General features: G+C 63.4%; 53 protein-coding genes and 1 pseudogene (2 of these 54 only partly in view). 22 read left to right on the top strand and 32 right to left on the bottom strand.

Annotated features, from left to right (window positions below; genetic code table 11):
* Window positions 1–338 carry the end of a tryptophan--tRNA ligase gene (trpS, locus tag HV770_RS09020; RefSeq protein WP_175159065.1) on the top strand. The gene continues 679 nt to the left of window position 1, outside the view, so the window shows 338 of its 1,017 coding nt (coding positions 680–1,017); its start codon lies off the left edge, out of view; the stop codon is at window positions 336–338.
* Between the two features lie 179 nt (window positions 339–517).
* Here trpS and HV770_RS09025 read toward each other — a convergent pair whose 3' ends face one another.
* Window positions 518–2,533, bottom strand: coding sequence for a glycoside hydrolase family 3 protein (locus HV770_RS09025; RefSeq protein ID WP_175159066.1), 2,016 nt, complete (start codon window positions 2,531–2,533; stop codon window positions 518–520).
* A gap of 220 nt (window positions 2,534–2,753) precedes the next feature.
* Here HV770_RS09025 and HV770_RS09030 point away from each other — a divergent pair, with 220 nt between their 5' ends.
* Window positions 2,754–3,848 carry an AraC family transcriptional regulator gene (locus HV770_RS09030; protein WP_175159067.1) on the top strand — a complete coding sequence of 365 codons (1,095 nt, stop codon included), beginning with the start codon at window positions 2,754–2,756 and terminating at the stop codon, window positions 3,846–3,848.
* Window positions 3,849–3,957: 109 nt separating this feature from the next.
* On the opposite strand, the gene HV770_RS09035 is transcribed toward HV770_RS09030, so the two are convergent.
* Complete coding sequence (locus HV770_RS09035) at window positions 3,958–4,653, bottom strand: hypothetical protein (protein WP_175159068.1); 696 nt, start codon at window positions 4,651–4,653, stop codon at window positions 3,958–3,960.
* A gap of 98 nt (window positions 4,654–4,751) precedes the next feature.
* Complete coding sequence (locus HV770_RS09040) at window positions 4,752–5,402, bottom strand: DsbA family oxidoreductase (protein ID WP_175159069.1); 651 nt, start codon at window positions 5,400–5,402, stop codon at window positions 4,752–4,754.
* 228 nt (window positions 5,403–5,630) lie between these two features.
* Here HV770_RS09040 and HV770_RS09045 point away from each other — a divergent pair, with 228 nt between their 5' ends.
* The 4 genes from HV770_RS09045 to HV770_RS09060 all read left to right on the top strand — a co-directional run bounded on the left by HV770_RS09045 (window position 5,631) and on the right by HV770_RS09060 (window position 11,314).
* Window positions 5,631–6,380: a 2OG-Fe(II) oxygenase gene (locus HV770_RS09045; protein WP_175159070.1), complete on the top strand. Its 750-nt coding sequence runs from the start codon at window positions 5,631–5,633 to the stop codon at window positions 6,378–6,380.
* Window positions 6,381–6,465: 85 nt separating this feature from the next.
* The gene (locus HV770_RS09050; protein WP_175159071.1) at window positions 6,466–7,368 is read left to right on the top strand and encodes a LysR family transcriptional regulator; all 903 of its coding nucleotides are present in this window, start codon (window positions 6,466–6,468) and stop codon (window positions 7,366–7,368) included.
* Window positions 7,369–7,543: 175 nt separating this feature from the next.
* Window positions 7,544–9,505, top strand: coding sequence for an aconitase family protein (locus HV770_RS09055; RefSeq protein ID WP_175159072.1), 1,962 nt, complete (start codon window positions 7,544–7,546; stop codon window positions 9,503–9,505).
* Window positions 9,506–9,844: 339 nt separating this feature from the next.
* Entirely contained in the window at window positions 9,845–11,314 is a 1,470-nt protein-coding gene (locus tag HV770_RS09060; protein WP_175159073.1) for an MFS transporter, read from the top strand.
* Window positions 11,315–11,330: 16 nt separating this feature from the next.
* On the opposite strand, the gene HV770_RS09065 is transcribed toward HV770_RS09060, so the two are convergent.
* Together HV770_RS09065 and HV770_RS09070 are read right to left on the bottom strand one after the other, a co-directional pair.
* Window positions 11,331–12,296: an LLM class oxidoreductase gene (locus tag HV770_RS09065; protein ID WP_175159074.1), complete on the bottom strand. Its 966-nt coding sequence runs from the start codon at window positions 12,294–12,296 to the stop codon at window positions 11,331–11,333.
* A 54-nt stretch (window positions 12,297–12,350) separates the two neighbouring features.
* The gene (locus tag HV770_RS09070) at window positions 12,351–14,717 is read right to left on the bottom strand and encodes a DNA polymerase II (RefSeq protein ID WP_175159075.1); all 2,367 of its coding nucleotides are present in this window, start codon (window positions 14,715–14,717) and stop codon (window positions 12,351–12,353) included.
* Between the two features lie 207 nt (window positions 14,718–14,924).
* Between HV770_RS09070 and HV770_RS09075 the strand changes: the two genes are divergently transcribed.
* Entirely contained in the window at window positions 14,925–15,350 is a 426-nt protein-coding gene (locus HV770_RS09075; protein WP_175159076.1) for a PRC-barrel domain-containing protein, read from the top strand.
* 249 nt (window positions 15,351–15,599) lie between these two features.
* On the opposite strand, the gene HV770_RS09080 is transcribed toward HV770_RS09075, so the two are convergent.
* From HV770_RS09080 to HV770_RS09115, 9 genes and pseudogenes are all read right to left on the bottom strand, one after another.
* Entirely contained in the window at window positions 15,600–16,610 is a 1,011-nt protein-coding gene (locus HV770_RS09080; RefSeq protein WP_175159077.1) for a DUF2891 domain-containing protein, read from the bottom strand.
* Window positions 16,611–16,621: 11 nt separating this feature from the next.
* Window positions 16,622–17,572, bottom strand: coding sequence for a DUF979 domain-containing protein (locus tag HV770_RS09085; protein ID WP_175159078.1), 951 nt, complete (start codon window positions 17,570–17,572; stop codon window positions 16,622–16,624).
* Window positions 17,572–18,261 carry a DUF969 domain-containing protein gene (locus HV770_RS09090; protein WP_175159079.1) on the bottom strand — a complete coding sequence of 230 codons (690 nt, stop codon included), beginning with the start codon at window positions 18,259–18,261 and terminating at the stop codon, window positions 17,572–17,574. The genes HV770_RS09085 and HV770_RS09090 overlap by 1 nt, the downstream gene beginning before the upstream one ends.
* 430 nt (window positions 18,262–18,691) lie before the next feature.
* A complete protein-coding gene (locus HV770_RS09095; protein ID WP_175159080.1) occupies window positions 18,692–20,116 on the bottom strand; it encodes an aspartate aminotransferase family protein in 1,425 nt (474 codons plus the stop codon).
* A gap of 69 nt (window positions 20,117–20,185) precedes the next feature.
* A complete protein-coding gene (locus HV770_RS09100) occupies window positions 20,186–21,520 on the bottom strand; it encodes a glutamine synthetase family protein (protein WP_175159081.1) in 1,335 nt (444 codons plus the stop codon).
* Window positions 21,521–21,551: 31 nt separating this feature from the next.
* Window positions 21,552–21,674: pseudogene (locus tag HV770_RS09105) on the bottom strand (gamma-glutamyl-gamma-aminobutyrate hydrolase family protein); the annotation flags it as partial.
* A 329-nt stretch (window positions 21,675–22,003) separates the two neighbouring features.
* Window positions 22,004–22,207, bottom strand: a complete 204-nt coding sequence (locus HV770_RS38500) for a hypothetical protein (RefSeq protein ID WP_246290767.1) — start codon at window positions 22,205–22,207, stop codon at window positions 22,004–22,006.
* Window positions 22,208–22,531: 324 nt separating this feature from the next.
* Window positions 22,532–23,560 carry a VTT domain-containing protein gene (locus HV770_RS09110; RefSeq protein WP_175159082.1) on the bottom strand — a complete coding sequence of 343 codons (1,029 nt, stop codon included), beginning with the start codon at window positions 23,558–23,560 and terminating at the stop codon, window positions 22,532–22,534.
* Window positions 23,561–23,807: 247 nt separating this feature from the next.
* Window positions 23,808–24,224 (bottom strand): cupin domain-containing protein, encoded by a 417-nt coding sequence (locus HV770_RS09115; RefSeq protein ID WP_175159083.1) that lies wholly within the window; start codon window positions 24,222–24,224, stop codon window positions 23,808–23,810.
* Window positions 24,225–24,395: 171 nt separating this feature from the next.
* Between HV770_RS09115 and HV770_RS09120 the strand changes: the two genes are divergently transcribed.
* A complete protein-coding gene (locus HV770_RS09120) occupies window positions 24,396–25,001 on the top strand; it encodes a peroxidase-related enzyme (RefSeq protein WP_175159084.1) in 606 nt (201 codons plus the stop codon).
* 54 nt (window positions 25,002–25,055) lie between these two features.
* Here HV770_RS09120 and HV770_RS09125 read toward each other — a convergent pair whose 3' ends face one another.
* The gene (locus HV770_RS09125) at window positions 25,056–26,306 is read right to left on the bottom strand and encodes an MFS transporter (protein WP_175159085.1); all 1,251 of its coding nucleotides are present in this window, start codon (window positions 26,304–26,306) and stop codon (window positions 25,056–25,058) included.
* Between the two features lie 114 nt (window positions 26,307–26,420).
* Window positions 26,421–27,359, bottom strand: coding sequence for a LysR substrate-binding domain-containing protein (locus HV770_RS09130; protein ID WP_175159086.1), 939 nt, complete (start codon window positions 27,357–27,359; stop codon window positions 26,421–26,423).
* 267 nt (window positions 27,360–27,626) lie between these two features.
* Here HV770_RS09130 and HV770_RS09135 point away from each other — a divergent pair, with 267 nt between their 5' ends.
* A complete protein-coding gene (locus tag HV770_RS09135) occupies window positions 27,627–28,355 on the top strand; it encodes a DUF899 family protein (protein WP_175159087.1) in 729 nt (242 codons plus the stop codon).
* Between the two features lie 66 nt (window positions 28,356–28,421).
* Here the strand turns inward: HV770_RS09135 and HV770_RS09140 are convergent, their stop codons facing one another.
* Together HV770_RS09140 and HV770_RS09145 are read right to left on the bottom strand one after the other, a co-directional pair.
* Window positions 28,422–30,395: a putative bifunctional diguanylate cyclase/phosphodiesterase gene (locus HV770_RS09140; RefSeq protein WP_175159088.1), complete on the bottom strand. Its 1,974-nt coding sequence runs from the start codon at window positions 30,393–30,395 to the stop codon at window positions 28,422–28,424.
* A 187-nt stretch (window positions 30,396–30,582) separates the two neighbouring features.
* On the bottom strand, window positions 30,583–30,966 hold the full coding sequence (locus HV770_RS09145) for a hypothetical protein (RefSeq protein WP_121323130.1): 384 nt from the start codon (window positions 30,964–30,966) through the stop codon (window positions 30,583–30,585).
* Window positions 30,967–31,314: 348 nt separating this feature from the next.
* On the opposite strand from HV770_RS09145, the gene HV770_RS09150 reads away from it, so the two are divergent.
* Window positions 31,315–31,593 (top strand): HU family DNA-binding protein, encoded by a 279-nt coding sequence (locus HV770_RS09150; protein WP_042324988.1) that lies wholly within the window; start codon window positions 31,315–31,317, stop codon window positions 31,591–31,593.
* 193 nt (window positions 31,594–31,786) lie between these two features.
* Here the strand turns inward: HV770_RS09150 and HV770_RS09155 are convergent, their stop codons facing one another.
* From HV770_RS09155 to HV770_RS09165, 3 genes are all read right to left on the bottom strand, one after another.
* Window positions 31,787–32,908: a 3-deoxy-7-phosphoheptulonate synthase gene (locus HV770_RS09155; RefSeq protein ID WP_281366203.1), complete on the bottom strand. Its 1,122-nt coding sequence runs from the start codon at window positions 32,906–32,908 to the stop codon at window positions 31,787–31,789.
* A 171-nt stretch (window positions 32,909–33,079) separates the two neighbouring features.
* Window positions 33,080–33,919 carry a DUF72 domain-containing protein gene (locus tag HV770_RS09160; RefSeq protein ID WP_175159089.1) on the bottom strand — a complete coding sequence of 280 codons (840 nt, stop codon included), beginning with the start codon at window positions 33,917–33,919 and terminating at the stop codon, window positions 33,080–33,082.
* Between the two features lie 111 nt (window positions 33,920–34,030).
* The gene (locus HV770_RS09165; RefSeq protein ID WP_175159090.1) at window positions 34,031–34,780 is read right to left on the bottom strand and encodes a TetR/AcrR family transcriptional regulator; all 750 of its coding nucleotides are present in this window, start codon (window positions 34,778–34,780) and stop codon (window positions 34,031–34,033) included.
* A gap of 309 nt (window positions 34,781–35,089) precedes the next feature.
* On the opposite strand from HV770_RS09165, the gene HV770_RS09170 reads away from it, so the two are divergent.
* From HV770_RS09170 to HV770_RS09185, 4 genes are all read left to right on the top strand, one after another.
* Window positions 35,090–36,271, top strand: coding sequence for an isovaleryl-CoA dehydrogenase (locus tag HV770_RS09170; RefSeq protein WP_175159091.1), 1,182 nt, complete (start codon window positions 35,090–35,092; stop codon window positions 36,269–36,271).
* Between the two features lie 128 nt (window positions 36,272–36,399).
* Window positions 36,400–38,007 (top strand): carboxyl transferase domain-containing protein, encoded by a 1,608-nt coding sequence (locus tag HV770_RS09175; RefSeq protein WP_175159092.1) that lies wholly within the window; start codon window positions 36,400–36,402, stop codon window positions 38,005–38,007.
* Between the two features lie 31 nt (window positions 38,008–38,038).
* The gene (locus HV770_RS09180; RefSeq protein WP_175159093.1) at window positions 38,039–38,824 is read left to right on the top strand and encodes an enoyl-CoA hydratase/isomerase family protein; all 786 of its coding nucleotides are present in this window, start codon (window positions 38,039–38,041) and stop codon (window positions 38,822–38,824) included.
* 90 nt (window positions 38,825–38,914) lie between these two features.
* On the top strand, window positions 38,915–40,981 hold the full coding sequence (locus tag HV770_RS09185; RefSeq protein ID WP_175159094.1) for an acetyl/propionyl/methylcrotonyl-CoA carboxylase subunit alpha: 2,067 nt from the start codon (window positions 38,915–38,917) through the stop codon (window positions 40,979–40,981).
* Window positions 40,982–40,990: 9 nt separating this feature from the next.
* On the opposite strand, the gene HV770_RS09190 is transcribed toward HV770_RS09185, so the two are convergent.
* A complete protein-coding gene (locus HV770_RS09190) occupies window positions 40,991–41,782 on the bottom strand; it encodes a phosphate/phosphite/phosphonate ABC transporter substrate-binding protein (protein WP_175159095.1) in 792 nt (263 codons plus the stop codon).
* Between the two features lie 18 nt (window positions 41,783–41,800).
* Window positions 41,801–42,079: a DUF1488 family protein gene (locus tag HV770_RS09195; RefSeq protein ID WP_121323111.1), complete on the bottom strand. Its 279-nt coding sequence runs from the start codon at window positions 42,077–42,079 to the stop codon at window positions 41,801–41,803.
* A 259-nt stretch (window positions 42,080–42,338) separates the two neighbouring features.
* On the opposite strand from HV770_RS09195, the gene HV770_RS09200 reads away from it, so the two are divergent.
* Window positions 42,339–42,530, top strand: a complete 192-nt coding sequence (locus tag HV770_RS09200; RefSeq protein WP_175158855.1) for a hypothetical protein — start codon at window positions 42,339–42,341, stop codon at window positions 42,528–42,530.
* 75 nt (window positions 42,531–42,605) lie between these two features.
* On the opposite strand, the gene HV770_RS09205 is transcribed toward HV770_RS09200, so the two are convergent.
* From HV770_RS09205 to HV770_RS09225, 5 genes are all read right to left on the bottom strand, one after another.
* A complete protein-coding gene (locus HV770_RS09205) occupies window positions 42,606–43,610 on the bottom strand; it encodes a fatty acid desaturase (RefSeq protein WP_175159096.1) in 1,005 nt (334 codons plus the stop codon).
* A 136-nt stretch (window positions 43,611–43,746) separates the two neighbouring features.
* Entirely contained in the window at window positions 43,747–44,547 is an 801-nt protein-coding gene (locus HV770_RS09210; protein WP_175159097.1) for a CDP-diacylglycerol diphosphatase, read from the bottom strand.
* 72 nt (window positions 44,548–44,619) lie between these two features.
* Window positions 44,620–46,074, bottom strand: a complete 1,455-nt coding sequence (gene iaaH / locus HV770_RS09215; RefSeq protein ID WP_175159098.1) for an indoleacetamide hydrolase — start codon at window positions 46,072–46,074, stop codon at window positions 44,620–44,622.
* 419 nt (window positions 46,075–46,493) lie between these two features.
* Window positions 46,494–46,709, bottom strand: a complete 216-nt coding sequence (locus tag HV770_RS09220) for a transcriptional regulator (RefSeq protein ID WP_175159099.1) — start codon at window positions 46,707–46,709, stop codon at window positions 46,494–46,496.
* Between the two features lie 341 nt (window positions 46,710–47,050).
* Window positions 47,051–47,710: an NADPH-dependent FMN reductase gene (locus HV770_RS09225; protein WP_175159100.1), complete on the bottom strand. Its 660-nt coding sequence runs from the start codon at window positions 47,708–47,710 to the stop codon at window positions 47,051–47,053.
* A 418-nt stretch (window positions 47,711–48,128) separates the two neighbouring features.
* On the opposite strand from HV770_RS09225, the gene HV770_RS09230 reads away from it, so the two are divergent.
* A complete protein-coding gene (locus tag HV770_RS09230; RefSeq protein ID WP_175159101.1) occupies window positions 48,129–48,854 on the top strand; it encodes a J domain-containing protein in 726 nt (241 codons plus the stop codon).
* A 4-nt stretch (window positions 48,855–48,858) separates the two neighbouring features.
* Here the strand turns inward: HV770_RS09230 and HV770_RS09235 are convergent, their stop codons facing one another.
* Complete coding sequence (locus tag HV770_RS09235; protein WP_175159102.1) at window positions 48,859–49,524, bottom strand: gamma-glutamylcyclotransferase; 666 nt, start codon at window positions 49,522–49,524, stop codon at window positions 48,859–48,861.
* Between the two features lie 360 nt (window positions 49,525–49,884).
* On the opposite strand from HV770_RS09235, the gene HV770_RS09240 reads away from it, so the two are divergent.
* The 3 genes from HV770_RS09240 to HV770_RS09250 all read left to right on the top strand — a co-directional run bounded on the left by HV770_RS09240 (window position 49,885) and on the right by HV770_RS09250 (window position 52,832).
* Complete coding sequence (locus tag HV770_RS09240) at window positions 49,885–51,474, top strand: MFS transporter (RefSeq protein WP_175159103.1); 1,590 nt, start codon at window positions 49,885–49,887, stop codon at window positions 51,472–51,474.
* A 307-nt stretch (window positions 51,475–51,781) separates the two neighbouring features.
* Window positions 51,782–51,940 carry a hypothetical protein gene (locus HV770_RS09245; protein WP_175159104.1) on the top strand — a complete coding sequence of 53 codons (159 nt, stop codon included), beginning with the start codon at window positions 51,782–51,784 and terminating at the stop codon, window positions 51,938–51,940.
* 268 nt (window positions 51,941–52,208) lie between these two features.
* A complete protein-coding gene (locus HV770_RS09250; protein WP_175159105.1) occupies window positions 52,209–52,832 on the top strand; it encodes an arsenate-mycothiol transferase ArsC in 624 nt (207 codons plus the stop codon).
* Window positions 52,833–52,914: 82 nt separating this feature from the next.
* Here HV770_RS09250 and HV770_RS09255 read toward each other — a convergent pair whose 3' ends face one another.
* The gene (locus HV770_RS09255; protein ID WP_175159106.1) at window positions 52,915–53,163 is read right to left on the bottom strand and encodes a hypothetical protein; all 249 of its coding nucleotides are present in this window, start codon (window positions 53,161–53,163) and stop codon (window positions 52,915–52,917) included.
* Between the two features lie 289 nt (window positions 53,164–53,452).
* Window positions 53,453–53,779, bottom strand: coding sequence for an H-NS histone family protein (locus tag HV770_RS09260; RefSeq protein WP_175159107.1), 327 nt, complete (start codon window positions 53,777–53,779; stop codon window positions 53,453–53,455).
* A gap of 746 nt (window positions 53,780–54,525) precedes the next feature.
* Here HV770_RS09260 and HV770_RS09265 point away from each other — a divergent pair.
* Window positions 54,526–54,843: a hypothetical protein gene (locus HV770_RS09265; RefSeq protein ID WP_175159108.1), complete on the top strand. Its 318-nt coding sequence runs from the start codon at window positions 54,526–54,528 to the stop codon at window positions 54,841–54,843.
* 58 nt (window positions 54,844–54,901) lie between these two features.
* Here the strand turns inward: HV770_RS09265 and HV770_RS09270 are convergent, their stop codons facing one another.
* Window positions 54,902–55,174, bottom strand: coding sequence for a hypothetical protein (locus tag HV770_RS09270; protein ID WP_175159109.1), 273 nt, complete (start codon window positions 55,172–55,174; stop codon window positions 54,902–54,904).
* Between the two features lie 339 nt (window positions 55,175–55,513).
* On the opposite strand from HV770_RS09270, the gene HV770_RS09275 reads away from it, so the two are divergent.
* Both HV770_RS09275 and HV770_RS09280 read left to right on the top strand, forming a co-directional pair.
* A complete protein-coding gene (locus HV770_RS09275) occupies window positions 55,514–56,761 on the top strand; it encodes an MFS transporter (protein WP_175159110.1) in 1,248 nt (415 codons plus the stop codon).
* A gap of 123 nt (window positions 56,762–56,884) precedes the next feature.
* Window positions 56,885–57,034: the start of a low affinity iron permease family protein gene (locus HV770_RS09280; protein ID WP_175159111.1), read on the top strand. The gene runs 363 nt beyond the window's last position; 150 of the gene's 513 nt are visible here — the first part of the coding sequence; it begins with the start codon at window positions 56,885–56,887; its stop codon lies beyond the right edge, outside the window.

Raw genomic sequence — 57,034 nt, forward strand, 5'->3', positions numbered from 1 at the left:
CCGACCCGAACCACTTGCGAGTCAGCGACCCTGGCCAGGTGGAAGGCAATGTCGTGTTTGCGTTCCTCGATGCGTTCGAGCCGGATGTGCAGAAGGTGGACGAACTCAAGGCGCACTATCGCCGAGGTGGATTGGGCGATAGCGTCGTCAAGCGCGTACTCAACGACCGGCTCCAATCGCTGATCGAACCGATTCGCACGCGCCGTTGCGAGTTGGCGAAAGAGCGGGCCGAGGTGCTGGCGATTTTGCGTCGTGGCACGATGCGCGCGAGAGAGGTGGCCGCACAGACGTTGGCCGAGGTTAAAAGCGCGCTGGGTTTGACCTACTTCGAGAGTTGAAAGGCGGTAAGCCGCACGTGGAAGAGCGGCCCTCACCGGACAAGTCATCTGCACCGGCGGGGGCCTGTCACTGCACAGGACGGGAGACGCAATGTGAACGGCCGGCTGCGCTTCCCGGTCAGGCGAATTGAGAACCGCGTCGCCGCCCCATCGAACTGTTTAACGTATGGCGTGCGGGCTCAATATGAAAGCCCGTATCCGTACGGATATAACGGATGCGCTGTATCGTGCGGCAAGTCCTCCAACTGCGCGTTGACCTCATCCATCGACGACGGCAGTTCGAACGGCAGTTTGCCCTCCGGCTTGCCTTTGCCGGTCAGCACGTCGAACAGCGCGATATCGCTTGCGCCGAAGTTGGCGAGAATCGCAGTCGTCTTGTCCTGCACATTGGTCAGAATGGCCGGTCTGTCCATGTAGACGGATACGATCGATTTCGGCGCGGCGGCCGCCTGTTTGATCGCCTCATAGTCCTTGTTGCCATCGACGAAGGCGAGACTGCCTTCATGCTGCATGGCGCCGAACACGTAGTTCGGATGCAAGGTCTCATAGGGCGTGCTCACGCGTACGATGGCCACATCGGCGGCTTGCGCCGTATCGACAACCGTGTAGCCGTATTGCTGCGCCGCCGCCGGGTCGATACCGTACAGCCATACTTTCTTGCCCGTCGCCGTCAACGGCAAGACGTTGCCACTGTTTTGCAGGAGCACCATCGAACGGCGCTGTGCATCGAGCGCCTGCGCCTTGAAATCCGCATTGCCGACGATCGTGGCCGCCGCATCCGCATCGACATACGGATGATCGAAGAGCCCTTGCTGGAATTTCTGCAGCAGCACGCGATACGCCGAATCGGCAAGCCGTGTTTCACTCAGCAAGCCCTGATTGACGGCTTGAATGAGGAACGATGGGTCGTCTTCGCCGCCGAACTGGTCGATGCCTGCCGTGACGGCCTTTGCGAAACGCTGCAGGCGCGTAGCGGTTTCCATGCCCCACGGCATGCCGAGCCCCGCAAACGAGGGCGAGCCTGATGAAGCGCCGTTCATGCAGTTGCTGTCGCAATCCGCGGCGATCAGCCAGTCCGACACGATTACGCCCTTGAAGCCGTATTTGCCGCGCAGCAGGTCGGTCAGCAGTGCCTTGTCGTAGGCCGCGCCCACCTGCTCGAGCGCGATGCCGTCCACGGTCACAGGCGCGTCCGGCTCCGAATAGGTCGGCATCACCGAGCCGACGTTGGCCGCGAATGCGCCCTCGAACGGCTTCAAGTGATAGGCGAAGTTGTTACCCGGATAAGTCGCATAACGGCCGTAGTAATTGTGGCTGTCGAAGCCTGATTTCTGCGCGCCGTAAGCGGCCCAATGCTTGACCACGGCAATGACGCTCTTCTCGTTGATGCCCGCGCTGCCACCCTGGAAACCTTCGATATACGCCTGAACCTGCGCCTTGGCCAGATCCGCGTCTTCACCGAAGGTGCCGTTGATGCGGGCCCAGCGCGGTTCGGTCGCAAGATCGGCCTGCGGCGAAAGCGCCTCCGTGATGCCGACCGCGCGATATTCCTGCCGCGCTATATCGCCGAACTTGCGTGTCAGTGCGCTATCGCCGATCGCCGCGAAGCCCAGCGTCTCCGGCCATTGCGAAAAGCCGCTGCCGCCCGCGCTCGCCCCCAGCACATACTGGAAGTGATTGCGCGGATCGGAACTGATCGACACAGGGATGGCGAGCCGCGATTGCTCCCCCAGCGTCTGGATCTGGTTGTATTGCGATGCCATCGTCTTCGCATCGCCGCTCATGCGGGTAATGTAGGTGCTGATGTCGAGATCGTTGATTTGCGTCTTCAACGCCGCGAGATCGTAGGCCGTGCCGGTTCCCGCGCCGGTCGTATCGTTCAGCACTGGCGCGGTGCCGTGCATCATCAGGCCGGCTTTTTCTGCCAGCGTCAGACGGCCGGTCAGATCACGTGCGCGGTCCTCGGCGGAAAGACGCCAGTCCTCGTAGGGATCGAGCTGGCCATTGCGATTCATGTCCTTGAACTTGAGGTTGTCCTTCGTGAGCAGCGGCAGAGTGGTGTATCCGAGGTCGCGCTGTGCGACGGTGGGGGAATCGTTGAGGTCGCTGCCGCAAGCGAACAGGCCGAGCGCGAGCGCGGCGCTGGCGGCGGCGATTGCCGTGACCCGGCAAGCGGGTTGGGAAAAGAGGTGCATCTGTGTCTCCGGGATTCGGTGGATCTTTCGAGTTTTGGCAGCCCAATCGACGGGCCGCGCATTACCTTATCCTTACCGTCCGCTACCGGTTTGACTGGGCGGTGCACGGTTTGCCTTTGCGGAGCAGGGCGCGTAACGAGCCTTGGTGAAAGTTAGAGAAGGCGAAATGTAATGGCAATTCCTGATGGATTCGCACGCGTGCTGTGGGCATGATCGGGACATGCCCGCCCACCTGGAACTCATGTCTGCCAACACGACGTCGCACATCGCCCCGCGCCGTACCGTTTCGAACCGCATTGCCGTCGCCGCGCTGCAAGCTGCCGGGTCCGCCGGCATGCCACCGGAAACATTTACTGCACGCACCGGCATCGCTGCACAGGACCTGATCGACATCAATGGCCGGATCGATGGGGCGCGACATCGCCGGCTGGTCGAGTTGATGGCTTCCATGAGCGCGAATGTCGAACGTCTTCTGGACGAACGCTGCGGTCTCTTTCCGGATTTCCCCGTATTGGGCAACCTGTGTCTGAACGCAAGCACGCTGCGCGAGGCTATCGACGCGTTCATTACTTTTCGCCCGCTCATTGGCGAGTTCGATTTCCTTTTCTACAAGGAAACACCCGAGTGGGTGCGCTTCGAGTACATCGCCGAATTCGCGCCCGGCAACTGCTTCCAGGCGCTCGCCAATTTTCACGTGCTGGCGACATTGATCCGCGCATACGATGGCGCGCATTCCACAGTATTTCGTGTTGCGTTGACCTGTAGTGAGCCGCGTCGCTCTCGCACGCCCGGCGATTTTTTCGGCGCGACGGTGCAGTACTGCGCACCCGCAAATCAGATGCAGTTCTCCTCGGCAGCGTTAGACCTGCCCTTTTCCAAATACAACGCCGTGCTCGCTCCGTTTCTGCTGGAGCAGACGCAAAAGGAATTGCAGCGGGTTCAGCAAAGCGGTCTATTTTCCGCCCGTGTCGCGGATCTGGTCAGGGACATCATCGCGGGCGAAAGCGCGGAGGCGCCGACGTCATCCTCCTTGCTGACTCAGATCTGTGAACGGCTGCATACTTCGCGTTGGACTTTGCGTCGTCAATTGCAGGTCGAAGGTCTGCATTTCAGCGAGCTGGAAGCGCGGGTCAAGTTCGAGGAAGCGTGCCGATTATTGGCCGACACACGCTTCAGTGTCGCGCAGATCAGCGAGCAACTCGGCTTCTCGTCGCAAAGCGCCTTCACGCGCTTCTTTCGCAGCCGGCACGCGACGCCGCCAGTGGCTTTCCGGCAGTGGGCGCAGATTCAGCAGGAGAGCAGAGGGTGGATTTGAGGTTGGCCTTTTGCTCGTAATCTCCAGCCTGAGCGAACGACTGTTCCGACATTGGGATTGTCGTTGAAGTCATCGGTTACGCTGAAATGGTTTTGGAACGTCGCCTGAATTATTTGCCAGAAAGAATCGAATCTGTAATTTCATACCGCTCATCGCCAACGGAAATCAGATTGACCTCGCCGTTTTTTCTGGCGACAGCTTTCTGCGCCAGTGACTGATCGGTAGCCGTTGTACTGACTCCTATCACTGCACCGTCCGCACCGAAGAAGATTGTGCGGGCACCGCCTGGAGGCCAGTAGACCGTGACATTCGCAGTACGGTCACTGTGACGTGTGACGACGAATCTGCACATGCCTGCAATCTGGCCCGCACTTCGTGCGCACGGGAGCTTCCCTGTCGCGCTGAGAGCGGTTCCCTTTGTCTCTGGGTGCTCGTTTTTGTGGCCGGACGCGGCGCGGCTCATCGCGCCATCCATCGGAACCGAGATCAGTGTGACGCCTTCCGCCTGACCGACCACCCGCCCGCGATGCTCGCGAAGCATGGCCCGCACACTCGCGCTGTCAGCGCCGCCCGGACAGCCGACGAGGGTTGCCGTATGGTCGAGGTAGGCGGAAGTCGCGGACGACTCGCCAAGTCGGCGACACGCATCTCCTGCCTTGGGATAACCGTCACCGAAGGGCGCCAGTGAAGCCGGCCATACGAAGGATTCGCGTGCATCTGCCAGATGCGCCGGACTACTGACCGTGACGAAGACGAGCGCCGCCAACACGGCGGCCGAACGGAAAAGGTCGACAGCGTTGCCCATTGGACTTTCTCCTCGCGTTGACACTGGTTTGCAGTATCGACACCGAATGGCATCACGCAGCCATCGGAAAACGCAACCACAAGCCCTTTTCAACAACATCAGTCAATTTGCGCTTCGGCCAGAACCTGCTCGATAACCTTTACGAACTGCTCCACAGGTTGCCCGCCTGTCACCAGATATCGACGGTTGAAAATAATAGCGGGCACCGACTGGATGCCCATCTCCTGATTATTCTGTTCTTCCGCGCGAACCTCATCGGCATAGATGCCGCTCGTCAGGATGTCGCGCGCTTGCACAGCGTCGAGTCCAACAGACTGCGCCGCTTCGAGCAGCACGTCATGATTGCTCGGGTCCTTCCCATCGGAATGATAGGCCTGCAGCAGCGCGATCTTGAGCGGCAACTGTTTGCCTTTAATGCCGGCCCAATGCAGCAGGCGGTGCGCATCGAAGGTGTTGTAGACCCGCGTACGCGGGCCGAACGTAAAGCCGACGCTCGCGCCGCGTTCGCGGATCATCGCTTGCGTTTCGGCAATTTGCGCCGGTGTGCGTCCATACTTCTTGCCGAGATAATCGACGATGGCCTCGCCGGCCGGTCCCATCTGCGGATTCAGTTCGAACGGGTGCACGGTAATTTCAGCGTCTATGGTGTCCCCAAGATGCGCGAGCGCGAGCTGAAGCGAAGATAGACCGATCGCACACCACGGGCATGCGATGTCGGAGACAAAATCGATGGTTAGCGCCTGTTTCATTGTGGTCCTCGCTGGGGAATGACGCGTTGCGTAGCCGGCACGGCATGTTCGCAACAGAGGCCGACAGCGTAGCCTGAATCGCCGGCTCTTGCAGGACCGCGCGTCGATGGGCGAGCATGGCCGAATTGAAGCGCAAGACCCGGAGTGTTTTCTTTTGTCGACGGCCGTACACTGGCTCGAATGATGATATCTCATGGAACCGGCTACGCGTACGGCCGCAAATCAGCTATGAACCCAAGTGAAGCGAAAGCTCCCACCCTCTCATTTACAGCAACGATCACCCAACGGATCGACGCGCTGGACTGGCAAAGAATCGAGCAGGATCTCGACCTGTACGGATGTGCCACCGTATCCGAACTCGTCACAGCGTCCCAATGCGACAGTCTGGCGGCCCTCTATCCGCGCGACAATCTCTATCGAAGCCGCGTCGTGATGGCTCGCCACGGTTTTGGCCGTGGCGAATACAAGTACTTCCAGTATCCGCTGCCAAACATAATTGGAGCGTTGCGCACAGCAATATATCCGCACCTGGTGCCGGTCGCGAACCGATGGAATCAGGCCATGAACATCGACGTGCGTTATCCCGCGATGCACGCGGACTTCATCCGGCGGTGCCATGACGCTGGCCAGGTCCGTCCGACGCCATTGCTCCTGCAATATGGCGAGGGTGACTACAACTGTCTTCATCAGGATCTTTACGGCGAACATATATTCCCGCTTCAGGTCACGATTCTGCTGTCGGAGCCGGGGCGGGATTTTACCGGCGGGGAATTCGTCATGACGGAGCAGCGTCCGCGTATGCAGTCGCGTGCGGAAGTGGTGCCGCTGGCAAAAGGCGACGCAGTGGTGTTTGCGGTGAACAGCCGGCCCGTCCAGGGGACGCGGGGTCCATATCGTGTCAATCTGCGTCATGGGGTTAGCCGGTTGCGGTCGGGGCACCGCCATACCGTGGGCATTATCTTTCACGATGCATTGTGAGGTGAGTCCGCACCGGCAACACCATCTTCTTTGGCGAATTCCGCAACCCGCGTCACAATCGAGGAATCTGCCGCGACACGACACCATGCAAAACCTCCTCAAGAAACTGGACCTCACTTCGCTGCGCCTGTTCGTCGCCGTCTGCCAGGAGCGCAACATTGCACGCGCGGCCGAGCGGGAGTTCATCGCGTCGTCCGCGGTGAGCCGGCGCATCGCCGAGATCGAAGTCGTGATCGGCTTGCCTGTGATCCAGCGCCAGTCGCGTGGCATCACCGTGACGCCGGTCGGCGAGACCGTGCTGCGCTACGCGCTGGCGATCATCGGCAACATCGAACAGATGAGCGCGGAGTTGTCGCGCTTTTCGTCGGGCGCAAAAGGGCGCGTGCGAGTGGTCGCGAATCTTTCGTCGATCGTGCAGTTTTTACCGGAAGACGTGGCGGCATTTGGGCGCGCGTTTCCGGAGGTATCGATTGAACTGGAAGAGGAAAACAGCGCGGACGTGCTGCGTATCGTCGATGAGCACGGTGCGGACTTCGGCATCTGCAACCAGATTGCCGGCAGCGAGGCTTTCGAGCAGGTGCCGTACCGCCAAGATCGGCTGGCGGTGCTGGTGCCGGGCGGACATCGGCTCGCCAACGCGCCGCGCGTCACGTTCGACGAACTGCTCGAAGACCGTTTCGTCGGCCTGCGCAGCGAGAGCGCCTTGACGCGCCTGCTTGCGCAGCAGGCGGCGAGCGCGGGGCGTCAGCTCGATGTGAGGATTCGCGTCAGCAGTCTCGACGCGCTGTGCCGGATGGTGCACGCCGGGCTCGGCATCGCGATCGTACCCGAGCAGGTCGGGCTGCTCTACGTGAATGCGCTCGACGTGCGCCTGCTGCCCTTGAGCGATGCGTGGGCCGTGCGCCGTCTCATCATGATCTTCAAGGCGCGCGAGCAGTTGAGCGCGAGCGCGGCGGCTTTGGTCGGGTTCCTCGGCAACCAGCCATAGCATGACCGGGGCAGGGTAAGCTGGCGCGAACCGACGCCGGCCGACGCGCCCCGCCGCGATATTCAAGGCAACATAACGCACCCAGCCCTCGCCAAACGAGAAGGCTGCGCTGCCGCACCGGCACTTCGGCATCGACCCTGCGCGCCGTATAGTGAGCGCAAGGAGAAATGCACTTATGAGCGATACGATTCGTCTGGACGGCCGCGTGCTGTACCTGTCTCAAGATCCTGCGGTGATCGACGCGCAACTTGCCGGTGAAAATTTCACGCGCGCCACAGCCGGGCCGTTACGCGAGAACGTGTCCACCGATGAGATCACGCCGGTCACCGTGATGCTCACCTACGACGAACGGCTCGGCCAATATCCCTACGTCGGCTTCAAGGCTGGGGAGCGCATGCCGATCGGCCGCAATGCGGTGAAAGACGGCGGTTTTCAGATCACGGTGGCGGGCAAGCGTTACGGCAAAGGCTCATCGCGTGAATCGAGCCCATTGGCGGAATTGTCGGCGGGCATCCGGCTGATCGTTGCGGAGAGCTTCGAGCGAATCTATCAACAGAACTGCGACAACATCGGCATTCTCACGACCACCGATTTCTCCGTACTCGATCGACTGGTCGCCGGCGAAACGGTGCCGATCGACGAGTTTTTGAAAGGCCGCGACGCGCTCACGCAGCAGATCATTCGCAGCGGCGGCCTGCTTGCATACAGCAAGTTCGCGCAGTGGCCCGCGCCGTGTGTGCGCGATGCTGTGGGCGACGCAGCACAGGGCGCTGAAGTTGGCGGGCCGAAAACGCTGGTCGAGAAAATCATCGATCGCCATCTGCATCCGGACATCGCCAGCGCGCAGCGCGGCGACGGGGTGTTCATCGCCGCCGACTGGCGCTTCAGCCACGACTACTTTACCGGCATGTGCGCGCATCTTATGCATCGCGCGTTCGGCAAGCCGGCGCCGCTGCACGCGGCGGATCACATCATCGCGTTTCAGGACCATCTGGTGCTGGCGCCGCAGAGCATTCCGCACGTGCGCGACGGTCTGTTGCCGGGCGTTGCCAATCTGATGGAAGGGCATACGTCGTTCGCCCGCGATTATCCGGTGCGCTCGCACGGTGCGCTCGATGGCGTGCCGGGTTCCGAAGGCATCTGTCACGCGTTGATGGCCGAGCAATATGCGTTGCCCGGCCAGGTGGCGTGCGGCACCGATTCCCACACGCCGCATTCGGGCGCGCTCGGTTGCCTCGCGTTCGGGGCGGGCGCGACGGAAATCGCCAATAGCTGGGTGACGGGCTATGTGCGCTGCAAAGTGCCGGAGACGCTGCGTATCGAGGTCGACGGCAGCTTGCGCGAGGGCGTGACCGCGAAGGACGTCGTGCTGCATCTGCTGCAAATGGATGCGATCCGTTCGGGCGGCGCAATCGGTCTCGTATTCGAATACGGCGGCGCAGCGGTGCGCGCGATGTCGATCGACGAACGCGCGACCTTGACCAACATGGTCGCGGAATTGGGCGGCTTCACCGGCATCGTGGAGCCGGACGAACGCACGGTGGCGTTTCTGAAGGAGCGGCGCGGCGTCGATTTCGCGCTGGAAAGCTGGATGAAAAGCGATACGGGCGCAGTCTACCGCGACACGATCCGCATCGACGCCGGCGCCATCGAACCGATGCTCGCGCGTCCAGGCGATCCCGGCAACGGGGTGCCGGCGCCGCAACTGGAGCAGGACGTCGCGATCGACATTGCGTATGGCGGCTCGTGTACCGCAGGCAAGCGTGAAGACTTCGATTTCTATCACGAGGTGCTACGTTGGGGCGTCGAGCGGGGCATCCGTGTGCCGGAGGGTACGCGTCTATATCTGCAATTTGGCACCATGGCGGTGCGCGAGTATTGCGAGGCGCAGGGCTATTTGCCGGTCTTCGAGCGTGCGGGCGTGACGATCGTGATGCCGGGTTGCGGCTCGTGCGCGAATTGCGGGCCGGGCCAGTCGGCCCTCGCGGATCAGGTGACGATCAGCGCGATCAACCGTAATTTCCCGGGTCGCTCGGGTCCGGGCAATGTATGGCTGGCGAGCCCGTATACGGTGGCGGCGAGTGCGCTGGCCGGGAAAATCACGACCTTTGAACAATTGAAGCGCACACGCGGCTAGAATGCTGGCCGGGCCCTGGAGCCGGCATCGTGGCGCATGCGACGCGCGAACGTACGAAAGGCCGGCGTCAGGCCGGTTTCGGCGAGCCTTATTTTCGCCGGTATCAGGAGTATTCAGGCTGCATGACAGCTTTGCATGGGACTGGAGTAAGCGCTAAAGCGCCAACTGCAGTCGACAGCTTTGCAGGGGACTGGAGTAGGCGCTAAAGCGCCAACTGCAGTCGACAGCTTTGCATGGGACCGGAGTAAGCGCTAAAGCGCCAACTCCAGTCGACAGCTTTGCATGGGACTGGAGTAGGCGCTAAAGCGCCAACTGCAGTCGACAAAGGAGACGAACGACATGGCTTCCCCAGATCACGCCGACTCCGTCACACGCAACGGCGGCAGCGTGACGTATTCCAGTACTCTCGGCAACACACCGTCCGACACCACTGCCGCCGCGCCGCTCGACGCTGGCAGCATTTCGGCGCGCCTCGACAGGCTGCCCGCCACGCGTTCCATCTGGAAGCTGGTCGTGCTGCTGAGCCTCGGCTTCTTCTTCGAACTCTACGATCTGCTGTACTCCGGTTATGTCGCGCCGGGTCTCGTCAAGAGCGGCTTACTGACCGCGACGACGCACGGTCTGTTCGGCTCGACCGGCGTCGCGAGTTTCATCGCCGCTCTGTTCAGCGGCCTCTTTATCGGCACGATCGCTTGTGGCTTTCTGGCGGATCGCTTCGGACGCCGCGCCGTTTTCACGTATTCGCTGCTCTGGTATACAGCGGCCAACGTCGTGATGGCGTTTCAGGAAACGGCGACCGGCCTGAACGTCTGGCGCTTCGTCGCGGGCGTCGGTATCGGCGTCGAACTGGTAACGATCGGCACGTACATCTCCGAGCTGGTACCCAAGCAGATTCGCGGCCGCGCGTTCGCGTGCGAGCAGGCGGTCGGCTTCACGGCGGTGCCGGTGGTCGCGTTTCTGTCGTTTCTGCTGGTGCCGCGCACGCTATTCGGTCTCGACGGCTGGCGTTGGGTCGTGCTCATCGGTGCGCACGGCGCGCTGTTCGTCTGGTGGATTCGTCGCGCGCTGCCGGAAAGCCCGCGTTGGCTCGCGCAGCAGGGGCGTCTCGCCGAAGCCGACGGCGTGATGAGCGCGCTCGAAGCGAAGGTGCGCAGCGAGTACGGCCGCGAGTTGCCGCCGCCCGCACCGCCGCTGCCGGTTACGCCGCGCGGCAGCTTCCGCGATATGTGGGTGCCGCCGTATCGACGCCGCACGTTGATGATGACTCTCTTCAACATCTTCCAGACCGTGGGCTTCTATGGCTTCGCGAACTGGGTGCCGACACTGCTGATCAAGCAGGGCATCACGATCACGACGAGCCTGATGTATTCGAGCGTGATTGCGCTGGCCGCGCCGCTCGGTCCCGTCATCGGCCTCTTCATCGGCGACCGCTTCGAGCGCAAGACGGTGATCGTCGTGATGGCCGGCGTGAACATCGTCTGCGGGCTGTGGTTCAGTCGGGCGTCGGGCGCGGTGCTGCTGGTGAGCCTCGGCGTGTGTCTGACGCTTGCGGGCAACATCATTTCGTACAGCTACCACGCGTATCAGACCGAACTCTTTCCGACCAGCATCCGCGCACGCGCGGTGGGCTTCGTTTATTCGTGGAGCCGGTTTTCGGCGATCTTCACGGCCTTTCTGATCGCGGCGGTGTTGAAGCACTTCGGCGCGTCCGGCGTGTTCGTGTTCATCGCCGGTGCGATGCTGATCGTGATGCTGGCGATCGGTTTGATGGGGCCGCGCACGAAGGGGCTGGAACTGGAGAAGATCTAGAAGCACACGCGCGGCCTTAGGGTTCCGGCTGGAATAGCGGCAACACGTCGTGCGCGAGTTCTTCGATCGCGTCGGCGGCAGGGCGCTCCGATGCGAGGTTGAACGTCACGTGATGCGTGCCGCCGGCGCGCATGTCGTTGAGGATGCCGACCAATGCGTGCCGGCCGGTTCGATAGCCTAACGTGACAGGCTGCGCCGGCTCATGCGGATCGCGACTGAGCTCGAGCCGCATCGCCACGCCGAATGCGCGAAACGCAGTGGGCGCCGCGCGTTCGACCGCGGCGCGCCACATGCTGTAACGCGCCCGCTGTGCATCAGGCTCGCGATGATAAGTCATCCACCCCAGCGAATGCCGCGCGATCCAGTCGACGCTCTGGCCGCCCGAGCCGACCGCCAGCAGCGGCACGGTATTCGCGGTGCCGGGTAGTAGCTGGAAAGCCGGCGCGCCTTCGGGCGCGCGATCGGGAATCACGCGAGACGGCTTGCCGAGCGCCGCCGCCAGTGTGTCCCAATGTCGTCGATACAGTTCGCGCCGCTCGTGCGGGTCGCGGCCAAAGGCTGCGTATTCCGGTGGGCGGTCACCGGAGCCCAGTCCTAGAATGAAGCGGCCGTGGCTGAGCATGTCGACGGACAGCGCCGCCTTGGCGATATGCAGCGGATGGCGCAGCGTCAGCACGATTGCGCCGCTCACGAGCGCGATACGCTGTGTGTGCACGGCAAGTGCGCCGAGCAGGGCCCACGGGTCGAGATGGCCGACCGGGTCCGGATAGTCGGCGCTGTTCAACGGTACGTCGCGGACCCAGAGCGCGCGAAAGCCGCGTTCGTCGGCGAGCCGCGCAAGAGTCAACTGCTCGTCGAAATCGGCGACGATGGCGCCGGCGCGCAGCAGCGGCAGCGTGAGTCCGAGACTGAGTGCATCGTTTGCGAACACGCGGCTCGCCGCGGTTTGTGCGTGATTCTGCTGTCCGCTTGCTGTCGTCAACTTTCGACTCCTTATGGTTGATCGGATCGCGCCCGGCCCGATGCTGACACCGCGTCAGAACAACTGCCTTTGCCCCGACAGCAGCGTCGTGAAATCATCGCGCAGCAGCGGCAGAATGGCATCGGCGACGGGCTGCAATTGCCGCGTCAGATAGTGTTCGTAGTCGATTGCCGAGCGCAGCGTTTCCAAGGGTTCGGGACCGGCCACCGTCATCACATAGCTGATCCAGCCGCCGTTCTGGTATTGCAGCGGGCGCCCTTGACTACGGTTGAACTCATCGGCGATGCGCGCCGCGCGCACATGCGGCGGCACGTTGCGTTCGTATTCGCCGAGCGCTCTGCGCAGGCGCTTGCGATAGACGAGCTGATCGTCGAGCTTGCCGTCGAGCGTATCGCGCACATAGTCGCGCACGTAATCCTGATACGGCTGCTGCCTGAATATGCGTCCGTATAGCGCCTGCTGAAACTGCTGCGCGAGCGGCGTCCAATCCGTGCGCACGGTTTCGAGTCCTTTGTAGACGATCTCCTCGCCGCCGTCGGGCAATACCGTGAGTCCCGCATAGCGTTTCTTGCTGCCTTCCTCCGCGCCGCGAATGGTTGGCATGAAAAAGCGCCGATAGTGCCGCTCGAACTGCAATTCGAGCGCGCTGTCGAGCACGAACCGCGCGCGCAGGTTCTGTCGCCACCACGCGTTGATGTGCTCCACGAGTGCGCGGCCGATGCGGCCGGCGTCTTCCTCGCTGTGCGCATGTTTGAGCCACACGAAGGTCGAATCCGTGTCGCCGTAGATGACCTCGTAGCCTTCGGCCTGAATCAGCTCGCGCGTGGTGTGCATGATTTCGTGGCCGCGCATCGTGATCGACGACGCCAGACGCGGGTCGAAGAAGCGGCAACCGGTGGAGCCGAGCACGCCGTAAAACGCGTTCATGATGATCTTCAGCGCTTGCGAAAGCGGCTTGTTGTGCTCGCGCTTGGCGCTTTCGCGGCTTTGCCACACTTGCGCGACGATCGACGGCAGGCAATGGCGCGTGCGTGAGAAGCGTGCGCCGAGAAAGCCCGGCACGGAGTGTTCGTCGCTGGGGTTCAGCATGCCTTCCACGAGACCGAGCGGGTCGATCAGAAAGGTGCGGATGATCGACGGATACAGGCTCTTGTAGTCGAGCACGAGGACCGAATCGTACAGGCCGGGGCGCGAGTCCATCACGAAGCCGCCGGGGCTCGCCGCGCCCGCGACATCGCCGAGATTGGGGGCGACGTAGCCTTGCCGGTGCATGCGCGGCATGTACAGATGCGTGAACGCCGCGACCGAGCCGCCGCTGCGATCCGCGGGCAGGCCGGTCACGGTCGCGCGTTCCAGCAGGAACGGCAGCAGCTCGGTCTTCGCGAAGATGCGCGTGACCAGCTCGCAGTCCTTCAGGTTGTAGTGTGCGAGCGCGGGCTTGTCCTCGTCGAAGCGGCGCTGGATTTCGTCCATGCGCTGATACGGATTGTCGATGGCCTTGCCCTCGCCGAGCACCGAACGCGCCACGTGTTCGAGACTGAACGACGGAAAGCTCCACGTCGCGGAACGCAGCGCCTCGATACCGTCGATGATCAGCCGTCCCGCAGCACCGGCAAAGAAGTGATTGCGCGTGAGGCCGTGTTCGCGCCACTCCATCACCGTACCGCCGCGGCCGAGCCGCAGTGGTACGCGATATTGTTCGGCATGCTGCTGCAACACACGCAGATCGAACTGCACGAGATTCCAGCCGATGATTGCATCGGGGTCGTGCCGTTCCATCCACAGGTTCAGTTTTTCAAGCAACTGGGCGCGCGTTTCGCAGTATTCGAGTTCGAAGTCGAGCCCGCTCGCGTCGCCGTTCGGCGGTCCGAGCATATATACCTGGCGTTGTCCGCAGCCTTCGAGCGCGATCGAATAAAGCTCGGCATGCGCGCTGGTTTCGATGTCGAGCGACACGAGTTTCAACGGCGGACGATAGTCCGTGGCCGGTTTCAACTCGCTGTTCAGCAGCGGGCCGCCCGGTTGCGACTCGCCGCTGAACCACACCGGCGCGGTGATGAAGCGCTCCATCATGTAGCGCTCGGGCGGGAAGATATCGGCTTCGTAGACGTCCACGCCGCCTTGTTTCAGGCGTTTCTCGAAGCCCGTCAATTGCCTGTACTGCGGGCAGTAAAGCCCCAGCACCGGGCGATGCTGGAAGTCGCGCAGTTCGAGTGGACGCAGATCGAGCGGCATGTCGCGGCGCAGGATCGTTTCGGCGCGCTCGCGGTGTTCGGCGGGAATGAATGCGACCGATGGCTGAGGGCGCAAGCGGATAAGGCGGGGCCCGCCGTCTGTCGCCAGCCAGAAATCGATCTCCGTGCCGGCGGGCGTGTCCCGCCAATGTCGGGTCAATATGAAACCCTGCTCAAGCTCAGTCAAACTTCCACCTTTAAACGGGCGTCATCGCCTCGCGATTTTACCGCCATGCGCGCCGGGCGGTGCCGATCCTGGAGGCGCCTCGCGAATGCGGCATCCGTACGACCCCCTCACTGCAGCCTCGCGGCGCTGTCTGTATGATCGTGCTGCAGCGATTCCTTCGGCGCAGCGCATGCGCCGGTCAAGTCTACTAAGAACGGAGTGAACGAGATGACGTTGGGCAAACTTGTTGTCGTAGCCGCGGTAGCTGCAACCAGTCTGGGTGCGCAGGCGCAGGTCGCCGGCACGCAGACGCTGAGTGTCACGGTCGAACAGTCCAATGCGCTGCTAAGCGGCTGGAGCGTGAAGAAGAGCATTCTCGGCAAGGCCGTGTACAACGATCAGAATGAAAAGATCGGCACGGTGCGTGATCTGGTGGTCGCACCGGACGGTTCGCTGTCGGCAGCGATCGTGTCCGCTGGCGGCTTCCTCGGCGTCGCGTCGCATGACGTCGCGGTGCCGATCGCCGCGCTCGATATTCATGACGGCAATTTCTATCTGGCAGGCGCGTCCAAGGCTGCGTTGAAGGCGACGCCCCAGTTCCAGTACAACAAGGTGCAGACGCCGCCGAAGCCGAAGAAACTGACGGGGCAGTGAGACAGGGACGCAGGGAGCCGGTCGGGCGATCGGCTCTGATACGTTCGGCGGCTTGCGAGCGAGCTGCCAATAGACAAGCGGCGCACGTGGCGCGAAGCGGTTGATGTAGTGCAAGCCGGTTCATGCTAACGGCGCCGCTATTGTATTGCTGAGAGACTATGCGAATCGCCCGGGCTCGGATTAGGCGCGTAAATAAAGCCTCGAAAAATCAGACCAGAGCGCCGAACCGCCGCCCCGAAAACTCATCAATCAAGCCTCCAGAGCAAGCGTTGCGAAAGTACCTAGCCAGTGCTCGCCCATATAGTCGCCGGCCACATGAGGCAGCGCGCTTTGCAGATGACGCTCGGCGCTATCGCACAGCACGGTCCGGCGAATGTCACCGGCGGGCAGCGCCCGTGCGAGCGAGCGCTGGCACCACGCACGGCTCAGATTCAGGCCGTCCAAATGCGCGATCTTGCCGTCGCTGCGATCGGTCACGGTCACCGGTTCGAACAGCGTCGCGGGTTTCTTCGCGCCGAGATCCGGTAGAAAGCGCCCGAACCAGTCGACGAATTGCGCGGCCGGCAGCACGCGGCGCATCAATTCCGCTTCCATCAGCGAAGGCGAGAGGAACTCGTCGCCGGCCGGCTCCCAGGCCTGACACGCGACGTCGTTCAGAAACCAGCGCTCCGCGGTTCTGACGAGCAGCGCTTCGAGCGAGCTGTCTGAAGTCTGGCGCGCAAAATCCAGCGTGAGCGCAAGGGCGAACGCCATGTTGAAGTGCGTGCCCACGCGCAGCGGGTAAGTCGCCTTCGGCAAAAATTCCTCGAAGCGTTCGACGAAAAACCCGGCGAGCGGCGCAAAAGTCTTCGACCAGCGCGCTGCGTCCGCAAGTTTCAGCGAGTGCAGCTGCGCGCTGAGCGCGAGCAGCCAGGCCCACCCATATGGCCGTTCGAAACCACGGTTGTGCGGCAGCTCGAGATACGCGAGTTCGCCGGCCACGTTGGCGTCGGTAAAATGCTCGTCGACCACCGCGATGATGCGCGCGGCTTCGGGCAGATCGGGAAAGCGCTCCAGCAGATGCAGGATCAGCCAGTAACCGTGCACGCACGAATGCCAGTCGTAGCTGCCGTAGAAGATTGGATGCAAAGCTCGCGGACCTTGCACGTCCTGCGGTCCGGCGAGCGAGTGCGTCAGCTTGTTCGGATACTCGCGCGTGAGGTGAGCGAGCGCGAGATTGGCGAAACGGGACGCGATTTCGCGAGTGAGTTGAACTGTCATCGACGGGCTCCTCAGAAGCGGAATACGAGCAGATACAACAGTATGGTATTGACGATCAGCAATAGTAAAGCGGTCGGCCATTGCGCCTTGATCACGCCGTTCTGGTCTTTCAGCTCCAGCAGCGCCGCCGGCACGATATTGAAGTTCGCGGCCATCGGTGTCATCAAGGTGCCGCAAAAGCCGCACAGCATGCCGATTGCGCCCAGAATCGCGGGGTTGCCGTTGAATTGATGCACGATCAACGGCAGGCCGATGCCGGCGGTCATCACCGGAAATGCGGCGAACGCGTTGCCCATGATCATCGTGAAGATCGCCATGCCGAAGGTGTACGCCGCGACCACCGCGAATGCGGAGTCGACCGGAATCCACGTTTTCACGAGATCCGATACCACGTGGCCCACGCCGGCAATCGCGAACAGTGCGCCGAGCGCGGCGAGCATCTGCGGCAGGATCGCGGCCCAGCCCACGGTGTCCATCGTGTGCCGTGCGTCCTTGAGCGCGTGCACCGGCGAATCGCGCAGCATGAAGAGCGCCGTGCCGAACGCGACCAGCGTGCCCAGTACGAGCGAAATCAGCGTGACGTTCTTCGTTTCGACGAACGGTGCGTATTTCAGCGTCAATGTGCCGAGCAGGGTAATGACCGGAATCAGCAGCGCGGGGATGAACAGCTTATTGCCGAAGCGCTGCGCATTCGCTTCGCGGCGCGCGGCGGCCGCTTCGCTGTTGCTGTCCGCGCGGCCTTTGCCGAGCTTGCCGGAACCGGCGATCAGCGCAAGCGCGATGGCGAGACAGCCCGTCACGAAGTGCGGCAGTTCCCCGCCGAACATGAAGGTGATCGCGTAGATGCCCCAGAACAGAAAATTGACGACGCGGCGCGGATTCGAACGGTCTCGCAGATTGAAGAGCGCGAACGCGGCAAACATCAAACCGGCCAGCACATAGAGGGATTCGAGTTTGATCATCACTGCGCGGTGCCCCAGCCCAATGCATTCATTTTGTACGATAGGTTGCGGTCGAGCAGCATGAGCCGAACCATGTGAATCACGAGCGCGGCGACGGCGGTGGGAATCGCCCATACCGACACGTGCAGCGGTTCGACCACGATGCCGTTCTGTTCGAGAAAGCCTTTGATCAGCAGGATCGACTGGATCGCGATGAAAATGTCTTCGCCGAAGAACACCGCGATGTTGTCCACCGCCGACGCGTTGGCGCGAATCTGCTGGCGCACCGCATCGGGCAATTCGCCGTAGCGGTTCGCGGCTGCCGCTTCCGCCATCGGCGCGATCAGCGGACGCACCATCTGCGCGTGACCGCCGAGCGACGTGAGCCCGAGTGCGGCCGTGACCTGACGAATCACGAAATAGAGCATCAGCACGCGGCCGGTGGTGGCGGCGTGAAGGCGCGAAATCAGGTGCCGCGCCTGTTCCTTCAGGCCGTTGCGTTCGAGCAGCGCGATCACGGGCAGGGTGAGCCAGATCAGGCCCATGTAGCGGTTATCCGCGAACGCCTTGCCGAAGGCGCTGACGATTTCCACCGGCTGCAGGCCGCCGGCCACGCCGGTGGCGACCCCCGCAATGGTCACCACGAGGAGCGCGTTAAAGCGCAATGCGAAGCCGATTACGACGATCGGCACGCCGATTAGAACCCACATCGGGGGTCTCCTTGTTCTGTCTTCTGCCTGGTCGGGGTTGTTCCGCCGCCGTGCGTTCCGGCGCAGATTCGCCGGTTGGCAATGGCTGGCAGGCGACGGAATCTAACACGAGAATTTATCGATAAATAGTCGGTAATTTGCGTTTATCGGGTAAACGCCAGGGTCGGACAGAGAGGGCGCAGGAAGGGCGCGGCGACACGCACCACTGTTCCAGACATCGAAAATTTCGACTCAGCGGCCGAATAATTGCGTTTGTCGTCCCCGCGTTTCGCCGTAATCTGCCCGTGTCCCTGGCGATTGCATCGTTCAGGGCACGCAAGCCATCCATATGTTGATGAACACTAACAGCGACGACGTGTGTTCCACGTTGTACCCGGATGGCTCGACGAGCATGTGGGGATGGACTGACGGGTTGCTTTGCGTATCGCCATTACGCCGCGCCGAGTTGCCGCGCAGTTGAATCGATCGCCGCTTTGGCCTTCGAGACGATTTCGTCGATCTCGATCTTGCTGACCACGAGCGGTGGCGATAGCAGCATCCGGTCGCCGGTGGCGCGCATGATCAGATTGCCGTTGAAGCAGAAGTCGCGGCAAATCGTGCCGACATCGCCGCCATTGGCGAAACGCCTGCGTGCCGCCGGGTCTTGCGCGAGTTGCAGACCGGCCACGAGACCCACGCCGGCAATCTCGCCGACGATGGGATGATGGGCGAAGGTATCGCGCAGCTTTTTTTGGAAGTAGGGGCCAATATCCGTTTTGACGCGCTCGACGATCTTCTCGTCGCGCAGCAGCCTGAGATTGGCGAGCGCGACGGCGGCCGCCACCGGGTGGCCGGAGTAGGTGAGGCCGTGATTGAAGTCGCCGCTCTCGATGATCACCTTGGCGACCCGGTCATGTAAGCCGACCGCCCCCATTGGTACATAGCCGCTCGTCAGCCCCTTCGCGAGCGTGATCAGATCGGGCTCGAAACCGAAGTGCTGATGGGCGAACCACTCGCCCGTGCGGCCGAATCCGCCGATCACTTCGTCGGCAACCAGCAGAATGTCGTACTTGCGGCAGATGCGTTGAATCTCCGGCCAATACGTCGACGCCGGGAAGATCACACCGCCCGCCCCCTGGAAAGGCTCACCGATAAACGCGGCCACCTTGTCCGCGCCGATTTCGAGGATCTTCGCTTCGAGCTGCTGCGCGCGCGCCAGCGCGAATTCTTCCGGCGTCTGCTTGTCTTGCGCTTCGCCGAAGAAATACGGCTGATCGATATGCACGATGTTCCCGACTTTCGAGGGCATCTGTTCATGCATATAACCCATGCCGCCGAGCGTGCCACCCGCGATCGTCGAACCGTGATAGCCATTCTTGCGCGAGACGACGAACTTTTTCGTGTGCTTCTGCTGTGCCGTCCAGTACTGGTAAACGATGCGCAGCACCGTGTCGTTGCCTTCCGAGCCGCTGTTGCAATAGAAGAAGTGCTTGAACGGCTCCGGCGTCAATTCCGCGAGCAAGGCCGACAGTTCGATCACCGGCGGATGCGTCGTCTTGAAGAAGGTGTTGTAGTAGGGGAGTTCCTGCATTTGCCGGTATGCGGCGTCGGCGAGTTCCTTGCGGCCATAGCCGACGTTCACGCACCAGAGCCCCGCCATGCCGTCGATGATCCTGTTGCCTTCCGAATCCCACAGATACACGCCCTGGGCTTTGACGATTACGCGGCTGCCGCTGCGATTGAGCGAGCCCATGTCCGAAAAAGGATGAATGTGATGGGCGGCGTCGAGCGCGCGGTATTCGGCAGTGCTGCGCGATGCGCTCTGCACGGCTTGCGCGTGTTGCATGTAAGCGGCTTCTTCGATTCTGTAGCTCATACTGCCTCCAGTTTTTCTCTTTGCATCTGATAACGACGTCGTGAGACTGGGCCTTTTTTTGATCCGGTCTCAAACGTGCAGCAGCAAATGCCGGCGTTCCCACGAACTGATCACACGGAAAAACGCCTCGTACTCGGTCTCTTTCAACGCCAGGTAGGCTTTGACGAACTTCTCGCCGAGTACTTCGGCAATCGGTTCGCAGGCGGCCATGAGCGTCAGCCCTTCTTCGAGATTGCGCGGCAATTGATACGGCAACGCATAACCGTCGCTGAGCAATGGTTCGGTGGCGTCGAGGTGCTGTGTCATGCCGAGATAGCCCGCGGCCAGCGTCGCGGCAATGGCCAGATATGGATTGCAGTCGACGCCCGGAATGCGGTTTTCGATGCGGCGCGCGGCCGGTCCCGAATGCGGAATGCGAAAACCCACTGTGCGATTGTCGTAACCCCACGCGACGTTGATCGGTGCGGCCATGAAGCGCGAAAGACGGCGATAGGAATTGATGTACGGCGCGAAAATCGGCATCAGCGCCGGTGTGTACTTCTGCAAGCCCGCGATATACCTCGTGAACTGCACCGTCGGTTTGCCGTCCGCGCTGGTGAAAATGTTCTCGCCGGTTTCTTCGTCGATGAGACTTTGATGCATGTGCATTGCCGACCCCGGTTCGCTTTCCATCGGTTTGGCCATGAAGGTTGCATACATCTTGTGGCGCAATGCCGCTTCGCGCACCGTGCGTTTGAACAGGAACACGCTGTCGGCGAGCTTCAACGGATCGCCGTGCATGAAGTTGATTTCCATCTGCGCGGCGCCGACTTCATGGATCAGCGTATCTACTTCCAGTTCCTGCACCTCGCAGTACTCGTAGATGTCTTCGAAAAGCGGATCGAATTCGTTGACCGCTTCGATCGAATACGACTGCCGTCCTGTTTCCGGACGCCCCGTGCGGCCGATGGGCGGTTGCAGGGGCAAGTCCGGGTCCTTGTTCATGTCGACCAGATAGAACTCGAGTTCGGGCGCGATGACCGGCTTCCAGCCTTTGGCCTTGTAGAGTTCGAGTACCCGGCGCAATACGCGGCGCGGCGAGATCGCGACCGGTGTTCCGTCGAAATGAACGCAATCGTGAATCACCTGAGCAGTGGGATCGACGGCCCATGGAATCATCCGAATGGTGGCCGCGTCGGGCACGCACACCATGTCCGGATCGGTGACGCCGGTGAGCGAGCCGTCTTCCGGATACTCGCCCGTGACGGTCTGAATCATCACCGCCTGCGGCAAGCGCATGGACTCGCCGGATTCGAACTTGCTGCGCGGAATGATCTTGCCGCGCGCGATTCCGGCCATATCCGGAATGATCGCTTCGATTTCGGTGACGTGATGCTTCTTCAGAAAATCGTCGATGTCATGCATGATTGTTCTCTCAGTTTTTGGCGCGACCGGCTCAAACCTGCATGGCGGCGGATGCAAATGCCGCGCCTCGGCCGGTCCTGGTGCGCATTCGATCGCGGCACGCCTCGCCGAACGTGCGGAAGATCGCGGTGGAGAGCGGGTCGTCGGCGTACTCTCCGAGCATCGTTCTGTCGGCGCTGATGCCGACCAGGGGTTTGTTTCGCATAGCGAGGCGCGTGATGTGAATAGCGCTAAAACGCGGCGCGACATGACCTCGCAGCCGCGCAGAATGCGCGAGGCCGCCAGGAGTTTGCGCGCTGTCTGTCGAGGGGAGACACGCCGCGCGCAGTAGCAGGAATGGCCGTTCGATTCGATCCGCCGCATTGCGCGAGTCACTGAGCCGCGTTAATCCGCGCGAAGCGCAGGGACGGCAGACAGCACCGCGCATACGCACAAACGCGCATAGGCAAGCGGATAGAACGAATGGCGAAAAGGAGGGAGGCGCTACGGCAGCAGCGAGGCAACTTCGTCTGTTCGCACCGCAATGAAAGCGCGCGCGGAAACGGAGTTGTGACGTCGAACTGAACGGCGGGACAGGATCGGCAAGACGGACAGGAAGCGGCGGAACGTAAGGCTGCCGTTGCTGCCGTCGGCGATGGCGCTGTCAGCGAGCGTACAACCCGCGTGACTGCGATTCCATCTAACCAAAGGGCCTCGGACTCTCACGATTACACTCGACTAGCAACGTTGAAAGTATTGAACGGCCTGCTCGAAATCCGCACGGGGCGTTTAGAGAAACAGACCGCTGGCATGATCGTCTCGAAGCTGTGCGAAATGAATTCGCGGGCCGCAGAACATCATGAGATGTCTTTAGCATGCGCGAGACGACTGCCTGCTAACTAGCATATACGAGCCAATAAGGCCGTCAAACCCCTTTTTGAAAAAGTTGGATCGGAATGTACCCAATGGTGCACTTACTCAAGTGATCAAAGGCATTCATATTCATTGCGCACATTGCATCGATCGCCGCGCTTACTCCGCGAGCCTCGCACGCACCGTGTATTCACCCTCGGCGCCTGAATGATCATGATCTTCGAGCATATGGGCCATTGCCGTATTAAAGTCCGGCGGCAGCGGCTCGACTGGATAGCCGCGTTTCTCCCACGCGTCGAGTCCACCCTTCAGCGCGCGGATATGATGAATGTTCTTGCGATGCAGCTGGGCGACGATGCGCTTGGCCGTCGCCTCGTTGGGACACACGCAGTAGACCACGATCGGCCGCTTCAGGAGTTCGGGATGAATCGGATCGGGTGAGTCGAGATCGAGTGGCCGCGCGCCGGCAATCCGGTGCGACTCCTTTTCGCGCACGCTGGGCGGACGCGCGTCGAGAATCAGCGGCGGCTCATTCGACTTCATCAACGCGTCGAGCTGATCCGGCGTGATACGCGTATGCGCGAGCCAGCGGCGAAACTGCAAACGGCGCACCCAGCGATACAACAGCGCGGCCACGAAGATCGCCGCGAAAGCATCGAAGATCGTGCCGCCGTTTTGCCGCACGAGCAGCACCAGTTGCACGATCTGATCGTGCAACGCGGCGCCGCCGATCACCCACACGCTGGCCCACAACGTGGCGCCGACCAGATCCCACCACAGAAACACGCCGACACTGATCGCGGTCGTGCCGAGCAACGGTGCGGAAATCAGCCCGAGTCCCGGCAGAAACTTGGCGACCGTGAGAATCGGCGCGCCGTAGCGCTCATAGGTATTGCGCGCGACGCGCACCGTGGTGTCCAGCGAAAGGGAGAAGCGCACCAGATAGTTCAACAGACGCCGGCCGTACGCCCGTCCGGTGAAGAACCAGAGCGAGTCGGCGATCAGCGTCGCGGCAACCGCGGCGAACACGACGTTGACGTACGAGGTTTGCCCCATGGCGGCCATGGTGCCGCCGAAGATCAGCATCGGCGCCGCCGGGATCGGCACACCGAGCTGCGTGATGAGCACGCTCATGAAAACGGCCCATACGCCCAGCGAGGATGGGATAGCAACCGGGAAATGCCACACAACCGCGCTCCTGAGAAGGCAATGAAAGGAAATGAAACGAAGTCAGGCTCTCGCCGCGCATGGCGAACACGCATCGGCGCGAAGAGCGGATTTAAGCACAGGTGGCGAAAGGACGCAGTGAGTGCAGCCGAACGCCGCGTGGATTCTAGCTGGATCAGTCGGCAGGAAGCCACGCGCGAACCGGCTGGCGCGGCCCAATGGGCCGGTTACTCAGCGCGAATGGAAAGCGGCGGCGGGTCCGGTCAGATCACGCGTCAGCGGCCGGGTCGTAGGGCACGACGCGTTCGTGTTCGTCCGGATGGTTGCGCGCGACGATGGCGCGCGCGGGGCGGGCGTCGTCGAGATTGAAGGGCTGATGCGGCACGCCCGGAGGAATGAACAGAAAGTCGCCCGCTTCGGTAATCACGGACTCGCGCAAACCCGGACCATAGCGGGTCTCGATCCGGCCTTCGAGCTGGAAGTTCGCGGTTTCGTAGTCGGCGTGAAAGTGCGGCTCGGCATGACCGCCCGGCGGCACCACCACCATGTACATCGACAAACCCGTGGCGCCCGCGGTGCCCGCGGAAATTCCGACAAAGTAAGGTAGCCGCTGGGTCGTCATCATTTCCCGCTCGGGGCGCACCTTGACGACCGTGGCCCGCGCTTCGCGCAAAACGTCCGACATGGTTTCTCCTGTGCTGGTCGCCGCCGCTGCTCGCGGTTCGGCTCACGTTCCCTGAGACTGCAAGTCTAGACGATATGGGCGTCGAAATCAGACCTTGTCGAGCGCGCAGCAGCTGGGTTGACGATTGCTACAATCGTCTTCGTGCACCTAGAGATATAACGGAGACATCGCATGACAAAAGCTCAACCGATCAGCCGCTACCCCGTGCCGCAGCCGGGCGAATGGCCGGACGACGTCCGCGTCCGCATCCTTGAAGTGCAGGAGAAAGCCGGCTTCGTGCCGAATGTATTTTTGACGCTCGCCCATCGCCCGGACGAATTCCGCGCGTTCTTTGCCTATCACGACGCGCTGATGCTGAAGGACGGCGGTCTCACCAAGGGGGAGCGCGAAATGATCGTGGTCGCCACGAGCGCCGTGAACGAATGCCTCTATTGTGTGGTCGCGCATGGCGCGATTTTGCGCATCTACGAGAAGGCGCCGTTGCTTGCCGATCAGGTCGCCGTCAATCATCGCAAAGCGGATCTCACCGCGCGGCAGAAGGCGATGCTCGACTTCGCGCTGAAGGTGTGCCGCGAATCTGGCGCAGTCGGTGACGCCGATTTTGAAACGCTGCGCGAGCACGGCTTTAGCGATGAAGACATCTGGGACATCGCGGCGATTACCGCATTTTTTGGTCTGTCGAACCGGATGGCCAACGTCATATCGATGCGCCCGAACGATGAGTTCTATCTGATGGGGCGCGTGCCGAAAGACGCTGCGCAGAAGCGGAAAAAATAGCCGCACGGATGTGATCTGGTGTCCATATCGAATCGAGCCGCTGAACAAGCCCGCTCATGCACGCACTGGTTCGCGCCGAAGCGCGGGCTTGTTCACCGTAGTGTCATCGATCGGAAAGTGCAGCATCGCCGCGACGAGCCCCGCGACAACCGTCGCTTCCCACAGCAGCGAATACGACCCCGTCAGATCGAACACCAGTCCGCCTAGCCACGCGCCGAGAAACGAGCCGATCTGATGGCTCAGGAAGCAGACGCCGAACAGGCTGCCGAGGTGGCGCGTGCCGAACACTTTTGCAACCAGCCCGCTCGTGAGCGGCACGGTGCCGAGCCAGGTCAAGCCCATCACGGCCGCGAAAATCACCACGGACGCGGCGCTTTTCGGCAACACGAAGAACGCGCCGATCGTCACGCTGCGAATCAGGTAGAGCCAGCCGAGCACATGATGCTGCCGGAACCGGCCGCCGAGCCAGCCGCACGCCCAACTGCCCGCCATGTTGAACAGCCCGATCAATGCGAGCGCGGTGGCGCCGAGCCCGAGCGGCATATGACAGAGCGACAGATACTCGGGCAGATGCGTCGCGATGAACGCAAGCTGGAAACCGCACGTAAAGAAGCCGAGGGTCAGCAGCCGGTAGCCGCGATGGCGGGTCGCCAGCGCGAGCACCTCGCGCAGCGGCGCAGCAGGCGCGTCCTGGCGCGGCGCGCCGACTCGCGCGCGCCGGTCGAGCAGGATGCCGAGCGGGGCGATCAACAGCATCAGGAAGGCCAGCACGAAGAGCGACGTGGCAACGCCCGAACTCAGCCGGATGCCTTGCACGAGCGGAATCATCAGCACCTGTCCCGCCGAGCCGCCTGCGCTCACCAGCCCCATCGCCATGCTGCGCTTTTCCGGCGTCGCAATGCGGCCGACCGCCGGCAACACGACCCCGAACGTCGTGCAGCTCACGCCGATGCCGACCAGCAGTCCCATGCCGACGATCAACAGCGCGCTGTTCGGCGCTACGGCGGCGAGCCCGAGGCCGGCCGCGAACGTCGTCGCGCCGAACGCGACGACCGGCGCCGAGCCGTAGCGGTCGGCGGCGGCGCCCGCGAACGGTTGCGCGAAGCCCCACACGAGATTGTGCAGCGCGATGGCGAACGCGATCTGCGTGACCGGCAAGCCACGGTCGAACGAGAACGGGCCGATGAAAAGCCCGAAGGTTTGCCGGATGCCCATCGCCGCGCTAAGAATCAGCGCGCCGGTGAGGGTCACGAGCATCGTCGGGTTGAAGACGGGGGCGAAGCGTTTGCTATTGGCGCTCGACATGATTCTGATCTCCTTGGACACCATGGTCGCAGCGGGCGTCAGAACGGGCAAAGTAAAAGATTTCGCCAACAGATGAGCGTGGCTCACCCATGCGGTGTTACGTGCGATTCGGCTTCAGCTCGACGCGGTTCTCGAGCCCGGACCGTTGGCGTCGACGGGCGCGTCGAACTGCCCGGCCTCGCCGATAAGCCAGCGTTTGAAGTCGCACAGTTCCGGCCGGCGGTCCGCGTTTTCCGCGCTCACGAGCCAGTAGGCGCCAGCCGAATCGATCGTGTCGGAGGAAGCTTCGACGAGCGCGCCGCTCGCGAGATCGCTGTCGACCAGCGGTCTTCTGCCGAGCGCGACGCCGAGGCCCATGGCGGCCGCTTCGAAAGCGAGCTGGATCGTGTCGACGCTCAAACCTCCAGTGGCCTCGATACCGTTGGCACCAGTCGCATCGAGCCACGCCTGCCAGTCTTCGCTCGCCGCGTTCACATGAATCAGCGTCGCGTGTTCCAGCCTGATGTTGCCGTGCCCGTCGCGCAGACTCTCCAGATAAACGGGGCTGCACACAGGTACGAAGCGTTCGCCGAACAGCCGCGTCCACGCGGCGCCCGCGACCGGAGACCGGCTCAGGCGAATCGCGAAATCGAAGCCGTCGACCGGAAAGCCGACCTGGCGGTGCGACGTGTCGACGCTCACGCTCACCTTCGCCCAACGCTCGCGAAAACCCGCCAGGCGCTGCAGCAGCCAGCGCGACGCGAAAGTCGGCGCGCAGCTCAACGCGATCGGGCGATCCGCGCGATGGTTCGGCAGGCGTTGCGTGCCAATGGCGATCAGCGAAAACGCTTCGGCAACGTAGGACAGGTAATCGGCGCCGGTCGTCGTCAGCGAAATGCCGCGCGGCTCGCGCACGAACAGCTCGACGCCGAGCGCCTGCTCCAGCCCGACGATGCCGTGACTGATCGCGCTCGGCGTCACGTTCAGTTCCGCGGCGGCGAGCTTGAAACTCTGATGCCTGCCAGCCGCTTCGAAGAAGCGAAGCGCGGGCAGAGGTGGCAGACGAAGCGGCATGTTGCATCCCCAGGGACGGCGCGCGGTGACGGTGGCTCTGGCTTCAGCCGCGTTTCACGCGCGCGTGCTGTTTCGCAAAAGCATACCTTGCCGCGCGGTTTCGGTTTCGGCCGCCATGGCAGGGTTGCCGGATGCCGTCGCCCACCTCGGACGATTTTTTCGCCATGAATGTCGATTTGCCACGACCCCGATCGTCGTGACCATATGGAGGACGACAGGAGCGACGATAAGCGCCCTCCATCCCTTTTCCGCACAAGGAGATGGCTGATGACTGACGTAGACACATCCGCGCAAACGCTCAAGCCGGCGCGGCAACTGGCCGGGCAGCCGCCGCGTTTTCCAGGCGAGAGCGCCGACTATCGCCGCGCACGCAACGACTTGCTGGCCGAGGAGATCGAATTGCGCCGCCATATCGAACGGGTGGCGGTGCAGCGCCGCGCGCTGCCGCCTGGCGGCGTCGTGCCCGAGGATTATCGTTTCGACGGCGAAACGGGCCCGGTGACGCTCTCGGAGATGTTCGGCGAGCACGACACCCTCATCACCTACAACTGGATGTACGGCCCGCAGCGCGCGCGGCCCTGTCCGATGTGCACGTCGCTGCTGAGCGCCTACGACGGCGAAATGCCCGACATCCTGCAACGCGTGGCGTTCGCGGTGATCGGCCGCTCGCCAATCGAAAAGCTCGTCGCGTTCAAGAAGGAGCGGGGTTGGCGGTATCTGCGGCTGTATTCGTCGGGCGGCAACACCTTCAACCGCGATTACGCGGCCGAAGATCCCGCCGGCGACGACAACCCGGCATTGAACGTGTTCACGCGTTCGAACGGCACCGTGCGGCATTTCTGGGCCGAGGAGATGGGGCCGGCGTCGGCGGATGCCGGCCAGGACCCGCGCGGCGCACCGGATCCGATGCCGCTGTGGACGCTGCTCGACATGACACCTGGCGGCCGCGGCACCGACTGGTATCCGAGGCTCGACTATCCGAACGTGCCGCGCTAAGCGCGCGGTGGCCGCGTCATCGCGCTGCATCCTGCTGCCGTTGCGCGAGGTCTGGAGGCGGCCGGACTAGCGCTGCGCGTCCAGCGCGTAAGCCTGCCCCGGCGCGGTATGCAGATATGCGGCAACGGCGCACGCGCGCATCGGCCGGCTGAACAGATAGCCTTGCACCGCGCGCGCGCCAAGCGCTTGAACGACCTCGGCTTGCGACGCCGTTTCGAGTCCTTCCACCACGCATTCGAGCCCGAGGTTGCGGCACAGGTCGAGCACCGACTTGACGATCTTCTTCGACGCGCTGTTCGAGTCCACGTCGGTCACGAAGCTGCGGTCGATCTTGATCGTATCGAACGGCAGCCTATGCACATAGCTCAGGCTCGAATAGCCGGTGCCGAAGTCGTCGAGCGAGACACGGCAGCCGGCCTGTTTGATCATCGTGAGCGAGCTGCGCGCCTGCTCGAAATCGCGCGTCACGGCGGTCTCCGTGATTTCGAACGACACGCGCTGCGGCGGCACGCCGCTCGCCGCCACGATATCGATCAGACGCCGCGCGCGCGCCGACGTCGAGATGTCCACCGCGGACAGATTGAACGAGAGAAACAGATCGCACGGCCAGCGCGCAGCTTCGTCGAGTGCTTTGTGCAGCAGCACCTCGGTAATGTGCAGAATCAGTTCGGTGCGCTCGGCAATCCGGATGAACTCTTCCGGCCTGACGGCGCCGAGGCGCGTGTTGTGCCAGCGCCCGAGCGCTTCCAGACCGATGGGGCGCCGCGTGAGCAGATCGTAGATCGGCTGGAATTCCAGAAGCAGCTCCGCTTCGAGATCGGCATGGCGCAGTTCCTGGGTCACGAGGCTCGAACGCCGGATGCGCGTTTCGTGCTCCGTCGAGAAAATCACCGGCTTGCCGCGACGGCTTTCCTTGCCGAAGTACAACGCGGCGTCGGCACGTTCGAAAACCTGCGCGACGGTCTTGCCGGCTTCGGGGAACGCGGCCCAGCCGATCGTCCCCGACAGCTCGGCGATATTGCCTGCCACCCGATACGGTGCGCTGAGCGCGTCGCAGATGCGCTGGCCCAACTCGACGAGCGCTTCGTCCGATAACCTCTGCTGCGCGAGGACGCCGAATTCATCGCCGCCGAGGCGCGCGAAGAAGAGGCCCGGCTCGGCTTGCGCGAGCAGTCGCGAGCCGACCTCCTGGAGCACGAGGTCGCCGCTCGCATGACCGTAGATGTCGTTGACCTGTTTGAAGCCGTCCAGATCGATCAGTCCGACATTGAAGCCGCTACCCGTGGCGAGTGATTGTTCCGCCATCGCGCGCAACGACGCGAAGAAGCTGCGCCGGTTGGGCAGGTCGGTCAGGCTGTCGATGCTTGCGAGACGGAAGTTGTCGTCGCTGAGCCGCTGTGTTTTCTGCTGGCTCGCCTGCAGTTCGCGCTGTGCATGCACGACGTCGGCGAAGGTCCGGTAATACAGCTGGATGATGACTGCGAGCGCGACGCCCACCAGCGTCATATCGATCGCCATCGCGATGAAGACCGGATAGCCCGTGAAAACGAGGAAGGTGGAAAAGCTTAGGATGACGATGGAAAGCAGTAGCAGCGCGGCGGTGCGCAGATGCATCAGGCAGAACACGCAGCCGACCAGCGTGGTCGCCATATAGAACGCGACCTGCGCCTGCTCGAACGCGGTGCCGTAGGGAAAGAGCAGAAGCGACCAGGCGCTGAACGCGACGCCGAACAGGCCGGCGAGCCAGGTCACTTGGCGCAGTTCGGCCTCGGCCGTGTCGCCGGTGAGCACGCGATGCCGGACGTGCCACCAGCGTATGCAACGGACAATGCACAACGTGCACAGCACGGCGGGCAGATAGATGGACAACCATGCCGGCGCACTTTGCCAATGCGTGACCGCTACGGCCATCGTGTTGACGAGCAGGATGAAATAGAGAAGCGGAATCTGACGGCTGAACGCCTGAAGCTGCGAGCACGCGAGCTCTGGGTCGCTTTCCGTGACCCAGCGTGCTTCCCTTAACCTGGCTAGCCGACCCATTCCCTTCCTTTTAACGTTTGCGTCGCGTACGCAGCCTTGTATATCGGCAATGCCGGGACGAGCTTGATAGGCTAGTCGAAGGAAATAAATGGGGCGTCGAGCAAGCGGTAAGTCCGACCTGGCAGGACTTTGATGCGCGAGTCATTTATGCCGCGCCGGGCCTACAGTCCCCGGCGATTTTACCGGTTCATAGCATCGGGCACGACAGCACGCGTTGAGGGGGAACGGCGGTGCCGGGTTCCCCATTCGTGGCCGGCGTGCCCTGCGGCGGGGTGGAGACGAGGCGCACCGCATTCACGCCCGCATTCGCCAGCACGTATTTCTCCGCGCTTTTCTCGGGTTGCCAGTATGCGCGGAAGGCACCGCTGTCGCCGAAAATCAGCAGCTTGCCGTGGACCGTTTTCGCGCCGCTGACCAGATCGACGGGTTCGCCGTCACGCATTTTGAAGCCTTCGGGTGTCGCCGAACCGGTTGCGCCGACGAGCGTGGCGCAGCCGTTATCGTCGGCCGCCGAGGCGGCGCACGACAGCGTGGCAACCAGCAAGCCTGTTGCAATATGGCGAAACTTCATTTTTATTTTCTCCCGAATTCTTAAATCGCTCGGGGCATCGAGCGCCCCACGCCGAATCTCTGCGATCCACGGTAACACAGCAAAAATGCGTGCCCGCGGCCGTTTTGGGCCGCTAAGGTACTGAAATTGCAACGGATTGTGATGCGCTGGCGAAGCGCGCAAAGCGCCGGAAGCGCGTAAGGGCGCGATTCTTATGGCACTTTGCGACGAAAAATCGTCAAATTGGCTCTGGGCGGGTGATACAAGCCTTACACGAAGGTTTGCGCGAATGCGCGCCTATGCGTTAGTGTGTCGGTCCCGGCGCGACAGATGTGGCGCCGGTTCCATGATTACCATACGGGAAGTGCTATGAACAAACAGGAACTGATTGATGCAGTCGCCGCAGCGACCGGCGAAAGCAAAGCGGCCACCGGCCAAACCATCGACGCAATCGTCGAAGCGGTGACCAAAGCGGTTGTCAGCGGCGATACGGTGCAACTGGTCGGTTTCGGTTCTTTCTCGACCGGCGCGCGCGCAGCACGCGTGGGCCGCAATCCGTCGACGGGTGCCGAGATCCAGATCGCGGCAGCCAAGACGGTGAAGTTCACTGCCGGCAAGGCGTTCAAGGAAGCCGTCAACGCGTCGTAATGCAACGCGCTTCACGCCGGAGCATCCGCGTGCGCGCTGCCATGCTGTGACGCGTGCGGCGAGCCATGTCTCGGGCGTGAAGAATCACGCGCTGCCCAACCCCGTCGAGCTGGAACGGTCCGTGGCTGGTGCGGCGCGTGTGCCTGAGTCGCGATGAATTGCGGCTTGTGGCGCGCCTCGTTCGACCTGCGGCTCAAGCCGCCGCGCGACGCTTGCGGGTGGCGGCGGCGAGGGTGTCGAGCGCCGGCTCGGTTTGCGCCCAGCTCACGCAGGCATCCGTAATCGATACGCCGTAACGCAGCGGCACACCGGCCTTCAGATCCTGACGGCCTTCGTCCAGATGACTCTCCAGCATGACGCCGATAATGCGGCGCTCGCGCTGCGTGAGTTGCTGCGCCAGATCCTGCACCACGTCCAGTTGGCGCAAATGCGATTTGCCCGAGTTCGCGTGCGAGCAATCGATCATCACCTGTTCGCGCAGACCCGCTGACTTGAGCGCCGCGCAGGTCGCCTCCACCGACGCGCTGTCGTAGTTCGGCCCTTTCTTGCCGCCGCGCAGGATCACGTGCGCGTCGTCGTTGCCGCGCGTTTCGAAGATCGCGGCCATGCCCATTTTCGTCATGCCCATGAACGCGTGGCTCGCGCGCGCCGCGACGATCGCGTCCGCTGCGATCTGGACGCCGCCGTCGGTGCCGTTCTTGAAGCCGATCGGGCAGCTCAACCCCGAGGCCAGTTGCCGATGACTCTGGCTCTCCGTCGTGCGCGCGCCGATGGCGCCCCACGCGATCAGATCGGCGATGTATTGCGGGCTGAGCAGGTCGAGAAACTCGGTGGCGGTGGCGAGGCCCAGGCCGTTGATGTCGAGCAGCAGTTGCCGCGCGAGACGCAGGCCTTCGTTGATGCGGAAGCTGCCGTCCAGACGCGGATCGTTGATATAGCCTTTCCAGCCGACCGTAGTGCGCGGCTTCTCGAAGTAGACGCGCATCACGATCAGCAGATCGTTCTTGTAGGCGTCGGCCGCGGCCTTGAGCTTGCGGGCGTATTCGATCGCCTGGTCGTGGTCGTGAATCGAGCAGGGTCCGACGATCAGCACGAGCCGGTCGTCGCGGCCATGCAGAATGTCGGCGATTTCCGCGCGCGTTTTTTCGACGAGCGTTTGCACCGTTTGCGGCACGGGCAGTTCGTCTTGCAGCAGCGCAGGGGAAATCAACGGACGTACCGCGCCGATCCGGACGTCGTCGATGCGCGTGGTGTCCTGGGTGGCGTCGGCCGAGCCGACTTCCTGATCGTGCAAAGGATTGTCGATGGCGCTCAAAATATTCTCCGGGGCCTGGATGATGAGGCGGCGTGGCCGCCTGAATGTGCGCGTGCCTGCACGCCGGTTTCGCGTGGACTCTGCGCTGGGATTATGTTGTTTGTATCGAGTTTGCGTTGATCCGCTGGCGCGATTATGACACCCGCTTGCCGCAGCGAGGACTGCGGCGGATCAGAGTTTGCCGATCAACGCCATCGCGGCGGCCGGATTGCGCTCCTTGAAGCCGCTGATCACGTACAGGTAGACATCGCGTGCGGCCGCTTTGGCCGGCGGCTCGGCGCAGGTCTCCAGGTCCGCCGGCGTGGTGCCGGCGGCAAGCTGGCGCGCGCGCTCGGCCCATGCGTCGAGTGCTTTCGCTGAGTAGCCCTTGGCCTGCTTGTCGGTCGTGCCCATGATGCGCACGTACACGAACGGCGCGGTGAGGTCGGCGATTTGCGGGTAATCGCTGTCGCCGGCGAGCACGACCGCAACCTTATACTTTCTCGCGAGCGCGATGAATTCCGGCGACTTGAACGTGTCGTTGCGCACTTCGATCGCGTGCCTGAGCTTCAGGCCTTCGATACTGGCGGGCAGCAGTTTCAGAAACGCTTCGAAGTCTTCGTGATCGAATTTCTTGGTCGGCGCGAATTGCCAGTTGATCGGACCGAGCTTCTGTTTGAGCAGCAGGACGCCGCTCGCGAAGAAGCGTTCGATCGTTTCGCCTGCTTCCGCCAGCACTTTTCTGTTGGTTGCGTAGCGCGGGGCTTTCAGAGAAAAGACGAAATCGTCCGGTGTCTCCTGATACCACTTCTCATAGCTCGCTGGCTTCTGCAAACCGTAAAACGTGCCGTTGATTTCTATCGACGTGAGATTGCGGCTCGCGTATTCGAGTTCGCGGGCTTGCGCGAGATCGTCCGGGTAAAACGGGCCGCGCCACGGCGCATAGGTCCAGCCGCCGATGCCGATGCGAATGTTCGCGGTCTTCGTGGATTTCGCGCGCTTGGTGCTCGTTACGCTTTTTGCTTCAGCCACCTGGAATCTCCTTCTGGACACGGCCGGGGAAGCAGTAGATTAAGCTTCTTTTTGACCGCCGCACAGACGTGGAGAATCGCCTTCGCAGAGAAGCGGCGCATTGACGGTGCGCTATGCGTCACGCTGTGTAGTTGGCGAACGCTGCACAGCTGCTGCTTCTTCGAAGCGCCGGTTCGCCTCCGCCACTTCCATCCTGAACTGCTGCAATGCACTCACGGCCAGGTCCGGCGGCGTGAGCGCGCTCCACAACACGTCGATCAGTTGATTCGCGGTCGCGTCGATATCGATCTGCCGGTTCGTCAGCGTGGCGTCCCACAGCACGTGCTCCATCGGCCCGAACACCATCGAGCGTAATAGACGCAGCGGCATGTCGGCGCGAATCTGCCCGCTCTCCTGGCCTTGCGCCAGCACGCGCATCAACGGCGCGGTGTAGCGGCGCTGCAGTTCGGTCAACGCCTCGCTCAACTCGTGATGACGCGCGCGGCCCTCGGACAGCACGAGCGCGCACAGATCGGTGCCGTTCACCAGCATCAGCCGCAAATGCGTGCGCACGATGAAAGTGAATTGCTGGCGCACGTTGCCGTCGCGCGGCAAGCCCGACTCGATGGCCTCGATGATCTCGTCGTACCAGTCGCCGATTACGCGCGCACACAGCTCGCGCTTGCCACGGAAATAGCTGAACACGGTCGCTTCTGAAATGCCGAGACGCTGCGCGATCTCCGCGGTTGTCGCGCGCTCGTAGCCTTTTTCGGAAAACACGTCACGCCCCGCCTGAAGAATCTCCTTCACGCGTTGTTGCGATTTGCGTCCAGCCGGCTGGCGGCGCGACACGGGAAGTTCGGCCTTCACGGCAACCGTCATATGAGTCAGGTTCAGATTTGCGGCTCGGATTGAGCCGGAGGTTAGGCGTCTGGCGACTGATGACGGCGATCCTATCACGGAAGAGGGCATGCGGAGCTCCTCGGACCATTTTCTGAGTAACACTCAAAAATACCTATTGACGCTTACGTCAATCTGGCGTGAAATGCGCGTTGAAGCTAGCGCGCCTCGCGCAGCATGGCAGCGGTCCGGCAGACCGCGAACCTCCGCCAGGCTGCGCCCGACCCGCGCCCGGACCTGCCGGCGCCCCATGAGGCAGACCGGTCGTCAACGAACTCTGGAGACACAGCAATGCACAACCTGCCCGGTTTGCAATTCCCGCTCGGCGAAGAAATTGAAATGCTGCGCGACAGCATCGCGGGATTCGCCGCCAAGGAAATCGCCCCGCGCGCCGCGGAAATCGATCGCACGGATCAATTCCCAATGGACCTGTGGCGCAAGTTCGGCGATCTCGGCGTGCTCGGCATGACGGTTTCAGAGGAATACGGCGGCGCGAACATGGGCTACACCGCGCACATGATCGCGATGGAGGAAATCTCGCGTGCGTCGGCTTCGGTCGGCCTCTCGTATGGCGCGCATTCGAATCTGTGCGTGAACCAGATTCACCGCAACGGCACCGACGCGCAAAAGCAGAAATACCTGCCCAAGCTGGTCTCCGGCGAACATGTCGGCGCACTCGCGATGAGCGAGGCGAACGCGGGCTCGGACGTGGTCAGCATGAAGCTGCGCGCTGAGAAGAAGGGCGGCCGCTACGTGCTCAACGGCACGAAGATGTGGATCACCAACGGCCCGGATTGCGACACGTTGGTGGTCTATGCGAAGACCGATCCCGAAGCGAATTCGCGCGGCATTACCGCGTTTATCGTCGAGAAGGGCATGAAGGGCTTTTCGGTGGCGCAGAAGCTCGACAAGCTCGGCATGCGCGGCTCGCACACCGGTGAGCTGGTGTTCGAGAACGTCGAGGTGCCGGAAGAAAACATTCTGGGCCAGCTGAACGGCGGCGCGAAGGTGCTGATGAGCGGCCTCGACTACGAGCGCGCGGTGCTCGCGGGCGGCCCGACCGGCATCATGGTCGCGGTGATGGACGCGGTGGTGCCGTATATCCACGACCGCAAGCAGTTCGGCCAGTCGATCGGCGAGTTCCAGCTGATTCAGGGCAAGGTGGCCGATCTCTACACCACGCTGCAGGCGTGCCGCGCTTATCTGTACGCCGTGGGCCGTCAACTCGACACGCTCGGCAACGAGCACGTGCGCCAGGTGCGCAAGGACTGCGCCGGCGTGATTCTCTATACCGCGGAAAAGGCCACGTGGATGGCTGGGGAGGCGATCCAGATTCTCGGCGGCAATGGCTATATCAACGAGTATCCGGTCGGCCGTTTGTGGCGCGATGCGAAGCTCTACGAAATCGGCGCGGGCACGAGCGAGATCCGCCGCATGTTGATCGGCCGCGAGCTGTTTGCCGAAACGGTCTGACGTGCGGTGATGGCGCTGCGTCACGCGGAGAATCACGCGGCGCACGTGCTTCACACGACGGCGCGCCTCGACGCGGCGCGCCGAACGCCCGGCCTCTATAAAAAGCGGCAAAAAGGAGAAGACACTTCATGCCGATCATCGAATCCAGGCTGAATCCGCGCTCGGACGACTTTCGCGCCAATGCGGCGGCGCTCGAAGCGCTGGTCGCCGATCTGCGCGCGAAGGTCGCCAAGCTCGCGCTAGGCGGCGGCCAGGCCGCACGCGACAAACATACGGGGCGCGGCAAACTGCTGCCGCGTGATCGCATCGAGAAGCTCCTCGATCCCGGCACGCCGTTTCTCGAGTTCTCGCAACTCGCCGCGTACAACATGTATCACAACGACGCGCCCGGCGCGGGCGTGATTACGGGCATCGGCAGGATCGCGGGGCAGGAGTGCGTGATCGTCTGCAACGACGCGACGGTCAAGGGTGGCACCTATTATCCGGTCACCGTGAAGAAGCACGTACGGGCCCAGGAAATCGCCGCGGAAAATCATTTGCCTTGCGTCTATCTGGTCGACTCGGGCGGCGCGAATCTGCCGAATCAGGACGACGTGTTCCCCGATCGCGATCACTTCGGCCGCATCTTCTACAACCAGGCAAATCTGTCGGCGGCGGGCATTGCGCAGATCGCCGTCGTGATGGGCTCGTGCACGGCGGGCGGCGCGTATGTGCCGGCGATGAGCGACGAGTCGATCATCGTGAAGAATCAGGGCACCATTTTTCTCGGCGGGCCGCCGCTCGTGAAAGCGGCGACGGGCGAAGTGGTCAGCGCGGAAGATCTCGGCGGCGGCGACGTGCATACGCGTTTGTCGGGCGTGGTCGATCATCTCGCGCAAAACGACGCGCACGCGCTGGGGATTGCGCGCAGCATCGTCGGCAATCTGAATCGCACGAAACCCACGCCGCTCGCGTTGCAGGAACCGAAGCCGCCGCGCTACGACGTGAAGAGCATGTACGGCGTGATTCCCGTCGATACGCGTAAGCCCTTCGATATCCGCGAGGTGATCGCGCGCATCGTCGACGACTCCGCGTTCGACGAGTTCAAGGCGCGCTACGGCACCACGCTCGTCACCGGCTTCGCGCATATCTGGGGGCATCCGGTCGGCATCATCGCGAACAACGGCATTCTGTTTTCGGAGTCGGCGTTAAAGGGCGCGCATTTCATTGAGCTATGCTGCCAGCGCAAGATTCCGCTGGTGTTCCTGCAGAACATCACCGGCTTCATGGTGGGCCGCAAGTACGAAAACGAGGGCATTGCGCGTAACGGGGCGAAGATGGTGACGGCGGTCGCGACCGCCAAGGTGCCTAAGTTCACGGTGATCATCGGCGGCTCGTTCGGCGCGGGTAACTACGGCATGTGCGGGCGCGCGTATTCGCCGCGTTTCCTGTGGATGTGGCCGAATGCGCGCATCTCGGTGATGGGCGGCGAGCAGGCGGCGTCGGTGCTGGCCACCGTCAAGCGCGACGGCATCGAAGGCAAGGGCGGCGCGTGGAGTGCCGAAGAGGAAGAAGCGTTCAAGCAGCCGATTCGCGACCAGTACGAACATCAGGGCCATCCGTATTACGCGAGCGCGCGCCTATGGGACGACGGTGTGATCGACCCGGCGCAAACGCGCGACGTGCTCGGCCTCGGCTTGTCGGCCGCGATGAATGCGCCGATCGAAGACACGCGTTTCGGCGTGTTCAGAATGTGACGATGCGCGACGAAGCGCGGGAGCTGCGACGATGCAATACGAAACACTGAATGTGCAATTGGCCGGACAGGTCGCCACGGTCACGTTGAATCGCCCGGACGTGCGCAACGCGTTCAACGAGACGATGATCGCCGAAGTGACCTCGGCTTTCGCGGCATTGAACACGCGCGACGACGTGCGCGCGGTAGTGCTCGCCGCGAACGGCAAGGCGTTCTGCGCAGGCGCCGACCTGAACTGGATGAAGAAGATGGCCGGTTACTCGGACGACGAGAACCGCGCCGATGCGATGCTGCTCGCGAACATGCTGTCCTCGGTGTATCGCTGCAACAAGCCGGTCATCGCGCGCGTGAACGGCGACGCGTACGCGGGGGGCATGGGCCTGATCGCCGCGTGCGACATCGTGGTGGCGGTGCAGAGCGCGCGCTTTTGCCTGTCGGAAGCGCGGCTCGGTCTGATTCCCGCGACCATCGCGCCGTACGTGATCCGCGCGTTGGGCGAGCAGGCCTCGCGCCGCTATTTCGTCACCGCCGAGACCTTCGATTGCGCGACGGCGTTGCGCCTCGGCTTCGTCAGCGAAGCGGTCGAAGCCGGGCAGCTCGACGCCGCCGTTGCGCAGATCGCCGACACGCTCTGCGCGAATGGGCCGCAAGCGGTGCGCGCCTGCAAGCAGCTCGTGCAGGACATGGCGGGCCACGAGTTGAACGATGCGATGATCGAAGACACGGCGGCGCGCATCGCGCGCACGCGCGCCGGCGCGGAAGGTCGTGAAGGCGTCGCGTCGTTCCTCGAAAAGCGCACGCCGGGCTGGCGCAGCTGACGCGCGAGCACGCCCATTGCCGGGGCGCGTACACGCGTCTCGACCCGATCAGAACAACAGCGCCGAACGCCCCATTTCATCGAGACATTCATGTTCAACAAGATCCTGATTGCCAACCGTGGCGAGATTGCCTGCCGCGTAGCCGCGACCTGCAAGCGGCTCGGCATCGCGAGCGTGGCCGTCTATTCCGACGCGGACGCCGACGCGAAACACGTGGCCGCGTGCGACGAGGCGGTGCACATCGGCGGCTCGACGGCGGCGGAAAGTTATCTGCGGGTCGCGCGCATCATCGAAGCGGCACGGGCCACCGGCGCGCAGGCGGTGCATCCGGGCTACGGGTTTCTGTCGGAGAACGAAGATTTCGCGCACGCGTGCGAGGCGGCCGGTATCGTCTTCATCGGACCGCCGGTTTCGGCCATCGCCGCGATGGGTTCGAAGGCCGCAGCGAAAGCGCTGATGCACGCCGCCTCGGTGCCGCTCGTGCCCGGCTATCACGGTGACGATCAGAACCCGGAGTTGCTGCATCGCGAAGCGGATGCGATCGGCTATCCGGTGCTGCTCAAAGCGAGTGCGGGCGGCGGCGGCAAGGGCATGCGCGTGGTCGAGCGCAGCGAGGAATTCGCGGCGGCGCTGGCCTCGTGCAAGCGCGAGGCCGCGAGCAGTTTCGGCAACGACCGTGTGCTGATCGAAAAGTATCTGACGCGGCCGCGTCACGTTGAAGTGCAGGTGTTCGCGGACCGTCACGGCGGCGCGGTGTACCTGTTCGATCGCGATTGCTCGGTGCAGCGGCGTCATCAGAAAGTGCTGGAGGAGGCGCCGGCGCCGGGGCTCAGCGCTGAAATCAAGCGCGAAATGGGCGAGGCCGCGGTGGCCGCCGCGCGCGCGGTGAATTACGTCGGCGCGGGCACGGTCGAGTTCATCATGACCGGCAGCGGCGATTTCTATTTCATGGAAATGAACACGCGTTTGCAGGTCGAGCATCCGGTCACGGAGATGGTGACGGGGCAAGACCTCGTGGAATGGCAACTGCGCGTCGCCGCCGACGAACCGCTGCCGCTCACGCAGCAGCAGTTGAAGCTGGATGGCCACGCGATCGAGGCGCGCATTTATGCGGAGCATCCGGCGCGCGGCTTTCTTCCGTCGACGGGCAAGCTCAAGCATCTGCGCATGCCCGAAGGCGTGGAGTTCGCGATCGATGCGGCCGGCGGAGGCACTGCCGCCACAGGCGCGCCCATACCCGGCACAGCGGGCCGCAAGGCGCCGGTGCGGATCGACAGCGGCGTGCGCGAGGGCGACACCATCACGCCGTTCTACGACCCGATGATCGCCAAGCTGATCGTCCACGGCGCCACGCGCGAAGAAGCGCTCGCGCGCCTGAGCCGCGCATTGCATGCGTGCGAGGTGGTCGGTCCGCATACCAACGTCGAGTTCCTGCAACGCATCGTCGCGAGCGAGCCGTTTTCCACCGCCGATCTCGACACGGGTTTGATCGAGCGTCATCACGACGCGCTGTTTGCTCCGCACAGGAAGCCCTTCAAGGAAGCGCTCGCGCTCGCCTGCGCCGCGCTGCTCACGCGCGAGGGCGGCACGGCGCACGGCGCCTCGCCGTGGGACGCGTTATCGCACTGGCGACTGAACGGCGGCTATACGCAGACGCTCGGCTGGCGCGAGGTCGGTCACGGCGACAATGAACACGCGTTCACCGTCTCGTTCGGCCGCGACGGCGGCACGCAGACGCTCGAACACGACGGCGTGCGCGAAGACTTTTCGTGGTCGAGCGGGGCGGGCGAGCACGCATTCCGCGCAACCCTGGGCGACGCGCGGGTGACGGGACGCGTGTTCATCGACGGCGATACATTCCATGTGTTCTGTCTCGGTGAGGCGCTCGCGTTCGAGTGGCAGAACCTGCTCGCGCATGCCGCCGACGCGGAAGGCGGCGAGGGCCGCCTGACCGCGCCGATGCCAGGCAAGGTGATCGCGGTGCTGGTCGAACCGGGCGCAGTGGTCGAGAAGGGCGCGCCGCTGCTCGTCATGGAAGCGATGAAAATGGAGCACACGATCGGCGCGCCGGCGGCCGGTACGGTGACCGAAGTGCTCTACGCGGTGGGCGATCAGGTGGCCGACGGCGCGCAGCTTCTCCTGCTGGACGTGCAGTAGTTTTGCGGCTCAGGCGAGGCGCGCATAGCCGGCGGCGCGCGCTTCGTTTTCGAGTTGCCCGATCCGTTCGTAGTCCGTCAGCGGTAGTACGGAAAAGCCCTGCAAACGCAGGCGTTTTGCGCGGTCGGGGCGCACTTCGAGGGTTTCGTTCAACGCTTCGCGCAGCGCTTCAATGGTGGCCGGCGGCACCGTGCCGGACGCGATCAGCGGCAAACCCGGCGACGCCGCCGTCATGCCGATCGCCCGAACCCGCCGCGCCAACTCCGGCATCACATCGTTGACGAAGGCGAAGGTCACGCAATCGACCGCGGCGACATCCGCGCGATCGTCTGCGATGGCGCGCAGCGAACCGAGATGGGAGCCCGTGCGCAGCACCGTGCTGAAGAACATGCCGGCGCGCGCGAGCGGCGCGACCGCATGCCGAAACACATTCATGCCGCTATTCGAATCGTCCTGGTTGTAGGCGGCGCGCGCGCCCCGGCAAGCTGCGAGCGTATCGAATTGAGCGTCGGCTCGCGTTACCAGCACGCTTGCGTAGTGCGCCTCCTCGCAGCCCGGCGCGTCGAAGCACGGCGTCGCGATCAGGCGCACCTGTTCGTGCAGGCCGTGCATCAGCGGATAGCCGCAGGTTTGCGAGAGCAGCAGGTTGGGACGCCGCCAGAAGCCGTGCAGTTCCTCGTCCGGCTCGACGATGCGGCACGCCGGCTTGACCCGGCGCAGCACCTCGACAAGCCACGCTCGCCACTCGAAGTCGAGGGCGGGCGTGACGTTATACATGGGCAGGGCGGCGATCCAGGTCATGATGTGATTCTGACACGGCTAATGTCTGACCATTCGGAATTCGTCGAGACCGAGCCGCACGGGCTCGGTCGGTCGGACGGTCCACTTCTGCGCGGCGACCGAGAGGATCTCCAGTTGCGCGTCCTCGAACGCGACGAGCAGGTCCTCCTTGCGCTTGCTCGCCGCCCCGCAGAACGTGACGAGCGCTTCGGCGCTGACTTCGAAAATCTGCGCACGATCGTCGCAGCACACCCGGAACGCGACTGTCGCGCATTCCGTCACACAGGGCCTGAACCCTTCATCGACATAAACCGACATGACGATCTCCTTCCGACGCCCGAGTCAACAGGATGACAAGCCGTAGGTTTCGAGTATGTGGGAGAACCGGCATTTGCGGCGAAATGGCGGGTACTCCGAGGCCTGACTCGGGCGGAAATTTCACTACATGCTGCAAGCTTTTGTAAGCGCCTGCCTGGTTCTGGCCGCTATTCATCCGTTGTTCGCGCGCATGCGCTGGCTACACTCGATGCGGCGATTTCGCGTTTGCTCGGGACAGTCGATACGCAGGAGGAACAGGATGAATGACGATCGTCGATACGGCACGGTGTTGATGCGCAAGCGGTTCCAGCGGTGGTTATTCGCCGCGACGCTGATTTGCGCAGGTGGTCTGCAGGGCTGCGCGACTTCGCTCGAAACCTTCGGGCTCGGTGCCGGGGTGGGCATTGTCGGGGCGCTAGGGGCGCTTGGTTGTGCGATCGGTTGCCGTTGATCGCATCGTGAGCGGTGTCGTGTGTGTAGCGGCCCGCTTGCATCGAGCGAGCCGGCGAAGCCGCGTGAGACGCATCTATCGTTGCGACTGCGCACGGGTCTGGAGATCGGCCGGTATGGCCGATGGTTGAAGGGGGCGCCAGCTTGCCGGGTGCACCGCGTGAGCGACCGGCGCACATGCGTAGCGCGCCAGCCATTCCTTATAACCGCTTACCAGAAAGCCGCCGTTGCGATCGAGGTAAGCGTCGCGCCGCGCTTCGTAGATCTTTTTCAGCGCGAACCACGGCACATGTGGCAGATCGTGATGCACCGCGTGGTAGTTGTTGTTCAGGAACAGCAGCCGCCAGCACCACGCCGCTTCATTGATGACGGTGCGATGCGCGTGATCATGCGCCGTGCGATGCTCATGAAACGAGCGGATCGAACCCAGCGACAGCGCACCATAGCCCACGCCGACGATAAAAGCCCACGCCGGTATTGCACAGCTGCGCTGCAAGCACACCGTGAGCGCGGCCAATGCGGCGAAGTGCGCGAGCCACGCCGGCACGTCATGCCAGTCGCCGCGCTTGATCCTGCCCAGCGCCTCGACGCCGGTGGCGGCGATAGCGAACGCAGGGCCGACCAGCAGCCGGCCGATAAACGTATTGCGCAAAGCCAGCAGCGCGCGAATCGTCCACCCCGCACGTTGCCACACGCGCGGGCTGACGAAATAGCTCTCGGGATCACGGCCGGGATGGGTCAGATGCGGATCGTCGTGATGCTGAAGATGGGACTCGCGATAGATGCGGTAAGGAAACCACACCGCGAGCGGCGCGAAACCCAGTAGAGCATTGACGAACGGCGAGCGGGTGGGATGCCCATGCAGCAGCTCGTGTTGCAGCGACATGTACCACGCGCCGAATATCGCCAGCAGGCCGGTGGTCAACGGCAGGCCGAGTGCACGCGAATGGGTCGCGACGCCGAACCAGCCGCCATAGATCACAACGATCAGCGTCCATGTGGGCCATTGCGTGCGCCAGGTCCAGCTATTTGCCAGCCGGGCGATGGAATTGCGTTGTGCGTCGTCGAGATAAATCGCCATGGGCGGGATGGGTCATGGTGCAGGTTCAGACCGATCCTACGGGCCCATACGCGCTACCAGAACCAATTTATCGAGCAAAGTATCTGCCCAATCGTGCATAGGCGGCGAGCCCGTGCGGCGGCGTGTTCTCAGGCCTTCACGGCGCATCCGCGACGCGGCACGCGTGATCCATCAGACCTTCGGCCGAGCCGCTGCCGTCGTCGACGTCGATGCCGCTGTTCAGGATCAGCCAGCCATCGGTGTCCGCTGACGGCCCCGCGCCTGTCACGAGGATGGTTTGCGTCGCCATGGCTTCGGCATCCTGATTGTCCCGCGCGACGATGCGGAAAGGATTGCCGGCTTGACTCAACGAAGTCACGCGCATGATCCGGTAACGCCGGCCGTCGATCGTATCCCAATGCCACTGGCCGGGCGCGTCCTTCGCGTGACGCCCGAGCGCGAGGCTGACGTCGCGGCGCATGCAGTCGATATGGATATGCAGCTGGTTTTGCGAGCGGCGATATGGGGAGTTGATCTCGAGTCCGAGCAGATTGTCCGGCAGCGTACGCTTGACCGACTGCTCGACATCATGCCGCGAGCCCCACGCATCGACCCAATAATCCTGCGCGTGCGGCGCCAGTATCAGCGGACTTTCGATTCCGGTGATGCGATCGGTCGGGATCAGCAGATACTGCGAGCGCCCGACAATATCCTTCAGAATCACATAGCGTTTCTCGAGATCGACGCGCGTGCATTGGCCCGGCGTGCCGGTGGCCTGCTGCGACGGCACGCAGCGTATGTCGACAATTTTCCACAACGCGTTCGAATCGACGGTGGCGAGGCGCGCGCATGCGGTGACGGTGAGGGTGATGGCGAATGCCGCGGCCAGTCTCGCGGCATGGCGCAATCGGGTTCGCTGAGGCGAGGTGGGTGAAGGGCTGGATGTCGGTGTTGGCATCGGCACTTGGGTGGGTGTTGTCGGAAGAGTTGGCTGTCGCAAAGAGGAAAGGGCAAACGGCAAACGGCAACATCAAAGCACAGGCGCGGGCACCGCACCGAGCACCTGCTCGAACGCGACGCCGATCGCAAGCAGGCGCCGGTCGGCGCCCAGCGGCCCGTCCAGTTCGAGGCCGACCGGCAGGCCGCTCGCGGTCATCCCCGCGGGCAGCGAGAGGCCTGGAATGCCCGACGTGCTGGCCGGATCGGTATTGCGCAGAAACGCCTCCATCGTATCGATCGACGGCCCACCGTCGATCGACACACTCGACGAACCTCTCAGGTCGTCGATCGGCACTGCGGCGAGACGCGTGGTCGGAAACAGCAGCGCGTCGAGGCGCTCGCTAGCGAACGTCGCGGCCATGTACTGCTGCAAGCGCGGCCGCCACTGATTCAGCGCCGCCGCGTAGTGGCCGCCGAGCGCATCGGCGAGCACGCTGTCGTAGATGGCGCGCACGTCCGGACTCGCGATGCGCGCGGCCAGCTCGGCGACGGTGCTCACCGGCGCGTCGTTGGCGACGAGCCACGCGCGCACGTCGTCGAGCGCTTCGTGGATCGCAAGCGGCACGCCGACCATGCCGTTCAGGTGCTCCAACTCGTCCATCGCGACCGGCACGAACACGACGCCCGCCGTTTCGAGCCGGCTCAACGCGGCGCGCGCCACGTCTTCCACGTGTCGTTCGAGCGCCTCCCATAGCGGCGCGGGCAGACCGATGCGCAGCCCGCTCAGCGTGAGCGCCGGCAGCGCGCCCGCACCGGTGATCACGCCGTCGAGCAGCGCGATGTCTGCGACGGTGCGCGCCATCGGTCCGACGGTGTCGCGCGTGTGGCTGATCGGCACGACGGCGTTGGGATCGTGATAGCGCCGCTCGGCGCCGCCGTTGCCGACCGACGGACGAAACCCGGCGGTGCCGGTCAATGCAGCAGGAATGCGGGTCGAGCCGCCGGTGTCGGTGCCCAGACCTGCGGGCGCGATGCGTGCGGCGATCGCAACGGCAGTGCCGCCCGACGAGCCGCCCGGAATCAGCGAGGGATCGTAGGGATTGCGCACCGGTCCCGCATGCGCGGCGAAATTCGTGCTCGTGATGCCGAACGCCAGTTCATGCATGTTGGCCTTGCCAAGTACGATCGCGCCCGCATCCACGAGCCGTTGCACGGACGGTGCATTGGCCTTCGGAATGAAGCCTGCTAGCGCGGGCGTGCCCGCCGAAGTCTGCAAGCCTGCCGTATTGATGTTGTCCTTGACGACGATGGGCAGGCCCGCGAGCGGCAATTGCGCTCTGGCGGCGGCCGGCAATGCGTCGATGCGCTGCGCGGCGGCGAGCGCGCCGTCGAGATCGAGCGTAGTGAGCGCGTTCAGGCTGGAGAGCGAGGCCGCGCGCGCGAGCAGCGTGGCGACGTAGTCGGTGGCCTTGAGGCGCCCGGACTGGATCGCGGCGACCGCCTGCGTGGCGGTCAGCGCGAGTTGTTCATCGACGGTCCATGTCATGGCCGCGTCTCCTTATCGTCGTGTGCGTTGCGGGTGCGAAAACGCGATGCGAAGCGAGCGAGCGCAAAGCCGGGTTCGCGATCAGTGTGGAATCATCGGGAAGGGAGGGCGGTACGGCCGGCTGCGCAGGCAGCGCCGCAGAGCAAACCCGCAGGCCGCGCGTCGCGCGTGCGCGATGCCCTCAAGCATTCGCGCGAGTGTTCGACAACATCGATTGATGGATCAGGCATGGCAGGCGTGCGCAAGGCGGGCTCGTGGTGCCGCCTATTCTGGCACAACCGTTCGACAGACGATGCCGGGACCGCAGCGAAGCGGGCGCCGGCCGCCTACGCCACCGACGCTCGTTACCGTCAGGATCGCGGCGCGACCGCTACGGCCGCGTCGATCCCGTTAAGTGCGCCGACCGGCGCGCCCTCTCGTCATTGATGGTTGTCGATCCACATACGTCCCCATCGGAACGCGTAAGCGAGCGCATGTTCTTCGTCGAAGAAGTAATCGAGCGCATCGAACGAATACGCTTTCCCGTTGTTCGCGGAGGTTTTTTCGATGGTCAGGTTGGCGGCGAACAGCCCGTTGGGCAGAAGCTGTGCGGCCGGAGCGACCTCGTAACCCTTGTAGCGGATATGTGAATTCATGGTATCGACTTGTCAGTGTGCCCGCATGTGTTGCAAGGAAACCAGTGCGTAGGACGCAGCCCGTCTCGCCACGACTTCGATGAATGGGCGAACAGGTCAAGCGTAGGGCGCGCTGCACAGCGGGTGAACCAATCTTTCGTCGTTTGCAAATCAGCGGGGTTCGGGAGCGGTCTTCAGGAGCCCGGATCGGATCGTATCGCTGTGTCCGCACACACTATCAGCGTGGCGGCGAAAGCGTCTGTTATGTGCCGCACGGTTCGCGAAAACGCCGATGCCGTGGGCCGCGAGCGCGGCGCCACGGGCATGGTTGGGAAGAATGGCCGGACAGAGAATCGGAAGAATCAGACCGCGTGCAGCAGGCGCGTGGGCGGCGCTTCGTTGAGCGTGCTGGCGGACGGCAGTACGCCCGTTGCGCGATGCGCATTGAACGCCAGCGCGAATTGCGCGGCCTGCTGGCCCACCGTGGCGAGTTGATCGACGACCTTCGCATCGGAGCAGGTGTCGACAGAATCGAAGCGCGTTTCCAGTGTGTTGATGCCCGCGCCGAATGGGGTGGGCCAGCCGCGCAACGCATGGACGATCGAGCGCAGCGAGGTCAGCACCGAACCGGCGGCCTGCCAGCCATACGCGGTGACGATGCAGCCGACCGCGCGGCCGTCCAGATACGGGCGCTCGTCAGCGCGCAACTCTTCGAGCGTGTCGAGCGCGTTCTTCACAAGACCCGACACGCCGCCGTGATAGCCGGGCGTCGCGATGATCAGGGCGTCGGCGTGGCGCACGGCTTCGATCAGCTCGAGCTGTTCGGCGGTGCGGTTGGGCTGTTCCGGCGCGTAGTGGGGCAGGCTATGGAGGAACGTGCCGCCGAACAGGCGGGTGTTCGCGCCCGTCGCTTCGGCGCCGCGCAAGGCGAAGCCGAGTGCGCGTTCAGTCGACGATGCGGCGCGTGTGGTGCCGCCAATGCCGATGACGAGCGGCCGGCGATGATGATCGAATCGGGTCAACGAAATGCTCCTTCGGTAGCGGTTCGCGACACGCCGGCGCGCTAACGCTGGGCTGCGCGCAGACGGGCCGGGGCGAACCGGACTTTGAAGTGTCATCTTAATGACCGAGGGACGCGAGGCTAAGCGACTTTTTGTTCTAACGATATAACCGCACGGTCCGGCGGCGCGCCGCAATGCACGTGAGGCCACGGCAGATAAGCATATGGCGAACCGTTGTTTGGGGGCACGGCGACGCACGGCTATGATCGAATCGTCTCCTCCATGACACTCCTTGACATGGGACTCGGCCTTGCCACGACAGTGGCGAGGCCTTTTTTTCATGCCGGGGCAGCCGCTCGCACTCGGGCCGCGTCACGATAGCGGCGTTTTTCGCATGCTACGATGGGCCGCGATGATTCCCGGCGAGGTCGAGCAAGCAATGACAACCCTTTATGACACGCTCGGCGTGCACGCGCACGCCACTGATGACGAAATCAAGCGCGCCTACCGGAAAGCCGCGATGAAGTGGCATCCGGATCGCAATAGCGGCGCCGAGGAAGTGGCGCGCGCCACGTTCCAGGAGATCAAGGACGCCTACGCGATTCTCTCCGACGCCGCGCAGCGCAAGGTGTATGACGCGGTCTACGCGGAGCAGATGCGCGGCTGGGAAGCGCAGCGCGCGCGCCAGCAGCAGGCGCAGGCCCAGCGCGAGGCGGCGGCGCGCGCGGCAGACGAAGCGGCGTACGCGGAGATGGTCTCGGTCGCCATCCGTTTCGCCGACGAAGGACATAATCGCGACGTGCTGTTCGGTGTGCTGCTCGGACGGCAATGCGACCCGAAGCGGGCCGCGCAGATCGCGGACAGCGTGGCGGCGCTGCAGGCGTCGCGCCGCGAAGCCGCGAAGGCCGCGAGCGCCGACATGGCCGCCGCCGCAAGCGAGGCAAGCCATGCGAGCGATACCGATCAAGCGGCCGAAACGACCGCATCGGTTCACACCGGCGACGCTGTCGGGAAGGACGCTGCCGCGCGCGACATACCCGGCAAACGCGCCGGCCACACCAGCCATGCCAGCAACGCGAAGCGCGAAGAACCCGCCACCGACGCGCATCCCGCCGGCGCCTTGGGCGGTCTGTGGTTTCAGTTTCTGAACGGCTTGCGCTTCTGAGGGTTCACGCGGGCCGGCTGCCAATGCGTGTCAGCTCGGACGCGAGTTCGTCGATATAAGGATCGTTCAGGCTGCATTCCGCCAACGCGCTTTGCAGCTTGAACACGTACTCGGCGTTGGTGCCGAACAGGCCCGTGGCCACCGCCATTGACGGCGCGATGGCCGACACTCGAGCATCGCTTTCGTATTGCGACCCATCCGGCTCGGCCACGAAGGCAATCGCGGATAGTTGCGTGCCGTCGTCGAGCGTGAGCGCAGCCCACGTCGGACGATAAGCGCCCGTCACCATCTCGCGAATCCAGAGTATCCGCAGTTCTTCTTCGAGCGTCGCGCCGGGGAGGCGCAATGCAAGGCCTTGCGTGCTGCCGCCCGCTTCGAGCGAGAGCATGCGTCCCGGCTGCTCCGGCGTGCCGCGCCCGGCGATCATCCGGATACAGAAGCTGCGATGCCAGCCATGCAGCGTCGCGATACGGCGGCTGTCGAAGTCGGAGATCGGATTCCACATCAGCGAGCCGTACGCGAACACCCACACGTCGTCTGCATTCGGACGCTGCCGCAAAGTCTGCGCGAGCGAAGCGTCGATCCGCGCCTGGGTCCAGAGCATCTCGCTCGGCAGCGAATCAAAACTTTCGAGGTATGCGCCGGAGCGAATGGCGTTTCGGTTCAGCATCCGTGGGTTCCGTGACGGTGAGACGCGCGGGTATCGGTCGACCTCGCGCGCCGCTGCAGCAATCAACCTGAAGTATGAACGCCGGGCGCGGCCGAATAAATCCGTCTGCGGCGAATACTGCGTCGCGCGAACGAGGCTAATCGGTGGCGCGTTGCCACTATGCCTTGCCCGTCGATGAGGTCGTCAGCCGCGCGATTGCCGCATTCCAGGCCGCTCAGTCACGACACGCACCCTCTTTATCCGAGCCGGATCGGCCACGAAAATAGCCCCCTAGAGCGTTTCACGACGCGCTCCCGGCAAGTGCGCGCTTCGCCGCGCGATTGCTTGGCGCTCGCTGAATTCACACGCAAGGACCAATCGATGAAAACTGCAAACTCACCGGACGCGCAGCACGGCAAGCCGCTGATTCTCGCCGCCGTCTGCCTGGCCGCGCTGGTGCTGCCGCTCGCCTTCTCGGGCGGCGCGCTCGCCACGCCCGCGATCGGCCGGAACCTCGGCGGCAGCGCGAGCGCGCTGACCTGGGTCACCAATGCGTTCATGCTGAGCTTCGGCAGTCTGCTGATGGCGGCCGGCGCACTCGCCGATCAGTTCGGCCGCAAGCGGCTTTTCGCTTGGGGCCTCGGCGGCTTCGTGGCGACGTCGCTGGCGCTGGGCTTCGCGCCGTCGGTCGGCTGGCTCGACGCATTGCGCGCGTTGCAGGGCGTCGCAGCGGCCGCGTCGCTCGCGAGCGGCACCGCCGCGCTCGCGCAGGAGTTCGACGGCCATGCCCGCACTCGCGCGTTCAGCATGCTGGGGACGAGCTTCGGCATCGGCCTCGCATTCGGTCCGCTGATGGCCGGTGCGCTGATCACGCAGTTCGGCTGGCGCGCGATCTTTTTCGTCATCGCTGCAATTGGCGCGCTGGCGTTCGTGTTTGGCGTGCCGCGCATGCGTGAGACGCGCGATCCGGCCGCCAGCGGCCTCGACTGGCCGGGCACGATCAGCTTTACCGGCATGCTCGCGCTGTTCACGTTCGCGGTGATCCGGGCGCCGCAGGAGGGCTGGTCGAGCCCGACGGTGGCCGGCATGCTGGCCGTGTCGGCGCTGCTGCTGGTGGTGTTCGTGGCGATCGAAACGCGCGTCGCTCGGCCGATGCTCACGCTGAGCCTGTTCCGCTATCCGCGCTTTGTCGGCGTGCAGATGCTGCCGGTCGGCACCTGCTACTGCTACATCGTGCTCATCGTGATGCTGCCGCTGCGCTTCATCGGCGCCGAAGGTCTCGGTGAACTGCAGGCCGGCCTGCTGATGATCGCGTTGTCGGCGCCGATGCTCGTCGTGCCGCTGTTGGCTGCTTCGCTGACGCGCTGGATGCCGGCAGGCGTGTTGTCGGGGATCGGTTTTCTGGTTGCGGCGCTGGGTCTTTACTGGCTGAGCCGGGTCGACATGAGCGCGTCGCGGACCTCGGTGATCGCGCCGATGTTCGTCATCGGCGTGGGTGCGGGCATGCCTTGGGGCTTGATGGACGGGTTGTCGGTGAGCGTCGTGCCGAAGGAGCGGGCCGGCATGGCCTCGGGCATTTTCAGCACGACTCGCGTGGCGGGCGAGGGCATTGCGCTTGCAATCGTCACGGCGATCCTCGCCGGCCTCGCGCAGACGAGCCTTGCGCATAGCGTTGCGCAGACCACGCAGGCCGGGCAGGCGGTGGTGACGGCGACGGCGGCGCAGATCGCCGAAGCGGCGCAGCGTCTGACGACCGGCGATCTTGCGCAAGCCGCCGCGAGCCTGCCGCAAATCAGCCGGCATGATCTGACGCAGAGCTACACGCAGGCATTCACGCGTTTGGTGCATGTGCTGATCGTAATCACGCTGCTGTCGGCATTTGCGTCGTTCGCGTTTCTGAGCCGCGCGGAGTCGAGCGACGATCAGCCCGGCGAGCCGCAGCGCAAGGTCGCCGAAACCGCCGCCGTGTGATGAATGGCGCATGACGCATTGGCCGCCAGACCATAGACGTGGACCGACTTGATAGAGAGAGCGGCCTTTGGCGGTCGACGTCGCGCTTCGAGAATCAATGACACGTTCGTGACGAGCCACGGCGTGAAGCGCCGCGCGGCCTCGCTGTCCGACGCGCGGACGTTGATGCATCGGCGTGCGGTTCGCATACGCGCGCGCGATATGTTCATCCGCGCGCCGCGCCGCATGATCTGCGATCCCTCGTCCTTTCCCGCGAAAATCCCCGCTTCGTTCGACTCCCGCAGTCCATCCCGGAGACACGACGGCCATGTTTACTTTTATAGTGGTAGTGGCGATCGCGGCGTTTATCCCCGACGGCGCGGCGCCTGCGGTGTCGCTCGACGAAGTTCCTCAAGCGCCGGCCACCGGCAGCGATGCGGCGGTTCGGCCCATGCCGCGGCAGCGCGACAGCGGGAGCGCAGGTTGAAGGCGCCAAGCAGTGGCCCGACGCGGCCTGCAGCAGTGCGTCGCCGTGCCCGCCGCACATGCGACCGACAGCCTGATGTAAGCCGAACTGCCCGCGCTGGTACACTTCGCGGCGAACGCGATCGAGCGTTCAGTGCCCGTGAGTCGAAACCCCTGGTAAAAATTCCCGTGGCGCAAGTATTTAAGACATCGTAGTGTCACGGGAGCGCAAGACTGGGCCGGCACAATGGCGCCCAGAAGCAAAAATAAAACATGGGTACGGGGTGAGCGTGACCAGAAAATACAAAGTGCTGTTTCTCTGCCGCGATAATTCAATACGCAGCATCATTGCCGAAGCTTTGCTGCGTGAACTGGCCGGACACCGGTTCGACGCATTCAGCGCGGGGCCGGAGCCGGCCGCGCGGGTTCATCCGTTGGCGCTCGCGCAACTGCGGCCAGGCATTTCGGGGCGCGACGTGCTCAGCCCGAAAAGCTGGCTGGAATTCACCGGCGAATGGGCGCCGCGCATGGACCTCGTCATTGCGCTCGACGAATCCGTCGACGAACACCACGCACCTGCGTTTCCGGGCGCGCCTTCGTTGCTCGCCTGGACCTTCGCCGATCCGCTCGCCCACGGTGTGCCGGATGACGAACGCGTGCGACTGTTCGACAAGATGTTCTGGCAGATCGTGCGGCAGGTCAGCGCGTTTATCGAATGGCCGCAATATGCGGTCGCGCCGGCGCGGGATGCTGAGGCCCGTACCGGTGCCGCCGCGAGCGCAAGCGCTGAGCAGACCTCGGACGCGAGCGGCGGACCCTGCGTGGATCGCCGCGTCACGCCCGCTTCGGCTGGCGATGAATTGAATGCCGGAACAATCCTGTCGCCGCATCAGACCACCACGTGCAACGCATGAGCGACGCCTGAGCGAAACCTCGGGCCATTTCATCGACCGGCGTCGCCTGCCTCATTGCCCAGTTTTCGTGGCCTTCACTGAGTCATTGGCCGGTATCGGCTGCACTTCGCCCATCCATCGATTCCATTTTTTTCATATCGCCGCCCGGCATCGCGTCGAGCGGACTCGGCGCGGGGTCGCCCCAATGCGTCATGCCCGCCGTCGCGGCGCTATGTGCATTGCCGCCGCCGCTGCCACCTGGCCGTTGCCGCCGCCTTGCGAAGACCGCGCCGCTCGCCATCGACAGAGCCGCCAGGCAGCCCAGTGTGATTTCAAGCATCAGCAGTCGCATGACATTTCTCCTTGCGAGCTCCTCAGGCGTCAGCGCGCTGCGAGCTGCGAGCTGACCGCGTGCCCGCTCATGACGCGCATGACCGGTCCCGGGCGGCAACGCGCGATTGCGCTGCTGTCAGCGGATATACGGCGGGCACGAGTGTCTGGATGTAGTTCGGCAGGGCGCAAGGGGGCTTCGCGCGCGCGTCGGCGGGCATGCCTGTATGCCAAAACGAGTGATGACCCACGGAGAAAGCGGGGGTACGTTTTGCGTAAGCGGCTCGACAGTTTTACGGCTTGACTGTGACTTAGCGGCTATTGGAGCGCGCAAGCGGACTTCCGGCGAACGGATCGTTCTTCCAGTCCACGTGTTTCTTCGGCTGCGGAGCCGTGGCCGGTTTGGCCGTCAATTCGAAGTGGTCGATTGATTGACCTGCGCTGATTGCCTGTTTCAGCCATTGGGGCATGTCACCCTGGCCATCCCAGCTGTCGCCGGTCGCGCTGCGGTAGCGCTCGGTTTTTTGCACCGACGGCTCGGAGGCCAGCACAGCAGCAAGGTCTTCTGGTTTGATGCCAAACTCTTCCATGCGATGGCGGAGATACGCAATCATGCTATCTCGCTTTCTTTCGTCCATAAGATATTCGTCCTTCTAAAACGTCCAGCGTTCTGTCAGTTACAGATTGCAAGGGAAAGTCGCGATGCGTCGATCCCTCTTTAAAGGGGCCGACCCGCGGTGGGTGATCGATCGAAGGAATTCCATGAGCTGCGTTAAAAACGTTGCTCCATAAATCGCAATACAGCTTATGTCGGATGCGGGTGCCTATAAACCGCCGTGCTGACCAGTGAATATTCCAGCGCTTCGCCGCGCGGCGGACAGGGCTCGATAAGCCTCGGGGCCGCAAATGGAAGAACTGTGGTGACAATGCACTGATTGCAAATGGCCGACTTCAGGTCCACGCTCCGTCTCTCGGTGGTGCTTCGTGCGCGCCGCTTTTTTACGTTATAACAGCATCATAACGCACTGAGCGGCCAAAGCACGCGCCGCTCCCGGTGATTTTATCTGCGAATGCGGTTTATCGAACGGTATCGGCCATTTCCGGCACCCGCTGCCCGGTTTGAATTCCCGCATGGGCGAGCTATAACCAAATAGCGCAACACCGATTCGCGCTGCCAGCTTGTGGCGACCGGTTCCGGCGATTCGCCAGTACGCGTCCGACATCGGTTCCAAGTGTGGCAATTATTTACTCGTTTAGTTCGGTCGCCGGCGCATCGGTTGCGCGTCGGCACCGGCCTGTTGCTCAGCCCGACTGGGCAAGTTGGATTTCGCGGATCACTCTTCAGGAGGACGAGAACTGCCGCGCCGGATTCGAGGAGTTGGACATGAAAGTACGTTTATTGGTGGTAGCCGCAAGCGCCGTTCTGCTTCTCGCGCCCAGAACGGCCAACGCGATGGGGCCGCAGGGCCACCCGGACACTGCAATCTCCGGCAAAGCGCAGATGCAACAGAACGCGAACGAATCGGCGCAGGCGACGACCGATATGTCGCTCGGCGAAACCTGGCACGGTACGCAGACGGGCGCGCAAGGAGCGCAGAACGTGTCGTACGGCGGCGTGGCCGCGGGGCAGTCGGAAACCGGCGGGCGGCATGGCCGGCCCTGCGGCTCCGGGCCTCAATGCAAGATCTATTTCGGTCAATGACCGGTCCACGAGGGGCATGCGGCGTCAGGAGGAAGACGCCGCGTCCCGCGGGTGGTTTTCACGCCAGTGCCATGTTCTGCAGCGACTGCCCAGCGTGCCGGTCAATACGGTCCATCATCCCGGCGACACCTCGTGCTTGCAGTTCGCTGCGCTCGTTGTAGCTGCGGAATTCATCCAGCAGCGCGCGCCATGACCCGTGCCAGCGCATCTCCCTCACACAGGAGCCGGACGGATCGGCAATGCGCAGCACGCCATTGTCCGGATAGAAGGTCAACGTGACGGGCATGCCGTCGAGCACGCAGGTGGCGGTGCAGGGGCGGGTGGTGAGCATGGGCGAGATCCTTTTTCTGGTAAGCGGATGAATTTGCGTTGAATGCCGACGGGCTTCAGCAAACGCTATGCCTGCGCCGCCGCGGCTGCCTCGGAAAAATTAGCGTGATCTGCTAAATACCCCCACGACCGTCTGCAATTTTCCGGAGTGGTCAGCGAGCGATTAAAGACGATGTTAAGGTGTCGTCCATTCGGGTTTCACCCACTGTCTTTCCCCAACGGCAATCGTGAGCAGGCTACTAGGCCTGCTTTTTCACTTGTGATTCGCCGTGCGTGAGTCGATTAGTGCGGTGCAGCCGCTCCAATCTCACCCGTTGTTGAATAACTCGCGAACAATACTATGTTGATCGAAGATAATCTGTCGGCGCAAAGCGCCGTGACGGACGACGGCGTCTCGTCGTCGCTGCGTTCGTGGCTGGCGGTCGGCGCCGTCGCCGTCGGTGCTTTCGCCTTCGTGACGACGGAGTTTCTGCCCGTCGGCGTGCTCCCGCGCGTCGCGGCGGATCTGGGCGTGTCGCCCGGCACGGCCGGCCTGATGGTGACGGTGCCCGGCGTGATCGCCGCGATATCGGCGCCGGGCTTGATGTTGGTCGCGGGCCGCATGGATCGGCGGCGCGTCTTTCTTTTGCTGACCGCGTTGCTGCTGGCGTCGAACCTGATTTCGGCTTTTGCACCCAGTTTTCTGTTCATGCTGCTCGGACGCGCGCTGCTTGGCGCGTCGTTGGGCGGATTCTGGACGCTCGCCACGGCGGCGTCCGGGCGTCTCGTGCAGCCCAAGGATGCGCCGCGCGCCATGGCGACGATATTGACCGGCGTCACCTGTGCGACCGTGATCGGCGTGCCGCTCGGCACGTTCATCGCGAGCTTTGCTTCGTGGCGCGCGTCGTTCCTCGCCACTGGCGTGTTGGTTGCGTTTGCGCTCGTCGCGCAGTTCTTCTTCGTGCCGTCGCTGCCGTCGTCCACCGCGTTGCGTCTGCGCGATCTGGTCGATGTGTTGCGCCGGCCGCATCCGCGCCGCAGCATGCTGATGGTGGCACTCGTGTTTGGTGCGCATTTCTCGTCGTACACGTACGTCACGCCGTTCCTGCTGCGCAACGCGAATCTGTCGATGTCGACCATCACGTGGCTGCTGCTCGGCTTCGGCATCATCGGTTTCTTCTCTAACTTCGCCGTTTCGTCGACGGTGACGCGCAACCTCAAAACGTCGGTCGGCGCGATGATCTCGCTGTTGATGTTCGCGCTGGTCTCGCTGCCGCTCCTGCAGCATTCGTCGCTTGGCGTGGTGGCGTTCGTGCTCGCGTGGGGTGTGTCGTTCGGCGCGTTGCCGCTGTGCTTCAGCATCTGGGTTCAGCGCGCGACGCCGGATTCGCCGGAAGCGGGGTCGGCGCTGTTCGTGAGCATCATCCAGGTTGCGATTGCCTTGGGCTCGCTGGTGGGTGGCGTGGTGGTGGACCATGTCGGCATTCCGGCCGACTTTCTGTTCGGCGCCGGCCTCGCATTGCTGGGACTTGCCGCGCTGGCGAGCTTCGGCAGCATCGAGCAGCGCGTGGCGGCCAAGGCGATCGCCTGTCCGGCGTGCATGGACTAGCGCTTCTGCGGGGCGCACGCGCTGCGTCGTGTCGGTGAGCGAGGCGCAATAGGCATGCAACGTGCTGTGGACGTGCTGTCAGCGGTAATGGGATAACACGATTCGCAGCCAACGGAGGCAGCCATGCGAGAAGCCGCACCTAGCTCATCTGCGGACAGTCCTGGCACCGCGCCGGACGCATCGCGTACGGTTCCCGCGCCGACGCACCCCGTCACCCGGGCGTTCGACGCCTTTGCCAGTGCGGTGATGCGGCTCGCGGGTTCGCCGGTCGCT

Source organism: Paraburkholderia fynbosensis, from assembly GCF_902859935.1.
Taxonomy (GTDB): domain Bacteria; phylum Pseudomonadota; class Gammaproteobacteria; order Burkholderiales; family Burkholderiaceae; genus Paraburkholderia; species Paraburkholderia fynbosensis.

Bases quoted from the DNA above. Each gene is read 5' to 3' on its own strand.
- HV770_RS09140 (WP_175159088.1), bottom strand. From the start codon at position 30,395: ATGGGTCGGCTAGCCAGGTTAAGGGAAGCACGCTGGGTCACGGAAAGC.
- HV770_RS09195 (WP_121323111.1), bottom strand. From the start codon at position 42,079: ATGTCGGTTTATGTCGATGAAGGGTTCAGGCCCTGTGTGACGGAATGC.
- HV770_RS09130 (WP_175159086.1), bottom strand. From the start codon at position 27,359: ATGCCGCTTCGTCTGCCACCTCTGCCCGCGCTTCGCTTCTTCGAAGCG.
- HV770_RS09165 (WP_175159090.1), bottom strand. From the start codon at position 34,780: ATGACGGTTGCCGTGAAGGCCGAACTTCCCGTGTCGCGCCGCCAGCCG.
- HV770_RS09265 (WP_175159108.1), top strand. From the start codon at position 54,526: ATGAAAGTACGTTTATTGGTGGTAGCCGCAAGCGCCGTTCTGCTTCTC.
- HV770_RS09205 (WP_175159096.1), bottom strand. From the start codon at position 43,610: ATGGCGATTTATCTCGACGACGCACAACGCAATTCCATCGCCCGGCTG.
- HV770_RS09040 (WP_175159069.1), bottom strand. From the start codon at position 5,402: ATGAAACAGGCGCTAACCATCGATTTTGTCTCCGACATCGCATGCCCG.
- HV770_RS09185 (WP_175159094.1), top strand. From the start codon at position 38,915: ATGTTCAACAAGATCCTGATTGCCAACCGTGGCGAGATTGCCTGCCGC.
- HV770_RS09025 (WP_175159066.1), bottom strand. From the start codon at position 2,533: ATGCACCTCTTTTCCCAACCCGCTTGCCGGGTCACGGCAATCGCCGCC.
- HV770_RS09075 (WP_175159076.1), top strand. From the start codon at position 14,925: ATGACGTTGGGCAAACTTGTTGTCGTAGCCGCGGTAGCTGCAACCAGT.
- HV770_RS09190 (WP_175159095.1), bottom strand. From the start codon at position 41,782: ATGACCTGGATCGCCGCCCTGCCCATGTATAACGTCACGCCCGCCCTC.
- HV770_RS09210 (WP_175159097.1), bottom strand. From the start codon at position 44,547: ATGCCAACACCGACATCCAGCCCTTCACCCACCTCGCCTCAGCGAACC.
- HV770_RS09170 (WP_175159091.1), top strand. From the start codon at position 35,090: ATGCACAACCTGCCCGGTTTGCAATTCCCGCTCGGCGAAGAAATTGAA.
- HV770_RS09270 (WP_175159109.1), bottom strand. From the start codon at position 55,174: ATGCTCACCACCCGCCCCTGCACCGCCACCTGCGTGCTCGACGGCATG.
- HV770_RS09230 (WP_175159101.1), top strand. From the start codon at position 48,129: ATGACAACCCTTTATGACACGCTCGGCGTGCACGCGCACGCCACTGAT.
- HV770_RS09240 (WP_175159103.1), top strand. From the start codon at position 49,885: ATGAAAACTGCAAACTCACCGGACGCGCAGCACGGCAAGCCGCTGATT.
- HV770_RS09035 (WP_175159068.1), bottom strand. From the start codon at position 4,653: ATGGGCAACGCTGTCGACCTTTTCCGTTCGGCCGCCGTGTTGGCGGCG.
- HV770_RS09125 (WP_175159085.1), bottom strand. From the start codon at position 26,306: ATGTCGAGCGCCAATAGCAAACGCTTCGCCCCCGTCTTCAACCCGACG.
- HV770_RS09045 (WP_175159070.1), top strand. From the start codon at position 5,631: ATGAACCCAAGTGAAGCGAAAGCTCCCACCCTCTCATTTACAGCAACG.
- HV770_RS09275 (WP_175159110.1), top strand. From the start codon at position 55,514: ATGTTGATCGAAGATAATCTGTCGGCGCAAAGCGCCGTGACGGACGAC.
- HV770_RS09200 (WP_175158855.1), top strand. From the start codon at position 42,339: ATGAATGACGATCGTCGATACGGCACGGTGTTGATGCGCAAGCGGTTC.
- HV770_RS09030 (WP_175159067.1), top strand. From the start codon at position 2,754: ATGCCCGCCCACCTGGAACTCATGTCTGCCAACACGACGTCGCACATC.
- HV770_RS09180 (WP_175159093.1), top strand. From the start codon at position 38,039: ATGCAATACGAAACACTGAATGTGCAATTGGCCGGACAGGTCGCCACG.
- HV770_RS09080 (WP_175159077.1), bottom strand. From the start codon at position 16,610: ATGACAGTTCAACTCACTCGCGAAATCGCGTCCCGTTTCGCCAATCTC.
- HV770_RS09145 (WP_121323130.1), bottom strand. From the start codon at position 30,966: ATGAAGTTTCGCCATATTGCAACAGGCTTGCTGGTTGCCACGCTGTCG.
- HV770_RS09090 (WP_175159079.1), bottom strand. From the start codon at position 18,261: ATGTGGGTTCTAATCGGCGTGCCGATCGTCGTAATCGGCTTCGCATTG.
- HV770_RS09245 (WP_175159104.1), top strand. From the start codon at position 51,782: ATGTTTACTTTTATAGTGGTAGTGGCGATCGCGGCGTTTATCCCCGAC.
- HV770_RS09055 (WP_175159072.1), top strand. From the start codon at position 7,544: ATGAGCGATACGATTCGTCTGGACGGCCGCGTGCTGTACCTGTCTCAA.
- HV770_RS09260 (WP_175159107.1), bottom strand. From the start codon at position 53,779: ATGGACGAAAGAAAGCGAGATAGCATGATTGCGTATCTCCGCCATCGC.
- HV770_RS09235 (WP_175159102.1), bottom strand. From the start codon at position 49,524: ATGCTGAACCGAAACGCCATTCGCTCCGGCGCATACCTCGAAAGTTTT.
- HV770_RS09255 (WP_175159106.1), bottom strand. From the start codon at position 53,163: ATGCGACTGCTGATGCTTGAAATCACACTGGGCTGCCTGGCGGCTCTG.
- HV770_RS09100 (WP_175159081.1), bottom strand. From the start codon at position 21,520: ATGCATGACATCGACGATTTTCTGAAGAAGCATCACGTCACCGAAATC.
- HV770_RS09060 (WP_175159073.1), top strand. From the start codon at position 9,845: ATGGCTTCCCCAGATCACGCCGACTCCGTCACACGCAACGGCGGCAGC.
- HV770_RS09115 (WP_175159083.1), bottom strand. From the start codon at position 24,224: ATGTCGGACGTTTTGCGCGAAGCGCGGGCCACGGTCGTCAAGGTGCGC.
- HV770_RS09150 (WP_042324988.1), top strand. From the start codon at position 31,315: ATGAACAAACAGGAACTGATTGATGCAGTCGCCGCAGCGACCGGCGAA.
- iaaH (WP_175159098.1), bottom strand. From the start codon at position 46,074: ATGACATGGACCGTCGATGAACAACTCGCGCTGACCGCCACGCAGGCG.
- HV770_RS09135 (WP_175159087.1), top strand. From the start codon at position 27,627: ATGACTGACGTAGACACATCCGCGCAAACGCTCAAGCCGGCGCGGCAA.
- HV770_RS09095 (WP_175159080.1), bottom strand. From the start codon at position 20,116: ATGAGCTACAGAATCGAAGAAGCCGCTTACATGCAACACGCGCAAGCC.
- HV770_RS09175 (WP_175159092.1), top strand. From the start codon at position 36,400: ATGCCGATCATCGAATCCAGGCTGAATCCGCGCTCGGACGACTTTCGC.
- HV770_RS09220 (WP_175159099.1), bottom strand. From the start codon at position 46,709: ATGAATTCACATATCCGCTACAAGGGTTACGAGGTCGCTCCGGCCGCA.
- HV770_RS09085 (WP_175159078.1), bottom strand. From the start codon at position 17,572: ATGATCAAACTCGAATCCCTCTATGTGCTGGCCGGTTTGATGTTTGCC.
- HV770_RS09120 (WP_175159084.1), top strand. From the start codon at position 24,396: ATGACAAAAGCTCAACCGATCAGCCGCTACCCCGTGCCGCAGCCGGGC.
- HV770_RS09050 (WP_175159071.1), top strand. From the start codon at position 6,466: ATGCAAAACCTCCTCAAGAAACTGGACCTCACTTCGCTGCGCCTGTTC.